59 protein-coding genes, 1 tRNA gene and 1 other RNA gene (1 of these 61 running past the window's edge) are annotated in these 54,002 nt (G+C 38.4%); 13 read left to right on the top strand and 48 right to left on the bottom strand.

All coding sequences use genetic code 11. The features are described from left to right. Window positions 1–285 precede the first annotated feature (285 nt). Entirely contained in the window at window positions 286–948 is a 663-nt protein-coding gene (locus BANA01_RS06105; RefSeq protein ID WP_063252122.1) for an FMN-dependent NADH-azoreductase, read from the bottom strand. A 241-nt stretch (window positions 949–1,189) separates the two neighbouring features. On the opposite strand from BANA01_RS06105, the gene BANA01_RS06100 reads away from it, so the two are divergent. From BANA01_RS06100 to BANA01_RS06085, 4 genes are read left to right on the top strand one after another with little or no spacing between them, the layout of a single operon-like run. Then, window positions 1,190–2,128, top strand: a complete 939-nt coding sequence (locus tag BANA01_RS06100) for a helix-turn-helix transcriptional regulator (protein WP_063252120.1) — start codon at window positions 1,190–1,192, stop codon at window positions 2,126–2,128. Continuing rightward, window positions 2,122–2,988: an ABC transporter substrate-binding protein gene (locus BANA01_RS06095; protein ID WP_063252118.1), complete on the top strand. Its 867-nt coding sequence runs from the start codon at window positions 2,122–2,124 to the stop codon at window positions 2,986–2,988. The genes BANA01_RS06100 and BANA01_RS06095 overlap by 7 nt, the downstream gene beginning before the upstream one ends. Before the next feature lie 29 nt (window positions 2,989–3,017). Beyond that, window positions 3,018–3,716, top strand: a complete 699-nt coding sequence (locus BANA01_RS06090; RefSeq protein WP_063252116.1) for an ABC transporter permease — start codon at window positions 3,018–3,020, stop codon at window positions 3,714–3,716. Beyond that, complete coding sequence (locus BANA01_RS06085) at window positions 3,713–4,486, top strand: ABC transporter ATP-binding protein (RefSeq protein WP_063252115.1); 774 nt, start codon at window positions 3,713–3,715, stop codon at window positions 4,484–4,486. The genes BANA01_RS06090 and BANA01_RS06085 overlap by 4 nt, the downstream gene beginning before the upstream one ends. Before the next feature lie 10 nt (window positions 4,487–4,496). Here the strand turns inward: BANA01_RS06085 and BANA01_RS06080 are convergent, their stop codons facing one another. From BANA01_RS06080 to nadE, 10 genes are all read right to left on the bottom strand, one after another. After that, the gene (locus BANA01_RS06080) at window positions 4,497–5,873 is read right to left on the bottom strand and encodes a HAMP domain-containing sensor histidine kinase (RefSeq protein ID WP_063252113.1); all 1,377 of its coding nucleotides are present in this window, start codon (window positions 5,871–5,873) and stop codon (window positions 4,497–4,499) included. Continuing rightward, a complete protein-coding gene (locus BANA01_RS06075; RefSeq protein WP_063252111.1) occupies window positions 5,851–6,561 on the bottom strand; it encodes a response regulator transcription factor in 711 nt (236 codons plus the stop codon). The genes BANA01_RS06080 and BANA01_RS06075 overlap by 23 nt, the downstream gene beginning before the upstream one ends. A gap of 273 nt (window positions 6,562–6,834) precedes the next feature. Next, complete coding sequence (locus BANA01_RS06070; protein WP_063252109.1) at window positions 6,835–8,349, bottom strand: flotillin family protein; 1,515 nt, start codon at window positions 8,347–8,349, stop codon at window positions 6,835–6,837. A gap of 13 nt (window positions 8,350–8,362) precedes the next feature. After that, a complete protein-coding gene (locus BANA01_RS06065) occupies window positions 8,363–8,893 on the bottom strand; it encodes an NfeD family protein (RefSeq protein WP_063252108.1) in 531 nt (176 codons plus the stop codon). Between the two features lie 122 nt (window positions 8,894–9,015). After that, window positions 9,016–9,750 (bottom strand): amino acid ABC transporter ATP-binding protein, encoded by a 735-nt coding sequence (locus tag BANA01_RS06060; protein WP_063252106.1) that lies wholly within the window; start codon window positions 9,748–9,750, stop codon window positions 9,016–9,018. Window positions 9,751–9,771: 21 nt separating this feature from the next. Continuing rightward, window positions 9,772–10,467: an amino acid ABC transporter permease gene (locus tag BANA01_RS06055; protein WP_063252105.1), complete on the bottom strand. Its 696-nt coding sequence runs from the start codon at window positions 10,465–10,467 to the stop codon at window positions 9,772–9,774. Continuing rightward, window positions 10,454–11,287, bottom strand: coding sequence for an amino acid ABC transporter substrate-binding protein (locus tag BANA01_RS06050; RefSeq protein WP_063252103.1), 834 nt, complete (start codon window positions 11,285–11,287; stop codon window positions 10,454–10,456). Before BANA01_RS06050 ends, BANA01_RS06055 begins: the two co-directional genes overlap by 14 nt. Window positions 11,288–11,406: 119 nt before the next feature. Then, window positions 11,407–12,834, bottom strand: coding sequence for an amino acid permease (locus tag BANA01_RS06045; protein WP_063252102.1), 1,428 nt, complete (start codon window positions 12,832–12,834; stop codon window positions 11,407–11,409). Window positions 12,835–12,984: 150 nt separating this feature from the next. Continuing rightward, window positions 12,985–14,187, bottom strand: coding sequence for an MASE3 domain-containing protein (locus BANA01_RS06040; protein ID WP_063252100.1), 1,203 nt, complete (start codon window positions 14,185–14,187; stop codon window positions 12,985–12,987). A gap of 410 nt (window positions 14,188–14,597) precedes the next feature. Then, the gene (gene nadE / locus BANA01_RS06035; protein ID WP_034673933.1) at window positions 14,598–15,419 is read right to left on the bottom strand and encodes an ammonia-dependent NAD(+) synthetase; all 822 of its coding nucleotides are present in this window, start codon (window positions 15,417–15,419) and stop codon (window positions 14,598–14,600) included. 147 nt (window positions 15,420–15,566) lie between these two features. Here nadE and BANA01_RS06030 point away from each other — a divergent pair, with 147 nt between their 5' ends. Continuing rightward, a complete protein-coding gene (locus BANA01_RS06030; RefSeq protein WP_034673931.1) occupies window positions 15,567–16,079 on the top strand; it encodes an acyl-CoA thioesterase in 513 nt (170 codons plus the stop codon). A gap of 29 nt (window positions 16,080–16,108) precedes the next feature. On the opposite strand, the gene BANA01_RS06025 is transcribed toward BANA01_RS06030, so the two are convergent. The 3 genes from BANA01_RS06025 to BANA01_RS06015 form a co-directional block, all read right to left on the bottom strand. Further along, window positions 16,109–17,080, bottom strand: coding sequence for a cation diffusion facilitator family transporter (locus BANA01_RS06025; RefSeq protein WP_063252098.1), 972 nt, complete (start codon window positions 17,078–17,080; stop codon window positions 16,109–16,111). A 136-nt stretch (window positions 17,081–17,216) separates the two neighbouring features. Beyond that, window positions 17,217–17,450, bottom strand: coding sequence for a hypothetical protein (locus BANA01_RS06020; RefSeq protein ID WP_034673939.1), 234 nt, complete (start codon window positions 17,448–17,450; stop codon window positions 17,217–17,219). Between the two features lie 12 nt (window positions 17,451–17,462). After that, window positions 17,463–18,470, bottom strand: a complete 1,008-nt coding sequence (locus BANA01_RS06015; RefSeq protein ID WP_411834399.1) for an AI-2E family transporter — start codon at window positions 18,468–18,470, stop codon at window positions 17,463–17,465. Between the two features lie 238 nt (window positions 18,471–18,708). Between BANA01_RS06015 and BANA01_RS06010 the strand changes: the two genes are divergently transcribed. Both BANA01_RS06010 and BANA01_RS06005 read left to right on the top strand, forming a co-directional pair. Continuing rightward, entirely contained in the window at window positions 18,709–18,927 is a 219-nt protein-coding gene (locus BANA01_RS06010) for a hypothetical protein (RefSeq protein ID WP_034673935.1), read from the top strand. Between the two features lie 59 nt (window positions 18,928–18,986). Next, window positions 18,987–19,628: a DUF2085 domain-containing protein gene (locus BANA01_RS06005; protein ID WP_052106315.1), complete on the top strand. Its 642-nt coding sequence runs from the start codon at window positions 18,987–18,989 to the stop codon at window positions 19,626–19,628. Between the two features lie 33 nt (window positions 19,629–19,661). Here BANA01_RS06005 and BANA01_RS06000 read toward each other — a convergent pair whose 3' ends face one another. From BANA01_RS06000 to BANA01_RS29445, 10 genes are all read right to left on the bottom strand, one after another. Further along, window positions 19,662–20,000: a helix-turn-helix domain-containing protein gene (locus BANA01_RS06000; RefSeq protein WP_052106314.1), complete on the bottom strand. Its 339-nt coding sequence runs from the start codon at window positions 19,998–20,000 to the stop codon at window positions 19,662–19,664. Between the two features lie 15 nt (window positions 20,001–20,015). Continuing rightward, window positions 20,016–20,948 carry a type II secretion system F family protein gene (locus BANA01_RS05995; protein ID WP_063252097.1) on the bottom strand — a complete coding sequence of 311 codons (933 nt, stop codon included), beginning with the start codon at window positions 20,946–20,948 and terminating at the stop codon, window positions 20,016–20,018. Window position 20,949: 1 nt separating this feature from the next. Further along, complete coding sequence (locus tag BANA01_RS05990) at window positions 20,950–21,912, bottom strand: type II secretion system F family protein (RefSeq protein ID WP_063252095.1); 963 nt, start codon at window positions 21,910–21,912, stop codon at window positions 20,950–20,952. Window positions 21,913–21,914: 2 nt separating this feature from the next. After that, window positions 21,915–23,258: a TadA family conjugal transfer-associated ATPase gene (locus BANA01_RS05985; RefSeq protein ID WP_063252094.1), complete on the bottom strand. Its 1,344-nt coding sequence runs from the start codon at window positions 23,256–23,258 to the stop codon at window positions 21,915–21,917. 10 nt (window positions 23,259–23,268) lie between these two features. Continuing rightward, window positions 23,269–24,453, bottom strand: coding sequence for a CpaE/TadZ family protein (locus BANA01_RS05980; protein WP_063252092.1), 1,185 nt, complete (start codon window positions 24,451–24,453; stop codon window positions 23,269–23,271). After that, entirely contained in the window at window positions 24,450–25,076 is a 627-nt protein-coding gene (gene cpaB / locus BANA01_RS05975) for a Flp pilus assembly protein CpaB (protein ID WP_063252091.1), read from the bottom strand. The genes BANA01_RS05980 and cpaB overlap by 4 nt, the downstream gene beginning before the upstream one ends. 23 nt (window positions 25,077–25,099) lie before the next feature. Further along, complete coding sequence (locus BANA01_RS05970) at window positions 25,100–26,065, bottom strand: pilus assembly protein TadG-related protein (protein ID WP_063252089.1); 966 nt, start codon at window positions 26,063–26,065, stop codon at window positions 25,100–25,102. Between the two features lie 2 nt (window positions 26,066–26,067). Then, the gene (locus BANA01_RS05965; protein ID WP_063252088.1) at window positions 26,068–26,433 is read right to left on the bottom strand and encodes a TadE/TadG family type IV pilus assembly protein; all 366 of its coding nucleotides are present in this window, start codon (window positions 26,431–26,433) and stop codon (window positions 26,068–26,070) included. Continuing rightward, the gene (locus BANA01_RS05960; protein ID WP_063252086.1) at window positions 26,430–26,936 is read right to left on the bottom strand and encodes an A24 family peptidase; all 507 of its coding nucleotides are present in this window, start codon (window positions 26,934–26,936) and stop codon (window positions 26,430–26,432) included. The genes BANA01_RS05965 and BANA01_RS05960 overlap by 4 nt, the downstream gene beginning before the upstream one ends. 79 nt (window positions 26,937–27,015) lie before the next feature. Continuing rightward, window positions 27,016–27,186, bottom strand: coding sequence for a Flp family type IVb pilin (locus BANA01_RS29445; protein WP_157411731.1), 171 nt, complete (start codon window positions 27,184–27,186; stop codon window positions 27,016–27,018). Window positions 27,187–27,428: 242 nt separating this feature from the next. Here BANA01_RS29445 and BANA01_RS05955 point away from each other — a divergent pair, with 242 nt between their 5' ends. From BANA01_RS05955 to BANA01_RS05940, 4 genes are all read left to right on the top strand, one after another. Continuing rightward, window positions 27,429–27,758, top strand: coding sequence for a DUF192 domain-containing protein (locus tag BANA01_RS05955; RefSeq protein WP_063252085.1), 330 nt, complete (start codon window positions 27,429–27,431; stop codon window positions 27,756–27,758). Between the two features lie 36 nt (window positions 27,759–27,794). After that, window positions 27,795–28,733, top strand: a complete 939-nt coding sequence (locus BANA01_RS05950) for a hypothetical protein (protein ID WP_063252084.1) — start codon at window positions 27,795–27,797, stop codon at window positions 28,731–28,733. 142 nt (window positions 28,734–28,875) lie between these two features. Then, window positions 28,876–30,732 carry a vWA domain-containing protein gene (locus tag BANA01_RS05945; RefSeq protein ID WP_063252082.1) on the top strand — a complete coding sequence of 619 codons (1,857 nt, stop codon included), beginning with the start codon at window positions 28,876–28,878 and terminating at the stop codon, window positions 30,730–30,732. 336 nt (window positions 30,733–31,068) lie between these two features. Then, entirely contained in the window at window positions 31,069–31,737 is a 669-nt protein-coding gene (locus BANA01_RS05940) for a spore coat protein (RefSeq protein ID WP_063252136.1), read from the top strand. A 41-nt stretch (window positions 31,738–31,778) separates the two neighbouring features. On the opposite strand, the gene BANA01_RS05935 is transcribed toward BANA01_RS05940, so the two are convergent. The 3 genes from BANA01_RS05935 to BANA01_RS05925 are packed head-to-tail and all read right to left on the bottom strand — an operon-like array spanning window position 31,779 to window position 32,746. Continuing rightward, window positions 31,779–32,207: an Hsp20/alpha crystallin family protein gene (locus BANA01_RS05935; protein WP_063252081.1), complete on the bottom strand. Its 429-nt coding sequence runs from the start codon at window positions 32,205–32,207 to the stop codon at window positions 31,779–31,781. A 20-nt stretch (window positions 32,208–32,227) separates the two neighbouring features. Next, window positions 32,228–32,470, bottom strand: coding sequence for a spore germination protein (locus BANA01_RS05930; protein WP_063252079.1), 243 nt, complete (start codon window positions 32,468–32,470; stop codon window positions 32,228–32,230). Between the two features lie 21 nt (window positions 32,471–32,491). Beyond that, on the bottom strand, window positions 32,492–32,746 hold the full coding sequence (locus BANA01_RS05925; RefSeq protein ID WP_063252077.1) for a spore germination protein: 255 nt from the start codon (window positions 32,744–32,746) through the stop codon (window positions 32,492–32,494). 307 nt (window positions 32,747–33,053) lie between these two features. On the opposite strand from BANA01_RS05925, the gene BANA01_RS05920 reads away from it, so the two are divergent. Beyond that, window positions 33,054–33,461, top strand: coding sequence for an LAGLIDADG family homing endonuclease (locus tag BANA01_RS05920; RefSeq protein ID WP_063252076.1), 408 nt, complete (start codon window positions 33,054–33,056; stop codon window positions 33,459–33,461). Between the two features lie 337 nt (window positions 33,462–33,798). Here BANA01_RS05920 and ssrA read toward each other — a convergent pair. The 14 genes from ssrA to BANA01_RS05850 all read right to left on the bottom strand — a co-directional run bounded on the left by ssrA (window position 33,799) and on the right by BANA01_RS05850 (window position 47,560). After that, window positions 33,799–34,135: a transfer-messenger RNA gene (ssrA, locus tag BANA01_RS05915) on the bottom strand. A gap of 155 nt (window positions 34,136–34,290) precedes the next feature. Continuing rightward, entirely contained in the window at window positions 34,291–34,758 is a 468-nt protein-coding gene (gene smpB, locus BANA01_RS05910; RefSeq protein ID WP_063252074.1) for an SsrA-binding protein SmpB, read from the bottom strand. A gap of 87 nt (window positions 34,759–34,845) precedes the next feature. Further along, complete coding sequence (gene rnr / locus BANA01_RS05905) at window positions 34,846–37,203, bottom strand: ribonuclease R (RefSeq protein ID WP_063252073.1); 2,358 nt, start codon at window positions 37,201–37,203, stop codon at window positions 34,846–34,848. A gap of 21 nt (window positions 37,204–37,224) precedes the next feature. Next, window positions 37,225–37,971 (bottom strand): alpha/beta hydrolase, encoded by a 747-nt coding sequence (locus BANA01_RS05900; RefSeq protein ID WP_063252071.1) that lies wholly within the window; start codon window positions 37,969–37,971, stop codon window positions 37,225–37,227. Window positions 37,972–38,108: 137 nt separating this feature from the next. Next, entirely contained in the window at window positions 38,109–38,342 is a 234-nt protein-coding gene (secG, locus tag BANA01_RS05895; RefSeq protein WP_063252070.1) for a preprotein translocase subunit SecG, read from the bottom strand. Window positions 38,343–38,494: 152 nt separating this feature from the next. After that, the gene (gene eno / locus BANA01_RS05890) at window positions 38,495–39,793 is read right to left on the bottom strand and encodes a phosphopyruvate hydratase (protein WP_063252068.1); all 1,299 of its coding nucleotides are present in this window, start codon (window positions 39,791–39,793) and stop codon (window positions 38,495–38,497) included. Window positions 39,794–39,820: 27 nt separating this feature from the next. Further along, complete coding sequence (gene gpmI / locus BANA01_RS05885; protein ID WP_063252066.1) at window positions 39,821–41,353, bottom strand: 2,3-bisphosphoglycerate-independent phosphoglycerate mutase; 1,533 nt, start codon at window positions 41,351–41,353, stop codon at window positions 39,821–39,823. Then, window positions 41,346–42,107, bottom strand: coding sequence for a triose-phosphate isomerase (gene tpiA / locus BANA01_RS05880; protein WP_034674239.1), 762 nt, complete (start codon window positions 42,105–42,107; stop codon window positions 41,346–41,348). Before tpiA ends, gpmI begins: the two co-directional genes overlap by 8 nt. A 36-nt stretch (window positions 42,108–42,143) precedes the next feature. Then, complete coding sequence (locus tag BANA01_RS05875) at window positions 42,144–43,328, bottom strand: phosphoglycerate kinase (protein ID WP_034674241.1); 1,185 nt, start codon at window positions 43,326–43,328, stop codon at window positions 42,144–42,146. Between the two features lie 136 nt (window positions 43,329–43,464). Then, entirely contained in the window at window positions 43,465–44,472 is a 1,008-nt protein-coding gene (gene gap / locus BANA01_RS05870) for a type I glyceraldehyde-3-phosphate dehydrogenase (RefSeq protein ID WP_034674243.1), read from the bottom strand. 153 nt (window positions 44,473–44,625) lie between these two features. Further along, entirely contained in the window at window positions 44,626–45,648 is a 1,023-nt protein-coding gene (locus BANA01_RS05865) for a sugar-binding transcriptional regulator (protein ID WP_034674245.1), read from the bottom strand. 133 nt (window positions 45,649–45,781) lie between these two features. Further along, complete coding sequence (locus BANA01_RS05860) at window positions 45,782–46,039, bottom strand: glutaredoxin family protein (RefSeq protein ID WP_052106324.1); 258 nt, start codon at window positions 46,037–46,039, stop codon at window positions 45,782–45,784. 13 nt (window positions 46,040–46,052) lie between these two features. Beyond that, window positions 46,053–47,378: an RNA polymerase factor sigma-54 gene (gene rpoN, locus BANA01_RS05855; RefSeq protein ID WP_034674246.1), complete on the bottom strand. Its 1,326-nt coding sequence runs from the start codon at window positions 47,376–47,378 to the stop codon at window positions 46,053–46,055. Window positions 47,379–47,488: 110 nt separating this feature from the next. After that, window positions 47,489–47,560 (bottom strand) — tRNA-Arg (locus BANA01_RS05850). A 198-nt stretch (window positions 47,561–47,758) separates the two neighbouring features. On the opposite strand from BANA01_RS05850, the gene clpP reads away from it, so the two are divergent. After that, a complete protein-coding gene (clpP, locus tag BANA01_RS05845) occupies window positions 47,759–48,364 on the top strand; it encodes an ATP-dependent Clp endopeptidase proteolytic subunit ClpP (RefSeq protein WP_034674247.1) in 606 nt (201 codons plus the stop codon). A 55-nt stretch (window positions 48,365–48,419) separates the two neighbouring features. Here the strand turns inward: clpP and BANA01_RS05840 are convergent, their stop codons facing one another. From BANA01_RS05840 to BANA01_RS05810, 7 genes are all read right to left on the bottom strand, one after another. Then, window positions 48,420–48,677, bottom strand: a complete 258-nt coding sequence (locus BANA01_RS05840; RefSeq protein ID WP_034674249.1) for an HPr family phosphocarrier protein — start codon at window positions 48,675–48,677, stop codon at window positions 48,420–48,422. A 26-nt stretch (window positions 48,678–48,703) separates the two neighbouring features. Further along, a complete protein-coding gene (gene whiA, locus BANA01_RS05835; RefSeq protein WP_034674251.1) occupies window positions 48,704–49,654 on the bottom strand; it encodes a DNA-binding protein WhiA in 951 nt (316 codons plus the stop codon). 45 nt (window positions 49,655–49,699) lie between these two features. After that, window positions 49,700–50,671: a gluconeogenesis factor YvcK family protein gene (locus BANA01_RS05830; protein ID WP_034674252.1), complete on the bottom strand. Its 972-nt coding sequence runs from the start codon at window positions 50,669–50,671 to the stop codon at window positions 49,700–49,702. After that, window positions 50,668–51,561 carry an RNase adapter RapZ gene (rapZ, locus tag BANA01_RS05825; RefSeq protein WP_034674254.1) on the bottom strand — a complete coding sequence of 298 codons (894 nt, stop codon included), beginning with the start codon at window positions 51,559–51,561 and terminating at the stop codon, window positions 50,668–50,670. Before rapZ ends, BANA01_RS05830 begins: the two co-directional genes overlap by 4 nt. 18 nt (window positions 51,562–51,579) lie before the next feature. Next, window positions 51,580–52,038: an NUDIX hydrolase gene (locus BANA01_RS05820; protein WP_034674255.1), complete on the bottom strand. Its 459-nt coding sequence runs from the start codon at window positions 52,036–52,038 to the stop codon at window positions 51,580–51,582. 344 nt (window positions 52,039–52,382) lie between these two features. Beyond that, window positions 52,383–53,333, bottom strand: a complete 951-nt coding sequence (gene trxB, locus BANA01_RS05815) for a thioredoxin-disulfide reductase (protein ID WP_063252065.1) — start codon at window positions 53,331–53,333, stop codon at window positions 52,383–52,385. 246 nt (window positions 53,334–53,579) lie between these two features. Beyond that, window positions 53,580–54,002 carry the final stretch of a tetratricopeptide repeat protein gene (locus BANA01_RS05810; RefSeq protein WP_063252064.1) on the bottom strand. The gene runs 1,071 nt beyond the window's last position, so 423 of the gene's 1,494 nt are visible here — the last part of the coding sequence; its start codon lies beyond the right edge, outside the window — the gene reads right to left on this strand; its stop codon occupies window positions 53,580–53,582.

The raw sequence follows: 54,002 nt of genomic DNA, 5'->3' as shown, positions 1-54,002 counted from the left end.
CCCGATTGAGGACAAATCTTTTCGTCGTAGCCGAAGTTTTGTCCTCAAGACACCCAATTGAGGACAAATCTCTTGGTCCCAGCTGGAGTTTTGTCCTCAAGACACCCGATTGAGGACAAATCTTCTTTTCACAGCCGGAGATTTGTCTTCAAGGCCCTCGATTGAGGACAAATCTTCTTTTCACAGCAAGAGTTTTGTCCTCAAGAATCGCTATATACCTAGTACCGATATCTAAGAAACTCAACAAAAATGCGGCTCGATAATCGAGCCGCATTTTTTATTCTATTAAACTGTAACGGTTTCCTTTGCCATTTCTCTAGCCGCTTCGATGACTTGTTCTTTAGCCTTCGCCATGATTTCTGGTATCTGTTTTGGAAAGTGATCCATACCTTCTGCATATACAGTCGGCATGACTTCCATACCTAAGAATCCAAGTACTTTTGTTAAGAAGCGGTCTCCAAATTCAAATTCTACCATTGGACCCGTGGAGTAAATTCCGCCGCGTGTTTGGATATGCAGAGCTTTACGGTTTGTTAGCAGCCCTTTTGCTCCTTCATGCGTATTAATAAATGTCTTGTTTACGATAAATAAATTATCAAGGAATGCTTTTAAAATGGCTGGTGATCCAAAGTTCCAAATTGGTGTAACAAACACATAATAATCCGCTGCAATAAAGCGGTCTGCCAATGCATGCATAGCCGTAATTTGTTTTTTCTCACCCTCCGTAAGCTCATCAAAGGTTTTACCCATAAACGATAATTTAGCACGAGCATACAGTAAGTCCATATCTATTTGAGGGATATCCATATCATATAAATGCATATGTTCTATTTCAACATCAGGCTTCTGTTTTTTAAACTCTTCTAAAAAAGCTTCACCTAGCTGCATCCCCTTTGATAGCTTTATATCATTTTTGGGGTTAACAGTAATATATAGAAGTTTTGCCATCTTATCCTCATCCCTTTTTATATAAATTTCATCTATTCATATAGTACATCAAACTGCTTTGTTCACAGATGAACAATCAGTGAAGTTTATGAAGAAAGTGTGAACTTTTCCAAAAACCTATGAACAAAAAGTGACAATCCTAAATAAAACTAAACGAAACTTAACAAAACTTAACAAAAGTCACTGGAACCATAGTATATTTGTATTATATTTACTTTGCTAATGAAAGGAGGCATAACGGATGAGTGGAAAGGCCTACACACCAGATGAGGTAGCTCAATTGTTCCAAATCTCGAAACATACGGTTTATGAACTGATTAAGCGAGGTGAGCTTCAGGCGTTTAAAGTTGGCAACAAAATGAGGATTGAGTATGAAGAAATAGAACGATATAAGGAAAGCACAAAAGCACCTGCAAAAAAGATACAAGCGGAACAGATTGAACCCCCTGCTTCCATTCAAATTCGATTATCCGGGAGCCATGACTTTTTAGTAGAACATTTTGTAAAACAAACATCGAAGGATTTACACCTGCAAATTCAGCCGACGTACATAGGAAGTCTTGAAGGTCTGATGATGCTCTATCGAGGCCAGACCGATATTGCAGCCATCCATTTATTAGATCCAGCATCACAAGAATACAATCTTCCATTTATCAATCAGCTATTTGTTCACGAATCCATTTGTGTGGTTCGTTTTGCCTCAAGGGAACAAGGCTTTATCGTAGCGAAAGGAAATCCAAAAGGAATATCTAACTTTGGAGATCTCACCAGAAAGGATATTCAGTTTGTAAATCGCCAAAAAGGTGCGGGGACAAGATTTCTTTTAGACTCTATGCTATCCAAACAGGGAATTGACCCTGCTGCTATAAATGGCTACGAGAATGAAGAATGGAATCATTTATCAACCGCTTCTTATATCAGTAGAGGCGTGGCGGACGTTGCCTTTGGGATTCACTCAGCTGCTAGTCATTTAGGATTGGATTTTATTCCAGTCGCCAAGGAACAATTTGATCTTGTATTGCGAATGTCAAACGAGAACAAAGAAAATCTAGTTAAATTGATTCATTACCTTCAGTCCGATCATTTTAAAAGCAGTATAACGGAATTAGAAGGATATGATATTGAAGAATTAGGAAAAGTAATCTATCAAACTAACAAAATGGAGGAAATTTCATGTTGAAAAATCGTTTTTTTGCTACACTAATTGTATTCATGCTTCTCATACTATCCGCATGCGGAAATAGCAACACTGATTCAGCGGATGCTAAGGAGAAAAAGTCAGAACCGAAGGCAGAACCTACTGAATTAATCCTAGCCACAACTACAAGCACTCAGGATAGCGGCTTATTAGATGAATTGCTGCCAATCTTTGAAAAAGAAAACAATGTAAAAGTAAAAACCATTGCCGTTGGTACCGGACAAGCATTAGAGATGGGAACAAAAGGGGAAGCTGATGTCCTTCTAGTCCATGCTCCAAAGTCAGAGGAAGAACTAGTAACAAGTGGTGACGCCATCAATCGTAAACGCGTGATGTACAATGATTTTATTTTAGTAGGACCGAAAGATAATCCTGCAGGCGTAAGTGGCGATGATGTGAAAGCAGCATTCCAAAAAATTACTGAAGTAAAATCAAACTTTATTACTCGCGGTGATGACTCTGGTACCCATAAAAAAGAACTAGGAATTTGGACAGCTGCGAATATCCAGCCAACTGGTGACACCTATATCTCCACTGGACAAGGAATGGGTGCTTCCTTACAAATTGCGAATGAAAAAAATGGCTATATTTTAACCGACCGGGCTACTTGGCTTGCACAGGAGAAAAACTTAACAAACCTAAAAATTGCAGTTGAAGGCGGCACTGATTTAATGAATATTTACCATGTTATGCAGGTAAATCCTGAGAAGCACGACATGGTAAACAGTACAGACGCAGAAAAATTTGTTGAATTCATGGTTGATTCTAAAACTCAAGACGTCATTGAAAGTTTTGGAAAAGAAGAATTTGGACAGTCATTATTTATTAAATATACCGAATAAACCTAGGGAAAGTGGAAGGAGAAGGCCGGATGGAACTTATTATCGATGGACTGAAAAAAGCGGTGGAAATGATTCTAACCGGTGATACAGAGATTTTCGAGATCACTTGGTTAACATTAAGAGTCTGCTTTATGGCTATCCTTATTAGTTCCTTCATTGGCCTGCCCCTTGGAATGCTTCTAGGTCTAACAAGATTTAAAGGCAGAAAACTAATACTTGTTTTCATTAATATCGGCATGGGCTTACCTCCTGTTGTTGCTGGGTTATGGATCACCATGCTCTTGTGGCGTTCTGGTCCTCTCGGACATTTACAATTGCTCTATTCTCCGACTGCCATTGTTATGGCTCAAGTATTGGTTTCCTTACCGATTGTCACAGGCTTAACAAGCTCTGCTTTTCAACAAATCAATGATAAAATGCTTTTGCAAATTAAAGCACTCGGTGCAACGAAACTACAAACCATTATGATACTCTTCAAACAAACCAAAATTGCTATTGTTGCTGCCATAATGGCAGGCTTTGGCCGTGTGATCGCGGAGGTTGGTGCTGCAATGATGGTTGGTGGAAATATCCAAGGAGATACACGTATCCTAACCACTTCTATTGTTATGGAAGTTTCAAAAGGTAACTTTGATGTTGCTCTTGCGATTTCCTTCATTTTATTAACCGTTGCGTTACTCATTACTGCCGCGTTAACCATGTTACAGCAAAGGAAGCGAGTATCATGAATCCATTAATTGAGCTTAAAAACATTACCTATCAGGCACATAATAAAACCATCCTAACGATCCCACATTTTCAAATCCAAGCAGGTGAATTCCTTGGGATGATGGGACCTAATGGTGCTGGTAAAAGCAGCTTGCTTAAAGTAGTGGCTTTGTTAGATCGAATAAGTAGTGGTGAGATTCTCTACCGTGGGCAAGTCGTTCCTAATGGAACTCCCTCCCTTGAACTGCGGCGAAAATTCTCAGTGGCCCTGCAGCAATCTCTGCTACTAGAAGGAACTGTTTTTAACAATATTGCAATTGGTTTAAAGTTAAGAAATGTACCCAAAGCGATCATAAAAGACAAAGTAACATTGTGGATGGAACAGTTTCAAATTAGTCACCTTGCGAAAAAAAACGTCCATTTCCTTTCAGGCGGTGAGGCTCAGCGTGTAAACCTTGCAAGAGCAATGATTGTCGAGCCTGAAATACTTTTTCTGGATGAACCTTTTTCAGCATTAGACTTTCCAACCAAAATTAAATTAATGGATGACTTCAAAGGAATTATTGAAGGCTCGGGAACGACAACCGCCTTTGTCAGTCATGATTTAATGGAAATCAATTATCTAACAAGTTCACTTGCGATTATTGTCAACGGAGAAATTAAGCAGTATGGCCCTACCCAGAGAGTCCTTGAACACCCCAATTCAGCGACTTCTCCTTTCCTAAATGAATGGAAAAAATTTTATCCCTTACATTCTAACAAGCAAAAGCCGCTATCACTCTTGAGATAGCGGCTCTTTTTTATTCCTCGTCTTCTGGAAACCATAAGATAATGGTTGTTCCTTTATTTTTTCTGCTTTTTACTTTTATAATCCCTTTATGTGCTTCCATTAAGGCTTTGACAATGGAAAGCCCAATTCCAGCTCCGCCGGTTTTTCGATCACGCGATTTATCACCGCGGTAAAAACGCTCAAATATATGAGGAATATCTTCCTCAGCCATCCCTGAACCTTCATCTTCGACCTTAAAGCCTACATACCCATCTTTTTCTGTTAATACTGATATGGTTACATTCTTACCTTCTTGTGTATATTTAAGGGCATTGTTTAACACGTTTGAGAGAATCTGCATTAAACGATCCTTGTCGGCTGGGAAGAGGAGTTCCAGATCAGGCTCTTCAATATGAAGATGGACACCCTTTTGTTTAAACAAAGGTACAAACATTTCCCATAATGCAGCCAGCACATTACCAGCTTCTACTTCTACTTTTTCCAATTTAATTTGTGGGTTCTCGGCAGCAAGCAGCTTCTCAAGCTCATTTACCAATCTCACTAGTCGCATTAGCTCTTCATGACTGGATTGTAATCGTGCTGGTGTTGGCTCCCAAATCCCATCTTGGTAGGCTTCAATTTGACTTCTTAACGTAGCTAGCGGTGTCCGGAGCTCATGGGCTAAATCGCCAGTAAACTGCTTTCTTAACATTTCCCCCTTTGCCAACGATTCTGCTAAATTATTAAAGGATATCGCTAGCTGCTTTACCTCTGTTGGCAATCCCGTCAGAGGAATTCGGATTGAAAGATTATGCTGCTGGAGCTCATTGGCTGCAAAGGAAACTTTATTTAAGCTAGACGTTATTTTTTTCGATAATAACATACTAAGAAGAATGGATAACAGTATCGTTAAACAAACGGCTGCATAAATGTATAACTGAATGGTTTGTAAAAAATTATACTCATCATCTATTAAGCCGATTGGGTATATCGCAACAAGTTTACCAATCACTTTATTGTCTGCTTTTAACGTATAGGAAGCAGAATGCCACTCTTCATCATTCGGTTCTGGTTCAGTCAATCCAAGGCTGTTCAAATAGCCCACAATATTAGAGGTCCCCATTTGTAATTGACCACGGTTATCATACAAATCGAAATATAGCTGATCGGTCATCGCATGCTCGTGGAGGAAACCAAAAACAGGGTCCCTGGTAAAATGGCCATTTTTCTGATAGCCCTTTTCAATTTCTGTAATAATTCTATCAATCTTTTTTTCACGATTACGATCTAGATATTTCGTAAAGCTCTCTTCAAATCCCCACTGCATAAAAAAGCTGACAAAGAGGATCCCAATCAGCGAGCTAAGTAATAAATAAAAGAGGATTCTAGACCGCAGTGTTTGAAACATCTAGCACCCCTCCAAATTTATAACCCATCCCAAATACGGTGAGAATAAATGTTGGCTGCCTAGAATCCAACTCGATTTTCTTTCGAAGGTTTTTAATATGCGTGTCCACACTGCGCTCGTAACCTTCGTAATACATACCTTCGTCTTGGATTTTTTCGAGTAAGTCCATCCGGCTATATACTCTTCCAGGATTTAGCGCCATATTGGTTAACAGCTTATATTCAATCGGTGTCAAAATAACATCCTGCCCTTTAACTATTACTTCCTTTTTACTAAGGTCTATGGCCAGCTGTTTATTATTGAATTCAATTCGTTCTACTTTCTCTGTTTTCTTCACTCTTCTTAGGATCGCCTGTACGCGCACCACTACTTCCCGCGGGCTAAATGGCTTCGTTAAATAATCATCTGCCCCCATGACAATCCCGTTAATCCGGTCATCCTCTGCGGACTTCGCGGTCAGCATCAGAATCGGAACATCTGATTCTTTTCTTACTAAGCGGCATACTTCTTCACCAGAAATATCCGGAAGCATTAAATCTAATATAATCAAATCTGGATTTATCGTTTTCGCTTTTTTCAAGGCATCAATACCGTTATCAGCACAATGTATTTCATAGCCCTCTCTCTCGAGGTAGGCTTCGAGAACTTCTATGATTCTTTTTTCATCATCAACAAGCAGTATTTTCATCGTTCTCACTCCCCTTAGCTATAATATATCATGTCGGGGAATCGCTTTTTTCATCTTCACAAATTCATCACAAGTTCTTCATAACATCTACAATATTTCTCGATAAGATGTACCTGTAGCAATGAAAGAGCTATTCATCACCTAAGGTAATGAACCTTCTTGCTTCCCAAATTTTAATCTCTCTTTTTTACATACGGGTTCCCTCAAGCGTTGAGGAATCCTATTTTTTTGCACAAAAAAGTCCTTATCAGCAATTGATAAGGACCTTTTTGTTTAGCTATCAGTCTTTTTAATAGAATCTGTTAATTCCTCAATACTCCGTTTTACATTTCCTTTTCCGGAATAGTTCTCGATTAATTCTTTAACATCAATTCCGCTCGATGCCTTTAATGATTCTTGAAGAGTAGCCATTAGGTTTGTAGCATAACCGGTAATCTTATTGGCACCGCCATTCTCTCCGGAACCCCCAGTGTCGACCACCGTAATCTTATCGATATTAGATAGCGGGCTTGCCACTTGTTTCGCATATTCAGGAAGCATTTTGATGATCATATCCAAGATGGCGGCTTGACCGAACTGTTCGAATGCTTCTGCAATCTTTTCTTTCGCTTCTGCTTCAGCTAAACCTTTCAAGCGAATGATTTCAGCCTCTGCCGTACCTTGCGCCTTTTGGGCTTCTGCTTTTGATAAACCATCTAGGCGAACGCGTTCTGCTTCCGCTTTTGCCATTGCTTCGATACGATACTTATTCGCTTCGGCCTCTGCAATTTGTTTTGCTTTATTCGCTGCTGCAGCCTGCTCCACGGAGTATCGATCCGCATCGGCCTTTTTCTTTACTTCTGAATCGTATTGACGTTCACGGCGGAGAATTTCTTTTTCTTCGAGTTCAATCTGCTTTTGTCTTTCGATGATTTTAACTTGCATTTCCTGCTCTGTTACTTCCTGCTTCGCCCTGGCACTTTCCAATTCATACGCCATGTCAGCACGCGCTTTCGCACTATCTTGTTCACGACGGAACTCAGCAACTTTTAGCTGATTTACTTTCTCTGCCTCAGCGATTTCAGTTGCCCGTTCTAATTCAGAACGCTTCGCTTCTTTTGCTGCCTCGGCTTTTTTAATTCTCGTTTCTTTGTCTGCTTCTGCTGTAGCAATATCCGCGTCCCGTTTTACCTGGGCAATACGCGGTTTACCAAGAGAATCCAGGTATCCATTTTTATCGCGAACATCCCTAATCGTAAAGGAAACGATCACTAATCCCATTTTTGCTAAGTCCTGTGAAGCAACTCGTTGAACCTCTTGCGAGAACTTATCACGATTTTTATAAATTTCTTCCACCGTCATGGAACCAAGGATAGAACGTAAGTGACCCTCAAGAACTTCCTTTGCTTCATTTTCACGATCATCCTTTGCTTTACCAAGGAACTGTTCAGCAGCAGTCGCAATTTCACTAATCGAACCGCCAATTTTAATGATTGCAACACCATCTGCCATTACCGGCACGCCTTGCTCTGTATATACTTCCGGTGTTGTTACTTCTAATTTACTAGATAGCAAGCTAAGCGGCTTTGCTTGTTGAAACACTGGTAAAATGAAGCTACCGCCGCCGCGGATGATTTTAATTTTATTCCCTGATTCATCCACATGAACATTTCCGTTTCCTAAGAAACTGCCGGTAACAATCAGCGCCTCATCCGGCCCTGCTGTTCGATACTTCGTAATAAAAACACCAATTAAAGCAATTAATATAAAAGCTACAATCCCGATCACAATCCAAAAACCTAATTCCATCTAGCCAACCTCCCTATAAATATGTCTCTATTTCTTGTTGGGAACTTACTTGAAGTACCCCATCTTTTATATCAACAACGAGCACATTTGTGCCGTTATCAATCATAACAGAATCAAAGCTTATTGCTGGTTTGGCAATTCTGCCGCTTATACTTTCAATTAAAACTTCTCCATACCCATCAGCCGGAATCGCGGTAATCACGGTTCCAATCCTTCCTCTTAAATCACTTTCTTTATAAACGAGTGACTCCTCTGCATTCGATAATGGAATAAGAACAAATACATTTAAAAAAGTAACCAGGATAAAGGCTATAATGGCTGATACTCCTGCGATTACCAAGTAATGAACCTCGGAAAGCTTTTCAAATAAATACCCGCTTGCGGAAAAAAGGGTTACAAAAGCCAGGATAATTACGGGGTTAAGATAATCTGGCCCGTCAAAATGAACGACGTCTGCAAAAAACACATATAAAATGGTTAAAATACCTGCACCAATTAACCCATATAGATAAATAGTTTCTAATGGCAAATTGAATACTTCCATCGGCACCACTCCCTTCCTTATGTATGCAACTTTAATACGTTCCAGTTATGGAAAAGTTTCACAATTTTATAATAAAATTTTACCTAAATAATATAAAAATGGCTATGACTTTTGCCATAGCCTTACTGAATCATATTTAAAAATTTCCTTGTCCGCTCTTCTTTTGGATTGGTGAAAATTTCTTCTGGATTATTTCTCTCAATTACTACCCCTTGATCCATAAAAATAACCTCATTTGCCGCCTCTCTGGCAAAGCGCATTTCGTGTGTAACCACCATCATCGTCATACCTTCGTTTGCTAGGTCCTTCATCACCTTTAATACTTCTCCCACCAGCTCAGGGTCTAGTGCTGAAGTCGGTTCATCAAACAGCATAACCTTTGGCTCCATGGCTAAAGCCCTCGCAATGCCAACCCGCTGCTGCTGCCCGCCTGAGAGCTGTGCGGGATAAAAATCGATTTTATCCCCCAGCCCCACCTTTTCTAATAATATTTGAGCCTTTTTTCGAGCTGTATCCTTATTCTCATTCTTTACGATTAGCGGACCCTCCATCACATTTTCTAGTGCTGTTTTATGAGGGAATAAGTTATAGCTTTGAAAAACCATACCCGTTAATCGGCGAAAGGCAGCAATGTTTTTTTTCGGTACTGTACCTGAGAAATCGAGGGTATTTCCCTCAATGGAAATGACACCTTTCGTTGGGGTTTCTAATACATTTAAGCAGCGAAGCATGGTGGTTTTTCCAGACCCTGATGGCCCTATAATTACGACTACATTCCCTTTTTCCACTTCTAAATTGATCCCTTTTAAAACCTCTAAGTTGCCGAATTGCTTGTACAATCCTTGTATAGAAATCATCGTAGATAGCCCTCCCTTCTGTTACACGTATCGATCGAGTTTCTTTTCAAAGTATTGTTGAAAAATGGAAAGGATAAAGCAAATAGCCCAATAGATCAATGCAGCTTCCGAATAAACCAATAAAAATTCATAATTGCTTGCAGCTATTTCTTGGGCTTTGCGAAACATCTCAGATACTAGCACTAAGGATGCAAGGGAAGTATCCTTCACGAGACTAATAAACGAATTTGAAAGTGGAGGAATCGATACTCTTGCTGCCTGAGGCAGGATAATTCTTCTTAACACTTGGGGGTAACTCATTCCTATTGAATATCCTGCCTCCCACTGCCCTTTTGGGGTGGAAAGAATCGCGGCACGAATAATTTCAGAAGTGTACGCCCCGACACTAAGAGAAAAACCAATTACCGCTGCGATATAGGAGTCAATGATAATCCCGATATTCGGAAGACCATAAAAAATTATAAAAAGCTGTACTAATAAGGGCGTTCCGCGAATCGCAGAAACATAGACCCTTGCAATGATTTGAAAGACCTTCACATGAGAGATTCTGGCCAAGGCAGTTAAAATGGCTAAAACCAAACCCACAATAAACGTAATGATGGTTAACGGAATGGTATAAAAAATAGCCCCTTTCAGAAGGGGCAGAAAGGAACTTTGTGCTATGTCCATTAATCGTGCGGTTCGCTCTGGGTCAGCAAAAATACTATTTAAGTACATCTTCACCAAACCATTTCTCTGAGATTTTTTTGTATGTGCCGTCTTCAACCATTTCTGTTAAAGCTTTATTTACTTCGGTTACGAGCGTATCGCTGCCTTTTCTAAACATAAGCCCGCTGGCTGAAGCATCTTCACTTGTCGCAGCAACTTTTATTGGTGCCTCTGGTCTATGCTTTGTATAATCTAAATACGAAATTCGATCATTAATCGTTACGTCAACACGTTTAGAAGCAAGGAGTTCAACCGATTGGGTAAATCCTTCCACACTAACTAAATTAGCACCATACTTTTTTGCCATTTCTCCATAATTACTCGTCAGAGACTGAGCAGCATTTAATCCTTTTATGTCCTCAAAATTCTTTATTTCATTATTTTCTTTGTGCACAATCAGAACTGCCGCTGAAGTAGTATATGGGTCAGAGAAATCATATTTTTCCTGACGGTCAGGACGGATTCCAACCTGGTTAGCAATCATGTCAAATCGCTTGGCATCAAGCCCTGCAAAGATTGCATCCCACTGTGTTTCTTTGAACTCAGGTTCTACCCCTAATCGTTTTGCCACTTCTGTTGCTATCTCAACATCAAATCCGGTAAGATTACCGCTCTCATCATGAAAGGTAAATGGAGCATATGTACCTTCTGTTCCTATTAGCAGTTTTCCATCATCTTTCACTTTGGCTAATAGATCTTTGTCTTCAGCTTTTTCTGCGGTCTTTTTGTCTTCTTTTTTATCTTCTTTTGCTTTGTCATCTTTACCACATGCGGAAAGAATCAAAAATGTGCTGAGTAATAGTACGAAAAGAAACGTTAATTTTCTCATTCAAGTACCTCCTATATAGTTCTGGGCAATCAAGTACAATATAATTTTATCGTTCCCATTAGAATCATAAAAAATGTAAAACACCTGCCAGTTTAAGACAGGTGTTTTACATTTTTATATTAAGCTGATAATAATTCTTTTTTTAGTTGATCTGCAGCATGTTTTTTCTTAAGCGGTGAATAAAAGAAAACTCCGCTTGATAAAAGCACAATTCCTAGTACAAAGGTCTTTAAGTCAGATGTTCCTGATACAATGACCCAAACGGAGTAGATGGTGGCAATCGCTGCAATGACTCCATCTATCATTCTTGATTTAGAATTCGTGTAGGATGCCCCTGTAATAACCAATTTCAACTGAAAAACAGAAGCAATAAAATAAGGTACTAAATAGGCTAAAGTTGCAATGATAATAATAAAATCAAACGCTCCTGAAATTGACTTCGAAACAGTAGAAAAGATAAAGATCTGTGCAATGCCGTTGGTTAAAACAAGCGAAAAGATTGGCAGTCCTTTTTTGTTTTCTTTTAAGAAAGCAGGAAGGAATAATCCTTGCTTTGCAGCTTGATATGGTACTTCAGCACTTAACATAACCCAGCCAATCGTGGAACCAAATAAACAGACTAAACCAATAGCTGCTAAAACTTTTCCACCAATTGGTCCCATTACGGCTGAAATTGCGTCAATTAATGGTTTATCAGAATGGATAAGTGTATTTTGATCTAACATGCCCATTACGAGGGTGCTAATCCCAATATAGATACCTAGAGCGATAAATAGCCCGCCAATCGTCGCCCGTTTTACATCGATTTTTCTCTTAGAACGTGATGCAAACACTACAGCAGATTCGACTCCAAGGAATGCCCAAAGTGTCACCAATGCTGCATTGTTAACTTGTGACATTAAATTAATTGTTTGACCGGAATCACTAATTCTTGTATCTACCATCGGCATGATATTTGTTTGATCAAAAGTAAAGAGTCCAACAACGATAAATAGCAAAAACCCAGTAACCTTTGCAGCAGTTGCTGCGAAATTTAATTTTCCCGCACTTTCTAAACCGCGTAGAATAATAAAATGGGTACCCCATAAGAGAACAGTACAAACGATAAATGTTAACCCATTTCCAACCTTAAGCGTGAAACCGCCAATAGTGAACCAATCAGCCTGACTTGTTAAAATCGGAAAAAACGTTGATAAATATCCAGCAAACGTTGTAATAATCGCCACATTTCCGGCTAAGTTCCCAATCCAGTAACCCCATGACGCCATAAAACCTGAGAGTACGGAGGCCTCCGAATCTGGTTTAAAAAGCTCCTTCGCATAAATTTGCGGGCCGCCTGTTAAATTCGGTTTCCGAATAGCTAAGTTACCGAAAACAAGCGCAATCATTAGTACACCAATTCCAGTAAGAAGCCAAGCTAACAGAACTCCACCTGGGCTTGCTGCCTCCGATAACGAGCGTGGAAGCATAAAAATACCTGAACCGACCATATTTCCAACGACAAGTGCCGTTAATACCCAAAAGCCTAATTTATTTGAAATCCCCACGATGTACCCTCCTATCGAGTAATGCGGATTAATACGAATAATTATTATAGTAACGTAATAATAATAAGAGTCCCATACCGCACAGTCAATGGAAAAATTATCTCAAATTATTATTTTAAACAAAAAAAAAGCAAGGTAATCCTGAGTTGATTACATTACTTTTTTGAAATTTATATTTTCATCTAGCCTTTTTTGCTTTGGATTGACCCTTCGCGGAAATACTCCCGTCAAGTCTATAGCCGTTCCGAGTATAACCTCTTGACCGTTTTCGTCAACAGAAGATTTTATTGAAATTAACAAATCCTTATCCTGAAAAACCATCTCAAAGGTGAAACCTTCTTGAAGCTTCTTCGATAAATGACAATAATTATTTATAGAATCATCCGCGGATGGAAGGATTTCCGATATCGGTCTTCCGATGACTTCTTCTTGGTGATAACATATTCGCTGCGTCAATTCACCATCTATGGCTTTACAAACATACTGGCTGACTTGCTTCTCTAACCGAAAGAATAATCCGGGATAATTAGACATGGATTTCTGTTCAACTTCTTGTTCGTTGGTGTGAATAAATTCAGTGAAGTAAAAGCCCTTCAATATAAAGTAAAAACCAAAAACTTTATAAATGTGTCCTAGGAAATTATCTAAATCAAAAACACTTTGATAAATGGTAAAAATTAATTCTGTTAATAGTAAGAAGACAAAGGCCAATGCAAAGTATAAGTTATCGTTTTGTTTTTCTAGATAATACTGATAGAGGGAGACCATTAACGAGATAAATAATATGAAGCTTACACCATATTCCAAACCATTCTTTAATAAAGTAGTTCCTTTTCCCTCAATCACCAGCAAGGGAAGAACCTTTTCAAAGGCAAAGATTATATACCCGATAATACTAGTCAGGCTTATTCCAAAAATCAATGATACGAATCGATAATCCCTTTTTACTTTTCTTTCTGGAATGAGTAAGAGGGAGAGCATTAAAATCGACTGAATGACCCTTCCTATAATCCAAAACCAGGTTGCTTTTTGAACGGAACTAGCTGTAATAAAAAAAGGCATTCCTTTAAATGAAAGAGTGTGGAATAAATCAAACATTCCTACTACAAAAAAGGTAAATGCCAATAGCAGCATACGAATGGATCTCGTTGTGCCAAAATTTTTTAAACCATAAAGAAATATAGTTACTGATATCGCTATACAAACAATCTCTAACAGGGAATGTATGCCTACATAGTTTTTTTGATCATAGATGGTATACATTTGTGACAGGAAAATACGAACCATCATTAATAATAAAATGGCACTTACAGTATAGACAAGAAATTTCGTTTCCGTCATTTTTTCACTCATATTTTCCACACCCTTTTTACAATGGTTTTATCTATAATTATAAAACCAGCCTGCAAAAATAATCGGGTGAATTGTATCATTTTTATGAATTTTTAAAAAAGAAGGCTATGTAATTATTGATTGTTAATTCTCGTGTATAGGTTTGAGAATGCATAGACGGAGAATTTCCTACTAATGTATATAGTGGAGCCTAAGAAGATGTTTTAAGAGGAGATATTCCGATTAACTGCCCTAAATTAGTCGAAATTCATAGATTCAGCTACTATAAACGGAAAAAACTCCTTTATTCTTATGAAAATATGGGTATTCCCTAAATTAGCCGGACTTTTTTCGTTTATTTTCAAACTCTTGGAAATCAACATTCTAATAAAACCGATCCAAATAAAAAAGAAGGGTGTACTCCCTTCTCTTTACTTCCACCATTGATCAAACATAGAAGCTGGCAGCTGACGTTTATGTTCTGTTGCCTTATAACGCTGTTCAATTTTTTCAGCAACGTCTTTTGAAACAGGTTTTCCTTCCAGGTAATCATCAAGGTCATCATAGGTAATGCCTAATTCTGTCTCATCCGCTTGTCCTGGCTTTTTATCCAGTAAATCAGCAGTAGGTACTTTTAAATAAAGCCTCTCCTCTGCACCTAGTTCTTTTAACAAAGCTTTGCCTTGGCGTTTCGTTAATCCGCTTAAAGGCAGGACGTCCGCTCCGCCGTCACCATATTTGGTATAAAAACCTGTAACAGCTTCAGCTGCATGGTCAGTACCGATGACAAGCAGGCCTTCCATTCCCCCAAAGGCATATTGCGCAATCATTCTCATTCTTGCCTTCACATTTCCTTTGTGGTAATCACTTAAAGGCTCTTCATTCGTAACAGAATCATACTCAGCTTGAACCGCATCCACCGCACCTTGTATATTGAAACTATACTCACGGTCTGCACGGATGAAGCTTAGGGCACGTTTTGCATCCTCTTCATCCTGCTGAACTCCATAAGGTAAACGAACTGCAATAAATAATGCATTGGTTCCTTCTTGACGAAGTTCTTCGACTGCCAATTGAACGAGTCGTCCAGCAAGCGTTGAATCCTGTCCACCGCTAATTCCCAGCACATACCCTTTCGCTTTTGTTTTTAACAAATAGTCTTTCAAAAATTGAATTCGAGTTTGAATCTCTTCTTTTGGATTAATCTCAGGTTTCACATTTAATGTCTGCATAATTTCTTTTTGCATAGTCATTTAACCTCCATCCTTTGTATCCTATATGTAATTTATCATAATTACTTATTGTTCGCTCTATTTCTAAACTCTATTCTTTTTCATTTACATGATTATGTATTATAATTCTAGTTTAAAATACATTTATCTTAGGTCATGGAGGAAAAAATGGACGCAAAAACATGTAATGAATCACGAGTCGTTCGAACAGGCAGAATTTTTCCGAACGATGTAAACAATCATAACACCTTATTTGGGGGCAAGTTAATGAGTGATATGGACATGGTTGCCTCGATTTCCGCTGTACGACATGCAAGAAAAGAAGTTGTTACCGCATCGACAGACTCTGTTGATTTTTTAAGTCCGATTACTCAGCAGGACTCTGTATGTATTGAATCTTTCGTTACCTATACAGGAACGAGTTCAATGGAGGTTTTCGTCAAAGTGATTGCAGAAAATCTAATAACAGGTAATCGAAAAATTGCTGCCACCGCTTTTTTAACCTTTGTTGCGTTGGATGATGATGGTAAACCAACAAAAGTTCCAGGTATTATTCCAGAAACAGAAGAGGAAAAAAAGCTGTTTGAAACAGGTAAGGATAGAGCCGAAAAACGGAAAGAACATCGAAAAAACAGTAAGGAACTTGCGAGTTACTTTACAACCGAAAAACCATGGGAATAAAGATAGGCTGCTATTTTAGCTAGCCTATCTTATTTATTATCTGTAGATTCACTTTTCCAAGTCGTCACTCCATCTTCTTCATCAAACTCAATGGTCACATCGACAACACCTTTTTCTGCCATGATTTTCTCTTGTAAGCGATCCTTAATATCATCAGCAGCTGCGATAGTCAGACTAGGATCAATTTCAATTTCTAATTCAACATGTAAATCCTCTCCCTCTTTGATTACAGCAAGATCTTGGATATCCTTAACATCAGGGTCTGACATCACTAATTGACCGATCTTTTCTTCCATTTCCTCATCTGCCCTGCCAAGAACACCCGCAGCGTTATCCAAAAAGACTCGACCGACAACGAAGAACATCATTAAACCAATGAGAATTGAAGCAGCTCCTTCAATCCAATGGATATGTGTAAAATGAGAAATCACTACAGCTAAAATCGCGAGTAAGCCCCCGCTTGTTGCGACTAAATCTTCCAAGAACACTAATTTTGTAGCTGGCTTAGCCCTGCCTAGGTGGGCAAAACTCTTAAAAAACACACTTGGGCCACTTGCTGGTTCACCAACTTCATGCATGACTTCCTTCATTGCCTTATAAAGAACATATAACTCCAGTATGAGGGCAAATGCGAGAACACCTACATTAATTAAGAACCCTTCGGATTCAGCAGGGTGAAGAATATGATGATACCCTTCACGGATGGTTTCAAAAGCCATAATACCAACGATTAATACAGCGCCCAATAGGACTAAGTTTACCAATCGCCCAAAGCCATTTGGGAAGCGATTGGTTGGTGACTTTTTGCTTAAGGCAGATCCTACAAAAACAAAAAACTGGTTTGCGGCATCGCCCAGACTATGCATCGTTTCAGCAAACATTGCTACGTTCCCAGTAAACGTATAAGCAACTCCTTTAGCAATGGAAATAATCGTGTTAACAATCGCAGCAACCAATGCAGATTTATTACCTTTTCTTAATAATCTAAATAATTCTCCCATCGTACCCCTTCTTTCCCCTTCTTTTTTAGATATCTTTACTATTTTCAAAAAAAGGGATTTTCATGAACATAGCCGCTTTCCTATTAAGATAGATTTTTCCAAAACAAAAAACCCCCATTGCTGGGGGTTTAAGCTGTTAAACGTTTTTCAAAACCAAATATAATCGGTTATTTCTCTCATCCCTGTCTTCTTCGGTAGCGAGGTCATATTTCTTTAGCAGATGAAACACTTCATTTAATAAATCTTGTGTATGTTCCTTGGCGAAAAATTGTTCAAATAATAGCTTCATGTCTTCAGGAAGAAATGCCTCTTGCGATTCATACTTGTTTCTAACATCTTCCTGTGAATGATCCAGTTTGCATTCGCTCATTATAATCACCTTCTAAACTTTCTTATGATCTGTTACTTCTAAAACATCCAAAATGAAAACAAAGACTGGAATACCAATGATTAAGCCCCAAACCCCGAAGAAATGTTCTGAAAAGATTAATACTAGGAATGTATAGAAAACCGGTAAATTTGTTTTAGATGACATTAAATTTGGATTCAAAATATAGGCTTCGATTGCATGGATAATCATAATGGCAATAAATACATATAACACAGTCATAATTCCGCCGATGCTATACCCTATGATAACGAGTGGAATTAAAGAAATAATTACCCCTGCAACAGGAATCAGTCCTAAGAATAGAATCATGATGGACAGTCCGCCCAATTGCGGGAAGCCAAAAATCCATAATGCAATGGTAGTCAGAATACAGTTAACGACCGCAATAATTAATTGCGCTTCGATTACCTTCCCAAACGTACCGACAAATTTTAGTGAAAAGAATTCTATTTCTGCATAGATTGAAGCAACTTTACTTGTTTTAAACTTTTTCGTAAATTCTATCAAACGAGGTTTTTCTAATAAGTAAAATAAGCTCATTAAAAGAGCAATAAGGATTTGCAAACCAAAGGTACTAATATCTGTAAAATAGGCAATTAAAAAGGTAAAGCCTCTCTCCAAATAATTCGAAATTTGGATTTCCTCAAGTCTGCTAACCAAATAATTTAAAATAATATTGTCATGCTTTTGGGTATAGAATGCTGTAATTTGTTTAATTAATGCGGTTATTTCACCAACAATCATTGGTAAATACTTCACAAGACCGTAGGAGAGAAGACCTACAATAGTGGAATACGATGCAACCACAAGTATTTTTCGATTAAGTGGTATCTTTCGGTTCAAGAATATTACTAACCGATCCATTAAAAAGGTGAAAATAAACGTAAATAGAATTAAGTTGATCATATCTTTTAATGCATATAGAACTAATGCGAGTAAGACAAAAATAGAAATTCTTTTAAAACCGCTGCTTTGTATTAGTTTATTTATCATATGAATTTACCAAACCCCATTTTTATGTCTTAAAGTACGATGTATTAATTTTATTATAACAAATAAGTACATGATTGTTACTTTTAAGTCTCAATCTTTTATGAAAAAAATGCAGACTTTAGTAACAGGAAACTTTGAGTAAATTTCATACATAGACAGGCAAAATCTTCTTCTTCCAATCATACATATTCAAAGAGCATGGAATTTAATATGTATGGCATTTTTTTAAACGGAGGGGATTTAGTTGTCGGGAGGTCAAAGAGCACTTTTATACATTTTGTCCTTTATTATACCTGTAGTGGGCATTATCCTCGGAATTGTTTGGATGAATGATCAAGACTTAGGCAAGAAAGCTATCGGGAAAACCTGTTTAATCGTTGGTATTGTCTCCATTGTACTGAGTTGTATTTGCTGGTTTGCCGCTTCTGCCTTGTCTATCGTCCCAGCATTTATGACGTATTAACTAGAAAGAACCCAATTCATCTTTTTGAATTGGGTTCCTATTAAATTGGAGTGATTTGTTTGTTGCATGAATTATTGCATTTTTTTGGGAGAGCTATTTGTCATCAATTGGAGGAACGATCGCTCCTTGTTTCCGGGGAAGCACTTGCTGTGTGTGCTAGGGATACTGGCATTTATATTGGTATTTTTTCTACATTCATTTATTTGCATTTTACAAAAAGGAAGCAGTGCATTACGATACCGACTGTAAAGATAAGCTTTTTTCTTTTATTATTGCTTATTCCATTAATAATTGATGGACTTGGTTCCTACTCACACTTTTTCGGATCGAATAATCTACGGCGATTGTTGACCGGTATTTCCTTTGGTCTCGTATTGCCATATTTTATCTATCCTCTGCTCTCGAAAAGGTCGCTTGATTATGAGAGTAAATCAGTAGTAAGCAGCAGTATAGATTTTTTAGTCCCACTGTTGGTGAGTGTCTTTTTGGGCGGACTCTTTTATTTAGGACAACCATCTCATTTAATTCTTGATTGTTTTATTGCCTTTTCTATCATCGGATGGTTTGGTCTATTGGCCTCCTTTCTTTTTCAGTTTGTTCACAGTAGACGTTTTAAGTCTTTCTTTTCAATTATTGTCAGTTTGGCACTCCTTTCCATACTATCAATGGTACATGAATGGATACTGTCTCTCACTCTATAAAATAATCCGCTCCCAGTCTCTAGGAGCGGATTATTATTCGGAATGAAGTGCTTCAATTAATTGCTTGATTTGATTTAATTTCTCAGACGTTAATTGATCATCAGACAATTCAATCTCCAACTTGAGTTTACTTTTTATTTGTAAGGACCCATTACAGAATAATGGTTTCTCCTCTTTTTCCCTCCGAACTAATTCCTCCACTGCAACATCAAGCGTTTCTGCTAATTTTTCAAGTATCTCTAAACTTGGGTTACTTTGAATATTCCGTTCGATTAAACTTAAGTATGATTTTGAAATACCCGTTTGTTCACTAAGTTTGCTTAAAGATAATCCTTTTTCTATTCTCAATATTTTAAGTATACTTCCATCCATCAAATCACTCCCAACTCAGCCGCCTAGTCCTTTTGTGATCAGCGTAATTGCCAACGGTCCTAAAATTACAATAAATAATGACGGAAAAATGAAAAACACCATTGGAAAAAGCATTTTAACGGGTGCTTTCATCGCCTGCTCACGGGCAGCTTCTCGTCGCTGTTCACGGATACGTACTGTTAAGTTTCCTAACACTTTTGCCATGCCAATTCCGAGTTGATCTGCCTGGATTAGTGAGGTTATAATGCTTTGGAAGGAATCAGATGGTACACGTTTTCGAAGGGCATAAAAGGCTTCTCTTCTTGATTTTCCTAGCTTCATATCTTCTAAAGTTTGTATAAATTCATCGGCTAGTGGTCCTTTAATCTTTTTCGAAACTTCAAGCAGGGCCAAATCTAGCCCCATTCCAGCCTCAAGCAATAGATTTACGGTATCAAAGAAATCTGCCATAGAGACATTAATGGCTTTGATTCTTGCGGTCTTTTTCTTACCGAGGTAGAAGATTGGAAATCTAAAGCCTAACATTATCAATGTTAACATCATAACCCAGGTTAACAGTTTGTTATCTGAACTAGGAAGAACAAAAAAGAAAATCGGTAAACATAAACCTAAACTAAGGACAATTTGGAACAACCTAAAATCAATGGCAGATTTAAAAGGGTAGCCAGCATCTCTAAGAAGCAAATCTAATTTTTTCCTCTCCGCTGCGGAAACCCTTTTATATAACAGTTCGGTTCCTTTATTCCAATAGGTCTCCATAGCTATTTTTATACTTTTTCTATTTTTGTCCTCTAGGGATTCTTCTGTCTGCTTTTTTTGTGGTTCTGAAAAAAATTTGTTTACCCGTTCGGTAAAGGCAATTTGCTTTTTAAAAATGGTTAGCAAAATAGCTGCTATAAGTGAGGTCGCAAACCCGGCCAGTAAAATTAATAGAATAATATCTAACATATTACACCTCAATTCGGATGATTTTTTGAATAACCACCCAGCCAATGATAATAGAAACAGAGGCAAGGAATAACATCATCCAACCCAATGGGTGCTCAAGCATTGGTGAAAAATATTCACGGTTTACCAATGCTAAGTACAATCCTAAACCAACTGGGAGTAACGTAATAATCCAAGAAGACATTCTGCCCTGCGCAGTAAGTGTATTCAATTCTTCAAGAATTCGAACTCTTCCTCTGATTGTTTCTTCCATGGTTTCCAGCAGTTCAGCCAGGTTGCCCCCGCTCCTTCTTTGAGCAAGGATAGCCCGAATAACAACTTCTAGTTCCTTATTTGGCAGGCGTTTCTCCATTTCTTCGAACACATCTTCCAAGGAAACCCCTAATCCCGCCTGGCGGATTACCCGCTCAAATTCAGGACCTAGTGGGTCAGGTATTTCTTTTCCAACCAACTGCATGGCCTGCATAAAGCTAAACCCTGCCCGCATAGAATTTGCCATCATTCCCAACACTTCAATCAATTGATAGTTTACAAATGCCAAACGTTTCTTTCTTTTACGTTTCAAAACAATTTTAGGTATTGCAAAGCCAATGAATACTAAAACCATATTAAGATACCATGGTATTCCTAAAAGTAATCCTAATAAACCAGTGCCTGCAGAAGTGAGAAGCCTAAGCGCAAAAAAATCTTCGGGTTTCAATTTACTGCCTGCTTCGAGCAACAGCTTTTCTGTACTTTCATTAAATTGAACATTCTTGAAAATAGCGGCCATTTTTTTTACTAACTGATTACTGACAGATGACTTCTTTTGGCGTTCATTTGGAACTTTTATTTGCTCTGGAGAAGGTAAAAACTCGTTTATTCTTTGCTTAATCCTTCTCTTTTCTACAAAACTTACTAATAAGAGAAAAATAGTACCACTAGCTGCAATGAATAGTAGTAGAATCGTTATCAATGATTTCATTTTTACCACTCCCCAATAAACCATGATGCTGGTAACTGAAAACCATTTATTTCTAGCAGCTCTGTGAATTTTGGACGAATACCGGTACTCAGGAATTTCCCCTCTATTCGGCCATCAATAGAATGGTGTGTTTCTTTAAACACAAAAAGGTCTTGAAGAACAATCGTTTCCCCTTCCAATCCGAGTACTTCTGTTATATGGGTGATTTTCCTCGTTCCATCCTTCATCCTAGATTGGTGGACAATTAAGTTAATGGCATTGGCAATCTGCTCACGGATTGCTTTTACAGGAAGTTCATATCCTGCCATTAATACCATTGTTTCCAATCGAGAAAGAATATCTCGTGGAGAATTGGCATGCCCTGTACTCAAGCTGCCATCATGACCCGTGTTCATTGCTTGAAGCATATCCAACGCCTCTGCTCCCCGCACCTCACCGACTACAATACGGTCAGGACGCATCCGCAGCGCATTACGAACTAAATCACGGATGGTAATTTGACCCTTTCCCTCAATATTTGGCGGACGAGATTCAAGCGCAACAATATGCTCCTGTTCGAGCTTAAGCTCTGCTGCATCCTCGATGGTTACAATCCGCTCATCATTAGGAATAAAGGATGATAATACGTTTAATGTCGAGGTTTTTCCTGATCCTGTCCCGCCGCTAATAAAGATATTAAGCTTTGATTTAACACAAATCTCAAGAAATTCCGCCATCTTTTCATCCAGTGTATTGAAATTGGTTAAGTCTTTAATTGTAAATGGTGTTTCGGAAAATTTTCTGATTGTTAAACTTGGACCCTTAAGTGCCAGCGGAGGAATAATCGCATTTACACGCGAGCCATCAGGAAGTCGGGCATCCACCATTGGTGAACTTTCGTCCACACGGCGACCAATTGGTGATACAATCCGCTCAATCACCCGCATAACATGCTGATTATCGATGAAATTGACATTACTTCGATAAACCTTACCGTTCTTCTCGTAGTAAACTTCATTGTAGCTATTAACCATAACCTCACTGACGACCGGATTCTCCAACAAAGGGGTAATCGGCCCATAAGCAAGCAATTCGTCTTTTACATAATGGAGAAGATCTTTCTTTTCTTCAAAGGTCAATCTTGTACCCTCTTGTTCAAAAAATTCCTCAGCTAATTCCTCTAATTTTTCATTCTCTTGTTGTTTATTTTGTACAGGATATTTTTTCAGTTCTTCCAAAAGGTAATTATGGAGGTCAGCCTCAATAACCCAAAACTCTTGTGACTTTTCTACAATAGGAATTTCTGAGACTGTTTTGGCAGCAGTGGTATTGCTATTTTCTTCTATAAATCGTTTAAATAGTGACATATTCTTCGCCTCACTTTCGCAGTAGATTCCAACGTTTATCCTTTTTTACCACTGCTATCTCGTCATTGTTTTTTACAAACAGTGCCTCTGAAAGTTTTAAGACAGACTTCCCGATATGGCTGCGTGAATGAGAGAGGATAAACGGATACCCAGCGTTAATTGCTGCCAGTACAACCGTTGATTGGTCAGGCAGGATGTGATACACATTTAAGCCAAAGATTTCCTCGATCTTTTTAACCTCGAGACTTTGACCTTTTTGATACCGATTCAAAATGAGCTTAACCTTATTTTTTAAATTAATAGTCTCTATGGTTTCTAGATAAAGCTGAGTTAGTCTCATAACTGAAAGTTCATTCGTAGTAAGTAACAGAATTTCGTCTGCTAAATCAAGGCAACGTAAGTGAATATCAGATAAATAAGTCGACATATCAATTAAAATGATATCAAATTGCTTCTTTATTTCTTCGATGGCACTCTTTATATGGTGCTCTGAAATTCCTTCAAAAAATTCTGGCCTCTGTGGTGCAGCAAGGATTGAAACATCGTATTCACTGCTTGTCATATAGTGGCTGATGGGATAATGATCTCGTCCATAGCTTTCTTTAACCCACTCATAAATTGTCCTTTTCGGTTTTAAATTACAGTACATCGCAACATCACCAAATTGAAGGTTTCCATCAATAATTGCAACCTTTTTCCCCAGCTTAGCAAACGAGACTGCGAGATTTATTGTTAGAGATGTTTTTCCTACACCACCCTTTGGGCTGGAAATAGCAAATACTTTGCCTTCTGCTTTTGGCAGATTGATAGGATTATGATCCATTTTGGCTCGATGTCTCATGAATTTCCTAGCGTGAAGAATGGCCTCAGAAAGTTCTTCCTCGTTAAAGGTAGTTCTTAGTGTATCTGATGCCCCCATCTGCATAGCTTTTTTTAGATCCTCCATGCCTTCCTGAACAATTAAAATAATGTATGCATGCGGGTAAAGTGCCGAAATTTCTTGTGAAAGTTCATAGACGTTGAAAAGAGAACCTGCTTTTAAAAAGAGTACTGATTGATTATTCTCCCCTAAGAGGGCATGAAGTCTTTCTAGTTGGAAGGTTGCAGTTAATTGGGAATGGTCCTTCTCTAGAAGTGTTTTGATTTCACCTGGAGAGGTTTTCGTATCAGAAAAATAAATCCAGTTTATGCTCATTTCTTCTCTTCAGCCTCCTCTTTAATCACTTCTCGTGTCTGCTTATAGCCGGCTTTACCTTTTTCCGTATCTTCTGTGTTTCTTAACATTAAATAGAATCCGTCCTTGTCTCTAGAAGCTAGGCTGAGCATGACACCTTCTTCAACTGTTACTTCTAAAGTAACCGTTTCATAGTTAAGAGCGTTTTCCTTAGGGTCTGAAGATTTGCCAGAGGTTAATACCTTTACGTTTTCAAGGACTAACACTGCTGATTTAAATTCCTTTTTGGTAGCTTCATCTTTTGTAGTTTCATAGGCTATCACATCGACCATTGAATTTGGAGCTGTGTAGCCCGAAACTCCCGGTGCTAAATCTACTCTTATTGAAATCGCTCTTTTTCCTGTACTTACATCCACAATTGGATTAACGAACTCCCTTACTAGTGCTTTATCTTTTTCAGTCTGTTTTTCTTTTTCTATTTCTTCGTCAGACTTAACATCATCTTTCTTATCATCCTGTTCCTGGCTAACTGATCCGCTAGCAGGAGCCGTGGTATTGTCTTTTGCAAATATTGATATATAAACAATACCTGCCACCATTAATCCTAAGATTAAGGAAATCATCCAGACTTTTTTAGTGTTCATACCTTCCTCCTCCATCCAACAGCCTATTTGACAAGAGCTACACCAAAGACATGATAATTATCTGCTCCAGTAAGGTCTTCAAACTCCCCAAATGTAATTGTTTCTATAAATTGTGTTTGTACAGTATGCCCTGTAATTTTGGAAATCCAAACTGAGGCAAAACCAGTTATTTCTACCATTGTTTTACCACTAACATCAGTAAAACTTTCAACAATTGGTACAAGAATTACTCTGCTACAAGAGCTGTCCGCAGTTTCATACTTTGAACAATCTGGATTTGATAAATCTTGGTTAATCCTTTCTTGGAACCCTGATTTTACATTCCCCCAGCTAAGGCCAGTTTGTGTATATTCGTACATTTCTTCAGAAACTTCCAAATCAGCGCCATTTATAATATTGTTACGTAAAACATTTCCGCCGGTACCATCAATAGATAAATAACCAAAGTTTCCTTTTATCGATGAGTTTTCTTCATCATTTCCCTTCCCAGGCTGAAAATTCAAGGGGAATTCAGGAAACGGGTCAGAAGGGTCGGGAAGCTTATCTCTAGGAATAGCCACTGGAACAATCCCTTCTCTTCCTGACAGCCCCCCTTTTAATTGGGCTTTTGCAATGGCAGGTACATCCATAGTTTCTATTCCAACTATTCTTGCAAATGTGAGATCTGCCTTAACCGTTTTCTTGATTTCAATAAAGTTGGACGCTGTATCTATATCTGAAGCTGTAATAGTTAAATTATTTTTGCTAGCTATATCAATAGCTGTATTTTCAGCTTTATTTTCGCTTACCATTAGTTCGCTCGCACCTGCTAATGCAGCTGCATCCAGTGTCTTTTGCAAATTTCCCTTTTCTACATAGATAGTACCTATATCAACAACGAGAGCAGAAATACCGCATATAAATATCAATAAACTAGCGACTAGCACCATTGAGGATCCTTGCTGACTTTTCCATAAATTTTTCATATTATTTATAAAAAATATTTTCATATTTATTCCATCCTCATGACCGTTGTATTTGTTAATTCCATCGGAGAAGCAATTGTATCCGCTAAAGGCGTAATAAAATTGAAATCATACTCCAAATAAATTGTAACTTCATCTCCAGTTTTGCGGCTGCCTTCCCCTGGGGTTATATTAATTGTTTTTACACCAGTTACGTAATAATTAACTCTGCCCTTAATATCCGCATCTGTAGAATGAACACTCGCCAACCTTGCTGCTTCTCTTCCAGCATGGTCAAGTGTTAGGATGGTGTAAAGCATTCTTCCAAAGTCCAATATTCCAAACAAAAATAACAATAAAATCGGCACCATGAGTGCAGTTTCAACAATAGATTGCCCTTTTTCTGACTTCATAATATCCCCCCTAGTGCGTATGTGCATAATGCACCAATTGCAATAGGAACCCCATATGGAATAGTAGGAGAAAGGTCTGTCTTATCAAGATTTAATGATCCTTCGTTTGCTTTAATAAATAATAAAGAATAAAACATCCTCATAAAAAAGCTTTTTAATTCTCTTCGACGCAGCATAATAAAAAAAGCAATTGCTCCCCCAACAATGGCTGCAAATATAAAGTTATAAAATACAAAATTGACTCCTTTGATTGCCCCAACAGCGGCTAATAGTTTTACATCACCTGCTCCAATTCCACCCATCATAAATGGAATTAATAAAAGTGAGAAACCAACTAAAAAACCTTTTCCACTATATAGAAAACCTCCTAAACCATTGGTAAATAAATAATATGTAAAACCGGCGACAATAGCTGGTAGAGTAATAATATTAAATATTTTTCGGGATTTAACATCGGTTACTACACAAATAATAAGAACTATTAATAAGATAAAATTTAACATTCTAATCCTCCTCAGTTATAAAGGAAACCCTGCTCCTCAAAAATGATAAGCAGGGCTGAGAGACAATCTTTATCTACTCCTATAATAGAGCTGCTATTTTTTGGCCTACTCTTGTGAATAACTTATTAATTTCGTCTCCGAATAAAAGAGTAATCCCGGCTCCCATAACTGCGACTAACCCAACAATTAGCCCGTATTCTGTTAGCCCTTGCCCGTCTTCTTCTTTCCATAATCTCTTTAACATGTTCATTTTGTTTCCTCCTACTATTTTTTAGTTTTTGTTACGTTCTATATTTAGAACTTGAATTAAATATATAACGAACTTAAAGATTTGAAAACGTTCATTTTTGTTCGTTTTAGTGAATATTTACATACTTTTCTATATTTCTCTCGATTTCTCTCCTTTTCTCTTATTATTTCGTTCTTTAAAAAGAACTTTTTATTTAATATAATGAACAGTGTATTATTCTAAAAAATGGAAGGAGTTTTTATATGAAAGGAAGGACAGTTACTATCCCTTATCCTATTGAAATGGCTGATTCCTTTTTCAAGAGATTCAAGGGATTAATGTTTCGAAAGGATCCAATAGAGAATGAAGGATTATGGATTGTACCCTGTAATGCGGTTCATATGTTCTTTATGAAGTTCCCACTAGATATCGTTCTTTTGAACGAACAAAATGAAGTTGTTGCGTTACACCATTGTTTGCAGCCTTGGAAAATGACGAAACCCGTAAAGAAAGCACATTCAACTTTAGAGCTTCCAGCAGGGTCTGCCGAAAAGTTAGGAATACGTATTGGAAGTATCCTTCAAGTTAAATAGTAAAAATAAAACCAAATTTAGGGAGTGTTGGAGAAATTGAAAAAGAGTTCTAGAGTTTTATTATTGTTAATTATTTCTTTATTTACGATGTTAAATGGAGTCTCAGCAGCAAAACCAGTTAGCAGCAACACCACCAGCTTAAAGGTCACCACCTTTAGCAGCTATAAAAGCATAAGTTTGAGCTACCAACTGGTTAATTCAAAAAAGATTCCTGATAAATACATTATTTATAGAGGAACTTTAAAAGTTTATGAAGGAAAGAATACTAGTTTTTATGATTCTGGTTTACGTTCAGGTACTGGCTACAGCTATACTGTGGAGGCTTTGTCTAATGGCAAGATACTAGCAAAGGCTGCCCATATAGCGTCTACACTAGCCATTGTTGTTAACCCCATTGAAATTACATCGACTGTTCAACCAGATAATTCAGTCAACCTAACGTGGTTCACTCAGAATTCTGGACTAGCGCCTAACCAGTATAAAATTTTTGTAGATGGGACTCTCAACACTACACTATCACCTTCGACTTCTTCAACTCAGACCACAGCGATACTTGGCCTTCAGCCTGGGAACCATCTGATTAAAATAGAAGGATGGTATCAGGATGAACTCGTCAGCCAAGGTAACTCTACTGCTTCGATTTCAGAACCTGTTACTGCACCGTATACAATTGAAATAAACTGGGATACTCAGGATTTCAACTCTAGAGAAATGCAGATATATTTTAGTTATGATGATAATCTAAAACCTGCAGATCGAATGGTGATTACCCGCAATAAAGTGACTCTCGTAAATGGAGTACCAACAGAGGCTGAAATCGCAGAGGTGGTCTATGATGGAGAACCTATTGCCATGTATACAGAAACTCAATTTGGACTGGATGTAGTTAGATACAATTATAATGTGGTGAATTATCACGCTGACAGGATTGTTGGATCCGGAACAGCATCTGTCCCTAATTTTTTTGATTATTGATTTTGTACAAAAAGAGCTGATTTTCCACCAAAATCAGCTCTTTCACTTTTTAGAAACATCCTTCTATACAAAATGTTCGTTTTGATGTTAATATTGTTTTATATAAAGAACAGTTTATTTTTCAATATGGAGGTGTTACCCGGTGTTCAAAAAAACAATTGTCTGTTTTATCATGTTCATTTATTTATTCTCACTGACGAATGTACGGGCTGAGGATTCATTTGTTACCTCTTCACGGATTGAAGGGGTTCTAGTTGTAGATGTGAGTAAATCAATGCTGACAAGTGACCCAAATAAAATCAGTAACGAAGCGATGAAAATGTTTATTGATATGTCGTCTCTAAAGGGGGATAAAATCGGTTTTATTGCTTATGCAGGTGACGTGGTTGCCAAAAAGGATCTTGTGAAACTGCAGACGGAGAAAGATAAAATCGACCTGAAAGCATTTATTGACTCGCTTGGCCAATATCCAAATACCGACATATCCGTTGGATTGAAAGACGCCATTAAAGCTCTAGACGCCAGCCATGAAAAAGACTATCGTCCGATGATTGTATTACTAGCTGATGGAAACAATGACGTAGATGAGAAAAAAGGGGATACACTCCAACAAGCCACTGATGGTCTGAATGCTGCAGTTACTGAGGCAAAAACGAAGGGCTATCCGGTCTATGTTATTGGTCTAAATGAGGATGGAACATTGAATAAAGATGTTCTGCAGAACATTGCCACTACAACGAACGGAAAGTTTTTTGAAACAAGTTCAGCTGATGATTTGCCAAGAATCCTGAGTGAGATTTTTGCCAACCATTTAAAATTAAAGGTTGTACCTGTTGATGAGCTTGTTGGTAAAGGCGATTTTGAGGATGTCACCATTACAATCCCAAATACAAATGTATTAGAAGCAAACCTTTCACTCGTCTCCAGCCAACCTGTGGAAATTAAATTGTTCGATCCGTCTGGTACTGAACAGATCCTGCCGTCCGATAAAATTTCTCTTACAAAATCTAAATCCTACTCTATGGTAAAGATGATAAGTCCGGTTCCAGGCGATTGGACACTAAAGGTTAAAGGTGTGGCTGCGGATAAAATTGATATTAATTTCGTGTTTAACTATGATTTACAGCTTTCAATCGCCCCGCTTGAGAGTAAGAAATATAAAGCAGGCGATACAATTAAGGTTGAGGCATTCTTTGAAGATAATGGGCAAAAAGTCTCAAACAATGACCTCTATAATACAATGAAAGCTACTCTCCTAGTAACGGATTTAGAAACAAATCAAACAAAGGAAATCCCTTTAGCAGCTGATCAGCAGGGTTATACAGGACAATTTATTATCGGGAATTCAGAAAACTATCAGTGGAGGATAAAAGCAGAAGGCAATAGTTTTTTTCGTGAAACACCAGTTCAACAGATTTCTGTTCAAAAGGCTGCTGTACCTGTAGCAACAGAGAACATTCCAGAAAAAGAAGGTCAGCCTTTCCCCTGGACATATGTTGGATTGATTGGATTTGCAGCTATTCTAATGGTTACACTCATGTTATCCTACTTCAAAAAAAGAAAAAAAGTAAAGAGAGGAAAAACTAAACACTCAGCTGTCCCTGCCTACACATTCTCTCTTAGTAATAGAAAGAGAAAAGTCGGCTTTTTTGGACAAATTATGATTGAGATAAGAGATGAGGAAACGGGAGAACTTTTTGAAGCAAAAAATGAAAAGTTAAAAGGCTTTAAGGGAGAATTCAACCTGCCACAGCTGTTTAAACTGCCACAAGAATTCACCGAAACTGACCAAATTAACTTTATCCCTCTCACAGACTTTGCATTACTAATCTTTAATAAATCAAACTGTGTTATTGAAATGAACGGAGTGGCAGTTGAAGATGAATATCAACGGTTCAGACCAAATGATACTGTGCGTATTGTTTTAAAAGAAGCAAATAAATCTATTTATGTTCGAATTATTGGATTGGAAAAGAAGAAGAATCTTAAGCATGCTTAAGAACAGGCGGTTAATTCATCGCTTGTTCTTTATTTTTTGCTCTTTTCGTAAACTTATGCTTTTTATACTTATCAGTTTACAATGTTCATCACTTCAGATGAGGACATATAGGTTTTCAAAAGCCCTTTGTGGTCGTAAAAATATGGAAAAGTTTTTAACTCATCATGCAATTTTACGCGCACTTCCTACTCACTACTGGTGAGTATTGACGTTGTTCATTTTTCTAAAACCATTACGTTACAATCTTTTGAACAAATGATTTAGGTGAATAACTATGACCGATTGAAACATAATAAATATGGCTATTATCAATTGAATTAGGAGGAGAAGAATATGATGCAAAACCAACAAGGACAAATGCACCAAAACATGCATACAGGGAATGTACCTCCACAACTTAATCATGGCGGTCACGAGGTAATTGACTTAAATGAAGTATTAAGTGCAGCAATCGGTACGATGAATTCCTACATGCTATTACGCCAACATGTAAAGGATCCAGAATTATTGGACATACTTGATCGCCAATATAAATTTATGCAGGATGAATACAACATCACCGTCGAGTGTTTCAAAACAGGACAAAACCCTTCACATCCTACTTCAAAATATATGATGAACCAAGGGAATGACTTTATCTATGGTATGAAGCCAACTCAGCCAAAGAAGCCTTGGCAGTCCATTTCAGAGATTAATGATGAATACATTTCAAGCTGTATGTTAGCTTCGTGTAAATCATCAGCTTCAATGAAAACAATGGCAGCGCTAGAAACATCCAATCCAGTTGTTCGCCGTGTGCTGGCTGATTCTATTCCAAATTGCATAGAGATGGGTTATGAACTTTCTATTTATCAAAATAAACACCATTACTATCAAGTTCCTCAGCTGGCTGAGACGGACATGAATCAATATAGAAATGCATTTGCACCTGCACAAGGTCAAGGAATGGGACAACCGATGGGTCAAATGCCGACAAATTCTATGAACAACAATTTGCCGCATTAATAAAAGAAGCTATCCTTCACAATAGAGGGATAGCTTCTTTCTTAGGGATTTATGTTTATATTTTGTATCTGTCTTGGATAATGAATATATAAAAGTCCATCCTGGTATTGAACAGTTAATAAATGAGCCTCCGTTGGTTCAGGTAAATCAATTTCAAGTTCGACTTCTCCATAGTGTCTTTGCTGCATGATTGCCAGTTCGTTAGAAATCGGAGGATTGACTTTCGTTTTTATTGAAATTTGCTTATTTAATATTAGATTGAGTGATATTTGATCTAGCCGAATACCAGGTAATTCAATCAATAAGCATACAGTCGTTTGATTTCTGTAAACATCATACCTGGGCTCATGGCGGTTTACTCTCGAAAAGAATTCTTTAGGAGCTTTTTCAGATAATACACTTGACCAAAAGTCGCTTTTTCTATATTCATTCGTAATCTCAAGCCATTGTCTAATTTTTTCAATATCCATCTTTCCCCACCTCTAGATCATCAAACCTGGTTTGCGATTGGCATTGAAGGGTTCGCAATTTGATCTTGGTCACTAACATCTGTATCTAAATTTCCTGCGTTCATTTGCGAGAAGGTTGGTGAAAAATCTCCTTGAGAAAAATTTGCAGCGATTAATTTGGTATTGGAAGTGTGACTATTATGGACGGTTGGACCAATATCAATATTTCCATTCTGTGTGGCACCGTTGACCTTTATATTAAAAATATTTATTTGATAAGGCATACTCTCATCTCCCCCTTCCCATTAGAAACCTGGGATTCTTCCAACATTTGTACTATCTGAATTTCCAATATCCGTCATATCATTTACATCAGGATCGATGAGGATGTTTTCCAAATTAGCTTCAGTTGGAGATAAATCCCCGTAGGATGAATTAACTCCTTGAACCTTACTCTTCGCTGTATGGCTATTATGTGCCGCTTCCCCAATCGTTACAGAACCATTTCCTGATATGCTATTTATCTTTAAACTATATAAGTTAATGATGATAGAAGGCATAACATCCCCCTCATTTTCTTTACAAAGGTTTAGAATAGCGTATGCGGATAAATGCCTAAATGTCACTCTTTGTACAAAAATAACGTTAAGACGGTCTTTAGTTAGAGGAAGTAAAAGATCAACCAAATATGTAGGATACAAATCTTAATTTGAATTCGGATTGTTATCGGGAAGTATTTTTGCCTCTGTAGTTTAAAGAAGGATAGCCTTTGTTTTTATTATTAATTTGAATTAATTTCTGTAAAACAATATAATAAATAAGAACATACGTTTTTGTTTATACTTTAAAAAACTGGAGGAGTCAGTTATGGAATGCTGGGAATCTGCTTACATTGCAGGAATAATTGATGGAGAAGGATCAATTTCATTAACAAGAATGCATGAAGGCGAACATCGTCGGCCCTGCATTTCAATTGCATCCACAGATTTAGAGCTTTTAGAATATATTCAAGCTCTTACAGGAGGGAAAATAAATAATAAAAAGAACTATAGACCGGAAAAACATAAAAACTCATATACATTAAATATTAAGAAAAAAGAATCCGTGTTATTTTTATTAAAAAATATTAAACCATACCTTAGAGTTAATAAAAAGAGAAACAGATGTCAATGGATCATAGAGAATTATGAAAAAGTAACTCCACGAAACGGAAAATATAATTCGCAATCATTAGAACAGAAATTAGCTTTTGAAGAGGCATTTTTTTTAATATAAAAAAGACCAGCAATTTATATGCTGGTCTGTAATCCACCTTATGTATGGTGGAGACGGCGGGACGTGCGTTTCCATGCTTTCGTCATGGCACTGACTATATCTTGAACCTGCGTTAACAGGCCCTTCGGCGTATTATGCGAAATATAATTTTTACCTTGCAGGCAGCATTTCGCATCCTAGTACTACCATTTAAAATGGCAGCCTATAAGTCGATACACGGCTGTTGGATTACTCCACATACCGCTCGGCATTGCCCTATCACCATTTTGGCGACGTAGGTTTCACCGATAAAGCCGAATTTTCACTTATGTGTTACCACATAAGGCGACTAAGTTACTAATCGAACCCGCGTCCAAAGATATCGGCACTTAAGCTTCTACGAGTGTAGTCGACATATTGGCGATTCACTGATCCTTTTGCCTATCGACAGGCGTCCGGTCAGCTAGTCTGGTTGTTCTCTTCCTTCGCCCTCAGACGGTGAGCTCCGGCGTAGCCTACTAAGAGTGAGTCCGCTACCCTACCACATAGGCGATGGAGGGGCGAACAGCTAAGCAGTTATTAAGCTGCGAAAGCTAGGTTGTTGTTAGTTTTGCCAGTTATAGGCGTTGACGTTTTAACGAGGCCGATCCCCTCGACTCGCAACCCAAGCTCGAACTACCCCTGTCGAATCCGTAGCGCCCCCATATAAAATGAGCTGAAATCTACTTAAAGATTCAAGCTGCAGACGTCGGAAGCTCAACAATAGTTTGAGCAAAAAGTTATCATCGCTCCTTAGCGACAAACTTATTATAACACACTGAGCGGATTTTTCAATTGTAATTATTTGTCATTACATTTTCTGACGATCACGGAATGCACGCTCGATATCACGCTTAGCCTCTTTTTGCTTAAGGACTTCACGTTTATCATAATTCTTTTTACCCTTTGCTAAGCCTAATAAAACCTTTGCAAACCCATTTTTCAAATAAATTTTTAAAGGAATCAATGCATAACCTGCTTCTCGAGTTTCACCGAAAAGTTTATTAATTTCCCGCTTATGAAGCAACAGCTTTCTTTGTCTCAAAGGATCATGATTGTAGCGATTCCCTTGCTCATATGGGCTTACATGCATATTTAATAAGTGCATTTCACCATTATGGATACGTGCATAGGAATCCTTTAAATTTACTTTGCCCGCACGAATTGATTTAATTTCAGTACCTTGAAGAACGATACCTGCCTCATATGTTTCTTCAATAAAGTAATCATGGTATGCCTTTTTATTTTGCGCCACCACTTTTCCTACACCTTTTGGCATGTCTCTCACCTCGTCATGGGTTTATTTTAGCAGAAAACGTTATTGATAACAATTGAAAGGGGACCTAGAAGAAGGCCCCCACCTAAATTATCTTTTCTTGTTTTTCCGCTTGGTGCTTTTATTTTTAGGTACATTATCGTAAAACTTCTTTTTCTTCCGGGTTCCCGATCCTTGACCTGATCCTCCACCACGTGCTTCAGACTTTTGTCCGCCGCCTCGGCCTTCTTGTTTATTGCGGCGTGGTTTTTTGGTATCGCTGCCTGTTTTAAACACTCTCGGAGTCTCTGAACGCTCACGGCGTGTACCTTTCATACCGACAATTTCAAAGTCGATGGAACGCTCGTCTTTATTGACTTTTACAACTCTGACGGTAATTTCATCCCCAATACGGAATACGTTACCTGTCCGCTCACCAATCATCGCAAAATGGCGCTCGTCAAATCGATAGTAGTCATCTGTCAAATAGCTCACATGGACGAGACCCTCAATCGTATTAGGAAGCTCGACAAACATTCCAAAATTGGTTACAGAGCTAATGATACCATCATACTCTTCACCAATCTTATCTTCCATATATTCAGCTTTCTTAAGCTCATCTGTTTCACGTTCAGCGTCAACCGCGCGGCGTTCCATTTTCGATGAATGCTGAGCAATTTCTGGCAATCGCGCATTCCATTTTTCCCTTGTTGTCTCATCAAGCTTTCCTTCTATTAAATAGGTGCGGATCAAACGATGGACGATGGTATCTGGATACCGTCGAATTGGCGATGTGAAATGAGTATAAAACTCTGTTGATAACCCAAAGTGACCTAAGCTTTCTGGATCATATTTCGCCTGCTGCATGGACCTAAGCATAACCGTCGAGATAACCATCTCTTCCGGCTTACCCTGAACTTCTTCAATAATCTCCTGCAGGGCCCTTGGATGGACATCATTCGCTGTTCCTTTGACAATGTAGCCAAAGTTCGTGATAAACTCAAAAAACCTTCTCAGCTTATCTTCTTTTGGATCTTCATGGATTCGGTAAATAAACGGTACTTCCATCCAGTGAAAATGTTCTGCGACTGTTTCATTGGCAGCAAGCATAAATTCCTCAATTAATCTTTCGGCTACCGAACGTTCGCGGAGAACTACATCTAACGGTTTACTATCTTCATCAACCAAAACCTTAGACTCTTTGAAGTCAAAATCGATCGCACCGCGCTTCATTCGCTTCTCTCGCAATATTTGTGCAAGTTCTTCCATTTGCTCAAACATCGGCACAAGGGATTCATAGCGGGATCGTGTTTCCTCATCTTTATCAACTAAGATCTTATTTACATCAAAGTAAGTCATTCTCTCCGTTGTTTTGATTACACTTTGGAAAATCTCGTGATTCACTACTTGACCTTCTGAATTAATTTCCATATCACACGATAACACCAGGCGGTCCACTCTTGGATTAAGTGAACAAATTCCATTGGATAAACGATGTGGAATCATTGGAATGACCCTGTCGACTAAATAAACACTTGTTGCACGTTCTTCTGCCTCAAGGTCGATTGGCGTTCCTTCTTTTACATAATAGCTTACATCTGCAATATGTACGCCAAGCTTATAGTTGCCATTATCCAGCTTCGTTACAGTAACCGCGTCATCAAGGTCTTTCGCGTCAGCGCCGTCTATTGTCACAATCGTTTCATTCCGGAGATCACGACGGTTCGCCAATTCGCTTTCATCGATTGTATCAGGTGTCTCATTTGCTTGCTTTAATACGTCATCTGGGAAAGCCATTGGCAGGCCATGCTTATGGATAACAGAAAGAATATCCACACCCGGATCATTTTTATGTCCAAGTACAGTGATAACCTCTCCTTCAGCACTTTTACGTCCCTCTGGATAGGTAGTAAGCTTAACAACCACTTTATGGCCTTCTACGGCTCCTTTAGATGCTGATTTTGGAATAAAGATATCACTGGCAAATTTTTTATCATCCGGGATCACAAAACCAAAGCTTTTGCTTTCCACATAGGTGCCGACGATTTGCGTTACGCCTCTTTCTAATATACGAATGATACTTCCTTCACGTCGCTGACCAGAAGTCTCAGAAGAAATTCGAGCAAGTACAGTATCACCATGCATGGCATTATTCAGTTCATTTGGCGGTATAAAAATATCATCCATACCCGGTTCATCTGGAATCACAAACGCAAAGCCTTTTGCATGCCCTGTCAGTTTACCGCGGATGAGGTTCATTTTTTGCGGCAATCCATAACGGTTGCTGCGTGTACGGACAACAAGTCCTTTTTCCTCCATTTGAACAAGCGCTTTAACAAATTCTTTAAAGTCACTTGAATCCGAAATTCCAAATGCTGCTTCTAGTTCTTGTACCGTCAAAGGCTTATAAGCCTCATCTTTCATATATTGTAATAGTTTATCAACGTGCAGTTGAATATTATCTTCCAAATAAAATCCCTCCTCAAGAGATTAGTTCTGCCAATCTAATTTTTCTAAAAAGGCGTAAATATCTTCATGAAGCTGGTCACGTTCTTTATCTAGCGTTATTACATGTCCAGATTCCTCGTACCATTTAATTTCTTTGTTAACGGACTCAACTTCATTGTAAATTATGTTTGCACTATCTGTATTAATCATTTTGTCGTGTCGGGCTTGGACGACAAAGGTTGGAGCATAAATCATATCCACATGGTTGCGGACATCAGAAATTAATGACTGCAAAGCCTTTAATGTATTCATGGGCGTTTTTGCGAACTCATTCATTTCCAATTCGACTTGCTCTTCGGTTTTCCCTTCCCGTACTTTATATTCGCGGGCATACTCTAGAATTCCTTGATACATGACTTCTTCACTTTTTATATACATTGGTGCACACATCGGAAATATACCCTTTATAGGTACAGTGTAACCCAATTTTAAGGAAAATACGCCGCCAAGTGAAAGTCCCCCAACAGCAATTTCCTCATAGCCTTGGCTTTTTAAAAAATTATAGCCATTTATAACATCCTGCCACCAATCTGTTGGGCCTGTATGTACTAACTCTTCCGGCGGAACTCCATGCCCTTTATAATGTGGAGCATGACAAGTATATCCCCTTTTTTCTAAAAATCTCCCTAACATCCGAACATCAGCCGAATTACCTGTAAATCCGTGAAGCAATAAAACTGCTCGTTTTCCAGCCTTAAAGGTAAAGGGTTTAGGTGCTGCAATTTTCATCATAAAAACTCCTTTAGTTCAAAAAAATCCATTACCTTAGTTTAAGCAAACAATTGGGTAACATTCCAGAAAAAAGCCTTCGATTTTCGGTGCATAAAAAAAACCTGACATAAGCCAGGTTTTTTGAGCATTCTTTATTAAACTTCGAAGTACGCAACTAAGACAGCAAGAATAATGAAAAGAACTGCTAATACTACAGTAATACGATGTAAAATCAAATCAAGTCCACGTGCTTTTTGCTTACCGAATAATGTTTCTGCACCACCTGAAATGGCACCAGATAATCCAGCACTTTTACCTGATTGCAATAAAACAACTAGAATAAGTCCAATACTTACGATTACTAATAATGTTACAACCAATGCATGCATGTAAGCCACCTCCTGTTAGTTCGTACATTTCACAGTATTTTTAATGTACCATAATATTGACCTTTTAACAATACTAGTCTTTGTGACAGATTTCCGCCACAGCAGCAAGGAAAGGCACTCATTCGTCAATGAGTGCCTTCACTTTAATCATTTTATTTTTTTAGGTTATAGAAAGATTTTAAGCCGTTGTATTGTGCTGTATCACCTAATTGGTCTTCAATACGAAGCAATTGGTTGTATTTCGCAACACGGTCTGTACGTGAAGGAGCACCTGTTTTGATTTGACCCGCATTTGTTGCAACAGCGATGTCAGCGATTGTGTTATCTTCTGTTTCACCAGAACGGTGAGAGATAACTGCTGTGTAACCAGCACGCTTTGCCATTTCAATTGCGTCAAATGTTTCAGTTAATGTACCAATTTGGTTAACTTTGATAAGGATTGAGTTGCCGATTCCTTTTTCAATACCTTCAGAAAGCTTCTTAGTGTTTGTAACGAATAGGTCATCTCCAACTAATTGAACTTTTTTACCAAGGCGTTCAGTTAGAAGCTTGTGTCCTTCCCAGTCGTTTTCATCTAAACCGTCTTCGATAGATAGGATTGGATATTTAGTAGCCATATCCTCATACCAATCAACCATTTCTGCAGAAGTCTTAACAACGCCTTCACCTTTAAGATGGTATTTCCCATCTTCTTTGTTGTAGAACTCAGAAGAAGCAGCATCCATTGCTAAGAATACTTCTTCACCAGGCTTGTAGCCAGCTTTTTCGATTGCTTGAACAATCGTTTGAAGTGCTTCTTCGTTAGATCCTAGGTTTGGAGCAAATCCACCTTCATCACCAACAGCAGTGTTAAGGCCTTTTTCTTTAAGAACAGACTTTAAGCTGTGGAAAATTTCAGCACCCATACGAAGTGCTTCTCTGAAGTTAGGAGCTCCAACAGGCATTACCATGAATTCTTGAATATCAACGTTGTTATCAGCGTGCTCTCCACCGTTAACGATGTTCATCATAGGAACTGGAAGCTGCTTAGAGTTGAATCCTCCAAGGTATTGGTATAAAGGAATATCTAAGTAGTTTGCAGCAGCATGAGCTACAGCCATAGAAACACCTAGGATGGCGTTTGCACCTAATTTACCTTTATTTTCAGTTCCATCAAGCTCGATTAAAGCATGGTCAATAGCAACTTGGTCTAAAACGCTGAATTCTTCACCAACAAGGTGTGGAGCAATAATTTCATTTACGTTATCTACAGCTTTTAATACACCTTTACCAAGGTAACGCTCTTTGTCACCATCACGAAGTTCTACTGCTTCATATTCACCAGTAGAAGCACCACTTGGAACTAAAGCACGGCCAAAAGCACCGGATTCTGTGAAAACTTCTACTTCAACTGTTGGGTTACCGCGGGAATCTAATACTTCACGTGCGTATACATCTGCAATAAATGGCATTTAATTTCTCTCCTTTTAATATAAAAATTATTTAATTAAAGATGTTCCTGTCATTTCTTCTGGCTGTTCGACACCAAGCAGCTTTAACATCGTAGGAGCTAAATCTCCTAGGATTCCACCTTCTCGTAACTCCACGTCATTCTTTGTAATAATAACTGGAACTGGATTTGTGGTGTGTGCTGTCATTGGCTCCCCTTCAAGAGTTATAACCTCATCTGCATTACCATGGTCAGCCGTAATAATCGCAGATCCGCCTTTTTCAAGGATTAAATCAACAATTTTACCTAAGCATTCGTCAACTGTTTCGATTGCCTTAACAGTTGGTTCAAGCATACCTGAATGTCCAACCATATCAGGGTTAGCAAAGTTTAAGAGAATTGCATCAAATTTATCGTCTTGAATTTCCTTTAGTAGAGCGTCTGTTACTTCATAAGCACTCATTTCAGGCTGCAAGTCATAGGTTGCAACTTTCGGTGAGTTGATTAGAATACGCTCTTCTCCTGGGAACTTGTCCTCACGGCCGCCGCTCATAAAGAAGGTAACATGAGGATATTTTTCGGTTTCGGCAATTCTTAGTTGCTTCAATCCATTTTGCGATAATACCTCTCCTAGTGTGTTATCCAAGTTAGAAGGCTTAAACGCAACGTATCCATTAACCGATTCACTAAAATGTGTTAAACATACGAAGAATAAATCCTTAGGATGTTTCTCACCGCGGTCAAATGGACGGAAATCTTCGTTTGTGAAAACGTTAGAAATTTGGATTGCACGGTCTGGACGGAAATTATAGAAAATGACTGCGTCATTGTCCTTGATTGTCGCAACTGGCTGACCATCTTCCTTTGTGATGACAGATGGAATTACGAATTCATCAAAAATTCCGTGCTGGTAAGAATCCTCTACCACATCTAATGGATTGGTGTAGGTTGGGCCGTCACCATAAACCATTGAACAGTAGGACTTTTCAACACGTTCCCAGCGCTTGTCACGATCCATTGAGTAATAACGTCCAGAAATGGTAGCAAACTCACCAACGCCATACTCATTAATTTTATCCAAAGTCTGCTGAATATATTTAGCGGCAGTTTTCGGACCTACATCACGTCCATCAAGGAAACCATGAATATAAACGTTCTCTACGCCTTCCTCTTTTGCCATCTTTAATAGTGCAAACATATGGTTAATATGGCTGTGGACACCGCCATCCGATAATAAACCAAACAAGTGGAGGTTAGTTCCATTTTTCTTCACATGGTCCATTGCACTGCAGATGGTTTCATTTTTTACAAATTCACCCTCGCGGATAGCGATATTCACACGTGTTAAGCTTTGGTATACAATCCGGCCAGCACCAATATTTAAATGACCAACTTCTGAGTTACCCATTTGACCCTCTGGAAGTCCAACAGCCTCACCAGAAGCTGTTAAATGTGAGTGCGGGAAAGTATTCCAGTAACGATCAAAGTTTGGCTTCTTCGCATGATAGACTGCATTCCCTTTGTGTTCATCCCTGCATCCGAATCCATCAAGAATGATGAGGGCAACGGGAGACTTACTCATAGCTTCCTGCCTCCAATAGCTGCAGGAATGATCCTGGCTCAAGACTAGCTCCACCAACAAGAGCACCGTCGATATCAGGCTGTGCCATGTATTCCTTAATATTCTCCGGTTTCACACTGCCGCCGTACTGAATTCTGACAGCATTAGCAACTTCTTCACTGAATTGCTGTGCTACTACTTGGCGAATATGAGCACAGACTTCATTTGCATCTTGTGCAGTCGAAGATTTACCTGTTCCAATTGCCCAGATTGGTTCGTAAGCAATAATGGTTTGCTTTACTTGCTCATCTCTTAAGCCAGCTAAAGCTTTTTGTATTTGTGAACCAACTAGTTGATTGGTTTCACCGTTTTCACGTTGCTCTAATGTTTCACCGCAGCAAACGATTGGCGTTAAGTTATAGTTAAAAGCTGCCAGTGTCTTTTTATTAACACTTTCATCGGTTTCATTAAACATTTCACGGCGTTCAGAATGTCCAAGAATGACATATTGAACCCCAATTTCAGCAAGAGGTTTCGGGCTAATTTCTCCTGTAAAAGCTCCGCTTTCTTCGAAATGCATGTTTTGTGCGCCTATTTTAACATTGGTGCCTTCAGTTTGCTCAACAAGACTTTGTAAAAATAAAGCTGGTGCACAAATAACAGAATCCATTTTATCAGGATTTGGAACAAGACCTTTTACTTCCTCGGTAAAGCTTTTCGCCTCAGCAAGTGTCTTATTCATTTTCCAGTTACCTGCAATAATCGGTTTACGCATGGTTACACAACCTTTCAAGATAGAAAGTTCTAATTATTATTTATCATTTAGAGCGACTACGCCTGGAAGTGCTTTGCCTTCCATGAATTCAAGTGAAGCACCGCCGCCTGTTGAAATATGACTCATTTTCTCTGCTAAATTAAATTTCTCTACTGCCGCTGCAGAATCGCCGCCGCCAATCACTGAATAGGTACCTTCTGCTTCTGCAAGAGCTTCAGCAACAGCTTTTGTACCGCCAGCAAATTTATCGATTTCGAACACACCCATCGGTCCGTTCCAAATGACTAATTTTGATTTTTTGATTACATCCCGATAGATTTCTCTTGTTTTCGGTCCGATATCAAGTGCTTCCCAATCAGCCGGAATTTCTTCGATCGCTACTTCTTTTGAATTCGCATCTGCAGAGAAATCATCTGCCACAATAGCGTCTACTGGCATATAAAAATTAACGCCTTTTTCTTTTGCTTTTTCGATAAAAGAATTGGCTAAGTCAATTTTATCTGCCTCAAGAAGAGATTTACCAATTTCATGACCTTGCGCTTTAATAAAAGTATAAGCAAGACCGCCACCGATAATTAAGTTATCGACCTTCTCTAATAAGTTTTCAATTACACCAATTTTGTCCTTTACCTTTGCTCCGCCAATAATTGCCGTAAATGGACGTTCAGGATTTGATAAAGCTTTTCCTAAAACATCAAGCTCTTTTTCCATTAATAGACCAGATACAGCAGGAAGATGGTGAGCAATACCTTCTGTGGAGGCATGTGCTCTGTGTGCTGCACCAAAGGCATCATTTACATAAACATCCGCAAGTTCTGCAAATGCTTTTGCAAGTTCAGAATCATTCTTCTCTTCACCTGGGTAAAAACGAACGTTTTCAAGAAGAAGAACATCGCCTTCATTCATAGATTCAATTAATGATTTTACAGAATCACCGTAGGCTTCATCTGCTTTTTGAACGTTTTTGCCAAGAAGTTCAGATAGTCTTACACCCACTGGAGTTAAGCGCATTTCCTCTACCACTTTACCCTTCGGACGTCCAAAATGGCTTGCCAAGATGACTTTAGCACCTTGATCAATTAAATATTGAATAGTAGGTAGTGCAGCGCGGATTCTTGTTTCATCCGTGATTTTTCCATCCTGCATAGGAACGTTAAAATCAACGCGGCAGAAAACGCGTTTTCCTTTTACATCAACATCTTTTAATGTTTTCTTGTTCATGCGCAAAGCTCCTCCTTATGTATTGACAGCTAATTACACAAAAAAAGGGAGGGGGAATGTTCCCCGCTCCCCTTTGATTACCCTAAATCATTATAGCTTTTTGATGAAGAATTTACCAACCTCAACTAACTAAAGATTAAAGTCCTTTTTGAGCGATATATCCAATAAGGTCTACTACACGGCTAGAATAACCAACTTCGTTATCGTACCAAGATAATACTTTTACCATGTTACCTTCAAGAACCATAGTTGATAAAGAATCAATTGAAGAAGAAGCTGGGCTGCCATTGTAATCTGTAGATACTAATGGAAGTTCGCTATAGTGTAAAATTCCTTTTAATGGACCTTCAGCAGCTGCTTTTAATGCTGCATTTACTTCATCAGCTGTTACTTCTTTGTCTAATTCAGCAACTAAATCCACGATTGATACGTTTGGAGTAGGTACACGAACAGCCATACCATTTAATTTACCTTTAAGTTCTGGAAGAACTAAAGAAACTGCTTTCGCTGCACCAGTTGATGTAGGAATCATGTTCTCAGCTGCTGCACGAGCACGACGGTAGTCCTTGTGTGGTAAATCAAGGATTTGTTGGTCATTTGTATAAGAGTGGATAGTAGTCATCATTCCACGCTTAATTCCGAATTCATCATTTAAAACCTTCGCAAAAGGAGCTAGACAGTTTGTAGTACATGAAGCGTTTGATAATACGTGGTGGTTAGCCGGATCGTATTGTTCTTGGTTAACACCCATTACGATAGTGATATCTTCGTTATCTGCTGGAGCAGAAATGATAACTTTCTTAGCACCTGCTTCAAGGTGTTTTGCCGCATCTTCACGCTTTGTGAAACGTCCAGTAGATTCAACTACTACTTCAACACCAAGTTCTCCCCAACCTAATTGAGCTGGATCGCGTTCAGCAATTACTTTTACCTTTTGGTTGCCAACTACTAAATATTCGCCATCAACGGTAACATCTTGTTGAAGAGTTCCATGAACAGTATCGTATTTTAAAAGGTGCGCAAGCATTTTTGCATCAGTTAAATCGTTAATTGCTACGATTTCCATTTCTGCATTATTTAATGCCGCACGGAATACGTTACGGCCGATACGACCAAATCCATTAATACCAACTTTTACTGTCATTGTAATTTCCTCCTTGTTTTGAAAAAAGGTTTTTATTTAGGCTCTTTTTTAAAAAAAGAGCTTACAAACTAAATTGTTAAAACTAGATGACTATTTCCACGTTAAAATCGGATAAAAGATTTATTTACGAAAACAGTCTTATATAAAAAGGGATTACCCTTTTAATAACTTTCTTGCTGCACCCTCATCCGTGATTAATATTGTCGAAGTAGGTGCTTTTTTCATATAAGCCTTAATGGCTTTTGCCTTAGAAGCGCCGCCTGCAACAGCAATCACGTTAGGAATCTGTGCGAGGTCTTCTAGTTGCAGTCCAATGGTTAGAACCTTGTGGACGATTTCACCTTTTTCATTAAAATAATAGCCGAAAGCTTCCCCTACAGACGCACTCGTTTCAAGCTTTTGCATAATTTCGGGTCTCGATTTTCTTCGTTCAGCCATTGTAATAGCATCCCCAATCCCATGAAGAACCATGCTTGCGGATTTTATTAAGTTTAAAACTTCATGAATTTCAGGTTCTTTAATTAGGGACTGATAAATTTCATTACTCACTTGATCAGGCACATAAAATACACGGTGCTTTGATTTTGTATTTTTCGACATAATCGAGCTAATTGTATTTGCCTGATTCTGGACATCCTCACCAATCCCGCCGCGAGCCGGTACAAACAGCAATTCCTTTTTGCCAAGCTCAGGTGTAAGTGCGTTTGCGACTGCAGCCATCGTTGAGCCGCCAGTTACAGCGATAATATTTTTCCCAGTTAAATATTTTTTCATGCACAAGGCACAAGCCTTACCTAAGTCATCTTTTACCATAAGGGATTCATCACTGTTCCCAGGTACAATGATAACTTTTTGAATCTTAAGTCGGTGTTTTAACTCCAGCTCCATTACGTCGATACCGATTAACTCTCGAATCATTCCTTCTAAATCTTCTAGCAAATTCTTCCCTTCAGAAGTTAAGCTCATTCCAATATTGTTGATTGAAACAAGATTTTGTTCCTTTAGGAAATCAACTTCACTGCGAAGAACTCTTTCCGTGTAACCAAGGTTGGAAGCAAGACTCCTTCTTCCTACTGGCTGCATAAAACCGATATGTCTGAGGATAGAATATCGTTTATGTAGGACCTGTAGGAGATCAGGTAATAATCTTTTTTGAATATCGATGAGTGATTGCATAATGTCCTGCTCCTTTATTATATGTAACTGGTCATAAAATGTCCACCCTAGACAAATTATGTCCCACTCCATCGAAAAAAAATCACCCCTGCTAACATTTTTCATTCTAACAGGAGTGAAAACCTATTTCAACCTAAAAGTTTTCAGTTTTTTCTTGCAAACGTTTACTTATGTCATTTTTGTTAATAATTCCAAAGGCTACTTCTTCCCCGTCAATCTGAACCACCGGAATCATGATTCCGTATAATTCCGTTAACTCATCACTTGAATCAATATCAATTTCTTCTAGTGTAAAATTCCAGTCTTCCTTAAGCTCAAGGATGGCCATTTTTGCTTTTTCACATAGTGAACAGCGTTGTCTAGTATAAAGGGTGATCATTGTTTGCGTCATCGTTTGTATCCTTTCAATCAAATCTTTTTCTCTTAGATGAAGATGGAATCCCCAGTTGGTCTCGATACTTTGCCACTGTTCTTCTAGACACAACGATTCCCTGAATTGTCTTCAGCTTCTCAACAATATCCTGATCCGATAATGGATGTTGTTTATCCTCACTTTTAACCATTGAAGCGATTTCATTTTTAACCTGACTCGAGGAGGTGCTTTCATTTGATACCGTTTGAATGGTGCTGGTAAAGAACGACTTCAGCGGAAAGGTACCTATCGGAGTTTGCACATATTTTTCTTTCACTGCACGGCTGACCGTTGATTCATGAATATCAAGTTCTCCCGCGACTTCCTTCATGGTCATAGGAACTAAGTATTCTTTACCATGTTCGAAGAAACGAGTTTGTTTTTCCACAATTTTACTGACAACCCTCGTTAAAGTTTCCTTCCGCTGCTCTATACTTTTCATGATCCATTGATAATCTTGTACTTTATCCTGCAAAAAGCGGCTTACCTGAGCATCCTTCGTAGTAGTCAGTTTTTGATAATAATGATCATTAAAACTTATTTTCGGAAGAATGTCATCACAAAGCCTGACAGAATATCCATCCCCAAAACGTTCTACAATGGCATCAGGGATAATGTAGGAAGCGTTATCCTGCTCTAAAAGTGCACCAGGACGTGGGTTCAGCTGCTGTACCGTATCAAATATTTCTTGGATTTTCTGTAAAGGGATTTGTAGTTCCTTTGCTATCTGCTTCCATTTCTTTTCAGCAAATGGAACGAAGTAGTGAGAAAGAATTATTAACGCCAAATCATCCTTTAGGTTCTCCCGCTCGAGCTGAATTAATAAACATTCTTGAAGATTCCTAGCCCCGATTCCAGCTGGTTCCAAGGTCTGAATCACAATAATGCTCTCTTCAACCAGTTCTATGTGGACACCTAATTTTTCTGCGATTTCCTCAGGCTCAGAGGTTAAGTATCCGTTTACATCGAGGTTCTGAATCAAGTGTTTAATTACTTTTAGTTGATTACTAGAGTATTTACGGAGATTAAGCTGATTTAGCAGCTGATCTTCACTTGAAGATGACTTGGCTGCAATTTGCTCAATCCAATCGTTTTCCGTATTTTTTGTGTGTTTCCGCCGATTACGATCTATTAATGGGTTAATAGGCTGAATATGTTTATTCTCAACCTGAAGTAGGGGATTTTCAAGTGCTTTGTTTTCTAAAAATGCTGAAAGCTCTTGTGCTGAATATTGCAAGAGCGCAATTGCCTGAGTTAGTTCCTGCGTCATTGCCAATTTTAATGATTGCTGCTGCCATAATCCTGCTTTTAAATCCATTACTAATTCCCCCCTTGCTCTATTTTACATGAAGATGGAGAATTCGTGTATGGTTATTAACTGTCAGAAATAAAAAACCTCCTGTTACCTAGTAACAAGAGGTTTGAAGACGCGCTCGGAGGGAATCGAACCCCCATTTTAAGAACCGGAATCTTACGTGCTATCCGTTGCACCACGAGCGCATATATGCGACTAACATATTATATTCCAATTCGTGAAACTTTGCAAGCTAGAATAGGTTTAAAAATTAGCCAAATGGTTATGATGAGTTAGGGAAAGATGTCGAACAAATATAAAGCGAATTGTTTGACCTTAATTGACCATCAGTGTATCATTAACTATACATATTAAAATCTTTTATACTTAGAGGAGGAAGAAAAATGAATTTGATTCCTACAGTTATTGAACAAACAAACCGCGGAGAAAGAGCATACGACATTTATTCTCGTCTCTTAAAAGACCGTATTATTATGCTTGGCAGTGGGATTGATGATCATGTGGCTAATAGCATTGTAGCACAATTGTTATTCCTTGAGGCAGAAAACCCTGAAAAGGATATATCCATTTATATTAACAGCCCTGGCGGAAGTATTACTGCAGGTATGGCCATTTATGACACTATGCAGTTCATTAAGCCAGATGTTCAAACTATTTGTATTGGTATGGCAGCTTCAATGGGTGCTTTCCTACTTGCTGCAGGTACAAAAGGTAAGCGTTATGCCCTTCCAAATGCTGAAGTTATGATTCATCAGCCATTAGGCGGCGCACAAGGGCAGGCAACCGAGATTGAAATTGCCGCTAAGCGTATTTTATTCCTTCGTGAGAAATTGAATGGAATCTTAGCAGAGCGCACTGGCCAGCCGCTAGAAGTCATCCAAAAGGATACTGACCGCGATAACTTCATGACAGCTGAAAGAGCAAAAGAATACGGCCTCGTTGACCATATCATCACAAGAAGCCTTAAAGAAGATAAAAAAGATAAGTAATAACAAAAAGAGTTTGACCGATTTTAGGTCAAACTCTTTTTATGTTAATGTTATTTTAATGTTCATTTTGAACAAAAGTAGACAATGCATCAATGGCTTTTTCTTCATCATCACCGTCAGCAACAATATTAACTAAAACGCCTGAACCGACAGCTAGGCTCATAAGCCCCATAATACTCTTGGCATTAACCTTTTTACCATCTTTCTCTAAAAAAATATCCGCTGAAAAACGGTTCGCTTCCTGAACAAATAATGCTGCTGGCCGTGCTTGAAGACCCGTTTTCAATTTAACTTCCACTTGTTTCTCTACCATTACAAAAATCCTCCTTATGTTTTCCTCTATTTTCTTTGAGCCAAATCACCAATCCGTAATTTTTCAGCAATTTCATCTATTTTTCTTAACCGATGATTAATTCCAGATTTACTAATTATACCACCGGAAACCATCTCTCCTAATTCCTTTAAGGTTACATCGGTATAATGGAGACGGAGTTCCGCGATCTCTCTTAACTTTTCTGGTAAGATGTGCAATCCAACCGTATCGTTAATATAGCGAATATTTTCAACCTGCCGGATTGAAGCACCAATCGTTTTATTTAAGTTCGCAGTTTCACAATTAACAAGACGATTAACCGAATTTCGCATATCTCTTACAATCCGCACATCTTCAAAGCGAAGAAGAGCATTGACTGCACCAATAATATTTAGATACTCGGTAATTTTTTCTGCTTCTTTTAAGTAAGTAATATAGCCTTTTTTTCGCTCAAGTGTCTTGCTATTGAGTCCAAATTTATTCATTAATTCACACAGGGAATCATTATGCTCCTTGTATAGTGAAGCAATTTCCAAATGATACGAGGAAGTTTCCGGATTATTCACCGAACCTCCAGCTAGAAACGCCCCACGTAAATAAGAACGTTTACAACATTTCTTTTTCACCAGATCACTAGCTATATCATGGATGAAGGTAAATCCTTCACCAAGGATTTTCATATCCTCTAGTATTTCCTTAGCTCGTTGCGACAAACGAACAATGTAAACATTGTTCTTTTTTAATCTCATTTTTTTTCGAACCAGCAGTTCCACTGGAACATCATAGCTCTTTTTAATTAACGTATAAATCCTTCGAGCGATGGCCGCATTTTCAGTCTGAATATCAACAATTAACTTACGGTTCGAAAATGACATTGAACCATTCATTCTTATGAGCGCGGAAAGTTCCGCTTGCGTGCAGCATGGCTTTATTTCCAAATTTGTTAATTCTTTTTTCGTTTCCGAAGCGAAAGACATCCCTTCACCCCCTTTTTGCACAGGCATTATTATTTACGCTTCATATCACTGTTTGGTTTCATCTAAAAGCAAATTATATAAAATTTTCGCCACTTTTTTCGGGTCATGTCTCAGTGCCCCGTTCTCTTGGACAGCAATGTCAGCGTGAACTACTTCAACTCCAAGTTCATTGATGCGTTCTAAATCATAATTGACCGGGTCTGCAAGCTCTTCATTATAGCGGAGCTGGATGTCTTCAGGAATTTCTTTATTGTTCACTAGAATCGTATCCATAAACGCACAGGTCATATGCTCATAAATAGCTTTTATATGGTCACTTGCCGTGTATCCGTGCGTTTCACCCGCTTGTGTCATTAAATTACAAATATACACCTTTTTGGCCTGAGAGTGGCAAATCTCCTCACCTAATCGCGGTACAAGAAGATTAGGCAGGATACTCGTATATAAACTTCCAGGTCCAATTATAATTAGATCTGCTTGTCTAATGGCTTGTATGGATTCTGGCAAAGGAGTGATAACCTCTGGTGTTAAAAAAACCCTTTTTATTTTTTTCCCTGAGTAGGGAATTTTCGATTCACCAGAAACAATGGTCCCATCCTCCATTTCTGCATGAAGAACAACACTTTGATTAGCAGCTGGCAGAACCTTGCCGCGAACATTTAATACTTTACTCATTTCTTGAATGGCGTGAACAAAATTCCCGGTAATCGATGTCATCGCTGCTAAAATCAAATTACCAAGTGAATGTCCAGATAACTCATTGGAGGTCTTAAAACGATGTTGAAACATCTCCTCCACAAGCGGTTCTACATCGGATAGTGCAGCTAACACATTTCGGATATCCCCAGGCGGTGGAATTTGCAGGTCGTCGCGGAGCCTTCCTGAACTACCGCCATCATCAGCAACCGTTACAATGGCGGTAATATCAACTGGATACTGTTTTAATCCTCTTAATAAAACCGGCAAGCCTGTTCCTCCGCCTATGATGACGATTCTTGGCTGTCCTAACTCCCTCATGTCGTCTTATCCTTTCTCCTCTCAATGTCACGATGTGAAACGAATGTTTTGTAATCATTTTCAAAGTATTTAGCAAGATATTCAGCCAGAGTTACGGAGCGGTGCTGCCCTCCGGTACACCCTATCGCAATCACAAGCTGCGCTTTGCCTTCCCGCTTATAATGCGGAAGCATAAAGCTTAACAAATCTGTGACCTTCTCTATGAATTTATGCGTTTCATTCCATTTTAAAACATAGCTTGAAACCTCTTCATCTAATCCTGTTTTTGGTCTCATGTGATCGATATAGTGAGGATTTGGCAGGAAACGCACATCAAAAACGAGGTCAGCATCGATTGGAATTCCATGCTTAAATCCAAATGACATGACATTGACAGTAAAAATTGATTTTTTATTTGTAGTAAATTCAGTTATAATCTTTTCACGTAATTCACGCGGCTTCATTTGTGAAGTGTTGTAAATAATCTGGGCCCTTCCCTTTAACTCATCAAGAAGCTCTCTCTCTAGCCTAATGCCCTCTAATGGCAAGCCAGATTGTGCAAGTGGATGAAATCTTCTTGTTTCTTTATATCTTCGCACTAAAGTTGCATCGTCTGCATCCAAGAACAGGATTTGCGGGCTTACCCATGAGGTTTCTGCAAGGTCATCAAGCGCTTTAAACAAATGATCAAAGAACTCTCTTCCTCTTAAATCCATAACCAAAGCAACTTTATTCATTTTATTCCCAGATTCCTTCATAAGTTCAAGAAATTTAGGAAGCAGAGTTGGGGGCAGATTATCTACACAGAAAAAACCTAAATCCTCTAAACTTTGGATCGCAACTGTTTTTCCAGCTCCAGACATCCCCGTAATGATGACCATTTGTGTTTCATTTGTTGAACCGGTACTCATTTCATTTTCCCCCTCAAGTTAACTTGGATCTAATCGATAACTGATTAACTGGAAATCCTTGGTGTAAGTAAAAGTACCGTAAATTATCCCATTTCCATGAATCATATAATCGATAATATGATAGTCTCCCGCTGCCATTGGCAGGTTTTTTAATTGATCAAGCTGCTGCCACTCAAGCTTACCTTCATCCGATTCATCGAAACGCATCCCATCAGAATCCGTTGCTAAAAAAGTAAACATCATCCATTCGGATAAAACTTGATCATTTTCTTTCATAATGAAAGTAAAAATACCCTTCAATTGTGGATTTTTCAAGTAGATTCCGGTTTCCTCCCGAAACTCACGAATACAGGAATCTCTTACTGACTCTCCAGGCTCCATTTTGCCGCCCGGTGCTACCCACCAGCCGCGTCGCGGTTTCTTTAACATTAATGCTTGGTTATCTCTAATTAGTACACAATTGGTGACTCGCTGCACAACAAACACCCTCTAACAAGAAAAGCATAAGCCCTCGTCGCCGGAGCTTAACAATTCTCAAAGTAAAATATTTTGTTTCTTATCTATATAAAAAAATTCATAGTAGTAAATTACCTCGTTTATTTATTCTTTTTATTATACTCTTTTTGGTAAGCGGTCACAACGAAATCAGATTTCTTTATTCTGTTAAAAATATGTAAAAAAATAGCACAGGCATTTTCAGCCTGTGCACCAAGTGAATATTTTAAAGGGGGTCAATTCTTACTATCATCATACCTTATTAATATTTCACTACTGTTACAAGAGAATTAAAACCGGATTACGATTATGAAGAAATTGTAAAATTACTTCTTAATTTTGAATTCTTCTTTCAGTTCCTCTACATAATGTTGTGCACTCTGTGCCGCGATACTGCCATCACCAGTTGCAGTAACAATTTGTCTTAGTGTTTTCTCGCGGATATCTCCTGCTGCAAAAATACCTGGTACTTTTGTTTCCATTCGCTCATTTGTTTCAATATAGCCGTTTTCATTGGTAATCCCGAGATTTGTGAAAGGTTTAGAAAGTGGAATCATTCCAATATAAATGAATACACCGTCTGCAGGTAGCTCTTGTTCTTCTCCTGTTTGTGTAGAAACGAGTGTGACGCTTCCCACTTTTCCATCTTTATCATTAATCGATTTAATCGTGTGATTCCAAATGAAGTCAATTTTTTCATTAGCAAATGCACGGTCTTGAAGAATTTTCTGAGCACGGAGCTCATCACGACGGTGTACAATCGTTACCTTAGAAGCGAAACGAGTTAAATAAACACCTTCCTCAACTGCGGAATCTCCGCCGCCGATAACATATAATTCTTTTCCTTTAAAAAAGGCTCCATCACAAACAGCACAATAGGATACGCCGCGGCCGCTAAGTTCCTTTTCGCCAGGTACCCCTACCTTTTTATATTCAGCACCTGCTGAAATAATAACGGAATAAGCTTTGTATTGCTTCGAACCAGCAATAACGGTTTTCACATCACCATTGTCGATAATTTCTTTAATGTCTCCATACGCATATTCCGCACCGAATTTTTTCGCATGCTCAAACATTTTGGTTGATAAATCTGGTCCTAAGATGCTCTCAAATCCAGGATAGTTTTCAACATCCTCGGTATTTGCCATTTGACCTCCAGGCATACCACGTTCAATCATAAGAGTAGATAGATTCGCACGGGATGTATAAACAGCAGCTGTCATCCCAGCAGGACCAGCACCAGCGATAATCACATCATAAATTTTTTCTTCTGACATGTAGATTCACTCCCTATTTAAAGGCGGAAGCGCCTTGCTCAGGGGAAAAAGAAGTTCATTTTTCCCTTGGAGCGACAGCCATAAGACAAGCAAAGCTTATAACCCCGAGCCCTTAGGCGCTGCAGCCAGATATAAAATTATAAAAAAATACGATTAAGTTTAGTATTACCTACTTAATCGTATTAAACAATTGCTATATAGTCCAAAAATCTGCTCAATAAAAAGAGGAGCAGCCTCTTTTAGACATTAATTTAGATGTTGAGTTACTATTTTCACATATTTACCAATGGTGGCTGGTGAGATATCGTAGCGTTTCGCAATTTCTTGCTGTGAGACCTTTTCATTGCTTGCCTTATACCAGACATATTCCATTGCACCTGCCCAAGCTCGTTTGTTATTCAAGTTAATCCCAGCCTTAGACAATTCTACAAAAACAGAAAACCACATTAAATATAAACCTGACTCAACCGTTCCGATTGGTTGATGCTTTTCATAAAGGACCTCGGCAATTTCCTTAGCGTCTAGAATAGCAGAAGGAGTGCCTGTTTTTAGAGAAGAGACATAATTTTGTTCCATAATAGAAAGCTTTTGATTTTGGTAAAAACGTTTAGATGTAAAGATCTCTTCGACTTTCCCTGAAACCGAGGCAAGGAATAAGGCAAATAATCG

Source organism: Neobacillus niacini NBRC 15566 (assembly GCF_001591505.1).
Taxonomy (GTDB): domain Bacteria; phylum Bacillota; class Bacilli; order Bacillales; family Cytobacillaceae; genus Neobacillus; species Neobacillus niacini.
Note: the sequence above shows the minus strand (reverse complement) of the source record. Positions and strands in the feature narration are given on the sequence as shown.

Coding starts and splice junctions, on each gene's coding strand:
- BANA01_RS06025 (WP_063252098.1), bottom strand. CDS start 17,080: ATGGGAGAATTATTTAGATTATTAAGAAAAGGTAATAAATCTGCATTG.
- BANA01_RS05980 (WP_063252092.1), bottom strand. CDS start 24,453: ATGAGCATAAACTGGATTTATTTTTCTGATACGAAAACCTCTCCAGGT.
- BANA01_RS06050 (WP_063252103.1), bottom strand. CDS start 11,287: ATGAGAAAATTAACGTTTCTTTTCGTACTATTACTCAGCACATTTTTG.
- BANA01_RS05965 (WP_063252088.1), bottom strand. CDS start 26,433: ATGAAGTCAGAAAAAGGGCAATCTATTGTTGAAACTGCACTCATGGTG.
- cpaB (WP_063252091.1), bottom strand. CDS start 25,076: ATGAACACTAAAAAAGTCTGGATGATTTCCTTAATCTTAGGATTAATG.
- BANA01_RS05935 (WP_063252081.1), bottom strand. CDS start 32,207: ATGGATATTGAAAAAATTAGACAATGGCTTGAGATTACGAATGAATAT.
- clpP (WP_034674247.1), top strand. CDS start 47,759: ATGAATTTGATTCCTACAGTTATTGAACAAACAAACCGCGGAGAAAGA.
- BANA01_RS05830 (WP_034674252.1), bottom strand. CDS start 50,671: ATGAGGGAGTTAGGACAGCCAAGAATCGTCATCATAGGCGGAGGAACA.
- BANA01_RS06090 (WP_063252116.1), top strand. CDS start 3,018: ATGGAACTTATTATCGATGGACTGAAAAAAGCGGTGGAAATGATTCTA.
- BANA01_RS05960 (WP_063252086.1), bottom strand. CDS start 26,936: ATGTTAAATTTTATCTTATTAATAGTTCTTATTATTTGTGTAGTAACC.
- BANA01_RS05900 (WP_063252071.1), bottom strand. CDS start 37,971: ATGAAAATTGCAGCACCTAAACCCTTTACCTTTAAGGCTGGAAAACGA.
- BANA01_RS06030 (WP_034673931.1), top strand. CDS start 15,567: ATGGACGCAAAAACATGTAATGAATCACGAGTCGTTCGAACAGGCAGA.
- BANA01_RS05970 (WP_063252089.1), bottom strand. CDS start 26,065: ATGAAAATATTTTTTATAAATAATATGAAAAATTTATGGAAAAGTCAG.
- BANA01_RS06065 (WP_063252108.1), bottom strand. CDS start 8,893: ATGGAAGTATTCAATTTGCCATTAGAAACTATTTATCTATATGGGTTA.
- BANA01_RS05990 (WP_063252095.1), bottom strand. CDS start 21,912: ATGAAATCATTGATAACGATTCTACTACTATTCATTGCAGCTAGTGGT.
- rapZ (WP_034674254.1), bottom strand. CDS start 51,561: ATGAGTACCGGTTCAACAAATGAAACACAAATGGTCATCATTACGGGG.
- BANA01_RS05925 (WP_063252077.1), bottom strand. CDS start 32,746: ATGCCTTCTATCATCATTAACTTATATAGTTTAAAGATAAATAGCATA.
- BANA01_RS06080 (WP_063252113.1), bottom strand. CDS start 5,873: ATGTTTCAAACACTGCGGTCTAGAATCCTCTTTTATTTATTACTTAGC.
- BANA01_RS05985 (WP_063252094.1), bottom strand. CDS start 23,258: ATGTCACTATTTAAACGATTTATAGAAGAAAATAGCAATACCACTGCT.
- whiA (WP_034674251.1), bottom strand. CDS start 49,654: ATGTCTTTCGCTTCGGAAACGAAAAAAGAATTAACAAATTTGGAAATA.
- rpoN (WP_034674246.1), bottom strand. CDS start 47,378: ATGGATTTAAAAGCAGGATTATGGCAGCAGCAATCATTAAAATTGGCA.
- gap (WP_034674243.1), bottom strand. CDS start 44,472: ATGACAGTAAAAGTTGGTATTAATGGATTTGGTCGTATCGGCCGTAAC.
- smpB (WP_063252074.1), bottom strand. CDS start 34,758: ATGCCAAAAGGTGTAGGAAAAGTGGTGGCGCAAAATAAAAAGGCATAC.
- BANA01_RS06075 (WP_063252111.1), bottom strand. CDS start 6,561: ATGAAAATACTGCTTGTTGATGATGAAAAAAGAATCATAGAAGTTCTC.
- BANA01_RS05865 (WP_034674245.1), bottom strand. CDS start 45,648: ATGCAATCACTCATCGATATTCAAAAAAGATTATTACCTGATCTCCTA.
- BANA01_RS06060 (WP_063252106.1), bottom strand. CDS start 9,750: ATGATTTCTATACAAGGATTGTACAAGCAATTCGGCAACTTAGAGGTT.
- BANA01_RS05860 (WP_052106324.1), bottom strand. CDS start 46,039: ATGACGCAAACAATGATCACCCTTTATACTAGACAACGCTGTTCACTA.
- BANA01_RS06085 (WP_063252115.1), top strand. CDS start 3,713: ATGAATCCATTAATTGAGCTTAAAAACATTACCTATCAGGCACATAAT.
- BANA01_RS05875 (WP_034674241.1), bottom strand. CDS start 43,328: ATGAACAAGAAAACATTAAAAGATGTTGATGTAAAAGGAAAACGCGTT.
- BANA01_RS05840 (WP_034674249.1), bottom strand. CDS start 48,677: ATGGTAGAGAAACAAGTGGAAGTTAAATTGAAAACGGGTCTTCAAGCA.
- BANA01_RS05955 (WP_063252085.1), top strand. CDS start 27,429: ATGAAAGGAAGGACAGTTACTATCCCTTATCCTATTGAAATGGCTGAT.
- BANA01_RS05940 (WP_063252136.1), top strand. CDS start 31,069: ATGCAAAACCAACAAGGACAAATGCACCAAAACATGCATACAGGGAAT.
- BANA01_RS06020 (WP_034673939.1), bottom strand. CDS start 17,450: ATGAGCGAATGCAAACTGGATCATTCACAGGAAGATGTTAGAAACAAG.
- BANA01_RS06100 (WP_063252120.1), top strand. CDS start 1,190: ATGAGTGGAAAGGCCTACACACCAGATGAGGTAGCTCAATTGTTCCAA.
- trxB (WP_063252065.1), bottom strand. CDS start 53,333: ATGTCAGAAGAAAAAATTTATGATGTGATTATCGCTGGTGCTGGTCCT.
- BANA01_RS06040 (WP_063252100.1), bottom strand. CDS start 14,187: ATGAGTGAAAAAATGACGGAAACGAAATTTCTTGTCTATACTGTAAGT.
- gpmI (WP_063252066.1), bottom strand. CDS start 41,353: ATGAGTAAGTCTCCCGTTGCCCTCATCATTCTTGATGGATTCGGATGC.
- BANA01_RS06095 (WP_063252118.1), top strand. CDS start 2,122: ATGTTGAAAAATCGTTTTTTTGCTACACTAATTGTATTCATGCTTCTC.
- BANA01_RS06055 (WP_063252105.1), bottom strand. CDS start 10,467: ATGTACTTAAATAGTATTTTTGCTGACCCAGAGCGAACCGCACGATTA.
- tpiA (WP_034674239.1), bottom strand. CDS start 42,107: ATGCGTAAACCGATTATTGCAGGTAACTGGAAAATGAATAAGACACTT.
- BANA01_RS29445 (WP_157411731.1), bottom strand. CDS start 27,186: ATGAACATGTTAAAGAGATTATGGAAAGAAGAAGACGGGCAAGGGCTA.
- BANA01_RS05995 (WP_063252097.1), bottom strand. CDS start 20,948: ATGTTAGATATTATTCTATTAATTTTACTGGCCGGGTTTGCGACCTCA.
- nadE (WP_034673933.1), bottom strand. CDS start 15,419: ATGACTATGCAAAAAGAAATTATGCAGACATTAAATGTGAAACCTGAG.
- eno (WP_063252068.1), bottom strand. CDS start 39,793: ATGCCATTTATTGCAGATGTATACGCACGTGAAGTATTAGATTCCCGC.
- BANA01_RS06070 (WP_063252109.1), bottom strand. CDS start 8,349: ATGGAATTAGGTTTTTGGATTGTGATCGGGATTGTAGCTTTTATATTA.
- BANA01_RS06000 (WP_052106314.1), bottom strand. CDS start 20,000: ATGGATGGAAGTATACTTAAAATATTGAGAATAGAAAAAGGATTATCT.
- BANA01_RS06105 (WP_063252122.1), bottom strand. CDS start 948: ATGGCAAAACTTCTATATATTACTGTTAACCCCAAAAATGATATAAAG.
- secG (WP_063252070.1), bottom strand. CDS start 38,342: ATGCATGCATTGGTTGTAACATTATTAGTAATCGTAAGTATTGGACTT.
- BANA01_RS05930 (WP_063252079.1), bottom strand. CDS start 32,470: ATGCCTTATCAAATAAATATTTTTAATATAAAGGTCAACGGTGCCACA.
- BANA01_RS05920 (WP_063252076.1), top strand. CDS start 33,054: ATGGAATGCTGGGAATCTGCTTACATTGCAGGAATAATTGATGGAGAA.